Raw genomic sequence first — 54,238 nt, forward strand, 5'->3', positions numbered from 1 at the left:
GCCCTGGCTGGCCAACATCGCAAGCGCGTTGCGCACACGGCTGGCGTGGCGGGTGGCGCTGACCGATTCGAGGATGTCGTCCGGCCACAGCGCCCGATCGGCGTTGGCCAGCACGTCCCGCACCTGGTCGATGAGCCGGCTCATCAGTGGCCCACCACGTCCCATTCGACCCGGCAGCCTTCGAGCTGCACCTGGTAACGGCGCATGCGCCCGCGGCGGTCGTGGCCGAACACGTACGGCACGGCGTAGCCGAGGTGCCGGACGGCCGCGCAGTTGGCGATGGTGATCACCGGCTTGGGGCGGTCCAGGTCGATGCCACGGACGTCGATATCGAGGTCGGCCAGCCGCTCGATCGCGGCGGCCACCCGCAACATGCGGGTCGCGTAGCGCTGATGGGACTCCTCCGACCGCCGGACGGGCGGCAAGAAGGTGCGAAGTGGCTGCGGTTGAGTGGCGGTCATGACTGCTTCTCCTGGTGACGGTGCGGGCAGTAGCTGTGGCAGGCCCGGTAGAGGCGCACGCGCATGGGATTGGTTGGCGAGAACGGCGCGCGCTGGTGGCGCAGGCAGTCCTGCTGCGGCAGGTCGCCCAGCACCGGGCAGGCCACGGTGGCGCCGGCAAAGGCGCCCATCACCGCACTGCGTACGCGGTCCGTATTGCCCTGGTAACGGCCCTTCAATGCCTGGCTGATCACGGCCGGCGAGTAGCCGATGGCGTCGGCCACGGCGCGTTGGCTCCGAACGTCGACTTCGGCGGCGAGAATGCGGATCCAGTCGGGCATCTCGTCGCCCCAGGCCTGCGTGGCGATGGCGAGTGCGCGGGTCATGAGTCACCTCCCGGCGACTGACGCCAGATCACGCGGTTTAGGTTGGGGTCGAACACCTGGCTCATGCGCTGGACCATGGGCGGACGCGGGCCGGTCCACATCGCCGGGACCAGCGCATATCGCGCAAGCGTGCCGGGGTGGGATGGCGCGGCGATCCGCAGGTAGCCCGCGTGGTGCAGGTTCTTGAGGTAATCGCGGACGTAGCTGCGGGTCGGGCCGCCGGTTTCGTCCGTGCAGGCGGTCACGATCTCGTCGGCGGTGAACGCGCCGAGGATCTTGATCGACCGCCAGATGCGCTCGCTCTTGGTCGGCGGAACGATGCTGCCGTCGGTGCGCACGCGCGGGGTCTCGTGGCCCACGTCGCGCACCAGGCGGTATCGCTTGCCGTCGCGCTCGAGGATCCCGGCACGGGTCAGGCCCTGGAGAAACACCCGGATGGAGCGCTGATCCAGCTCCGAGTCGAGGAGCAGGTCGCGGAAGATGAAGGTTTGACGGTCGCGGATCTCGGCCCACAGGGCATCGCGATCACGCGGCAGGTCCGCGGCTCGGGTTTCACTGATCGGTGAACGCCCCATATCAGCGCCCCCGGACCGGCGCCTGGCCGGTGTAGAAGCCGCGCTTTCCCCAACGGGCGCGATCGATGCTGTCCCAGCCTTCGGTGCGGGCGACCGAGGCGATCTTGTGGAGGTTGACCGCGACCCGGCGGGTGATGCCGTGGCTCTGGCGCAGGACTTCCTCGAGCAGGTCGAGTTCGATCCGCACCCGCTCGTAAGCGGCGGCCATGGCCTGCGCATCGTCCAGGCTGCACAGCTGCGCCGGTACCCAGTCGAGGATGCGGTTATGGAACCGCTCCCAGCGGCCGAGCTTCTGCGGCAGGTTCTCCTCGCCGATCAGGAGGATGGTGCCGTGGGAGGACTCGTAGATGTCCCGGATCATCTCGACGTTGGATTTCTTGACCAGGTAGTCGGCCTCGTCGACGATCAGCGGCCGCCCGGAGAGGGCCAGTTGCTCGGCGATCTGGTCGACGCCCTGGTAGATGGTCCGCGCCGGCGGCATGCCCATTTCCCGAGCGAGGGCCTCGATCATGGCCTTCTTGGTCCAGGTGCTGCGCAGCTCGACGTAGTAGGCGCGCGACTTGTTCGCCGACCAGGCGGCGGCCATGGACTTGCCCACGCCCGACGGGCCGTAGACGGCCACCATGCCCGGCAGGTGCTCGGGGCGATTCATCGCGCCGTCCAGCGCCTGCCACATCAGCACGACGTTCTGCAGGGGCGCGATCGGCGTCGCGCTCTGTTGCGGGAGAATCTCGCTTGCTACACTCATAATCTTCATTTACTCCTTTGTTCCCCGCCCATCACACGGTGTTGCTGCACCGTTGGGCGGTTTTTTTTTGCGGTGCAAAGTCCGCATAGAATTCCGCCGTCCGGCGGAACTCGTCGGTCGTCGGGTAGTGGGCTACCCAGCGACGTTGCTCGTCGGTCAGGTCGTCGCGGCCTGACCATTCTTCGTATTGCTTCCAGCGGCCCATCGGATCGGTGGCCCAGTCGATTTCCGGCTCGGCGGCCAGCATCCGGGCGCGCACTTCCTCGAGGCGCTCGGCCTCGACCGGCTCGGCTTCCAAGGTCTGGTGGCCCATGACCCCCTCCAGCGTCCGGCCGGGCTGGTGCTCGAGCTGGATGGAGGCGACGCGCTGGCCGGTGCGGCTCTCGATCTTTTTGGCCAGCCGGTCGATCTGCGCCTTCTCCCGGCGGGAGCGCGCTTCCTCGACGCGGCTTTCCGGCAGGTAGTCGGCGGCATTGGCATCCTTCTCGGCCACGCAGATGAGCTGGCCGGATAGCTCGTGCACCCACACGCGGTTGGCGTCGCGCAGGTCGTAGCCGACCAGCACTTCCTCGCCGTGGTGGTGGCGCAGGGCGTTGTCGAAGTAGATCCGGCTGAACAGGCGAACCTCGCCGCGCTGGGTCTTGCGCGCCAGCTGCGGGCGGCAGAGGGTGTCGAGCATTTCGCCGTCGACGGTTTCCGGTCCCCAGCCCTCGGCCTCGAACGATTCCCAGGCGGCGTCGGGGGTGGTCTTGATGGTGCTGTGCCGGGTGGCGTTGTATTCGGCGACGGCCTGGTCGGCCATCTGGAGGAACGCGTCCCAGCCGATGATTGCCCGGTGAGCCACGCCCTGGGTGAGTGCCTGGCGGGTGATCTTGTGGACCCGCGTGCCGGCCTCCTTGTCCATGTCCGCCCCGATGTAGCTGGGCAGGCGCTTTGCCAGCCGGGTCCAGACTTGCTGGATGCGCTCGATTGCACCGCGTGACTGCGAGCGGTACGGGATGGAGTGGGTCAGCGTGATGCCCAGGCGTTCGACCACGTCGGCCACGGCATCCGAGGTGTAGCCGGAACCGTTGTCGACGTAGAGCACCGCCGGCAGGCCGCAACGGCTGATGCCGTGACGCAGGCCGTCGAGGACGGCGGTTGTCGACTCGGCGAGATCTACGCTCCAGCCGACGATCCGACGGGTGCGGATGTCCGCATAGGTGGTGATCTCCGGCCGGAACACCTTGTTCGGGTAGTGCGGATGGGCGATCTCGGCATCGAAGGTATGGCCATCGGCCGTCCAGATGTCGTTCGGCACCAGCTTGGCGAACGTCCGGCGGACGAACGGCTGGATGTTGCGCAACTCGCGCGGGCCCATGCGGCCTCGATCGCGGGCTTCGGGCGACAGCTTTGCCAGGAAACGCCGCACCTGGTGAATGCTGGGTGGGTGCTTTACGTCGCGTTTGAAGGCCCGGTACGCATCCGCGACCGACGGCTTGGTCGGCAGCTGGTAGTGGCGCAGGAAAGCGCCCGCCCAGGACGGCACCGACAGGCTTTTCTGGCGACGGCCGGGGATCAGGGCGCGCTCGCCCTGGAGGCGGAACTGTTTATGCCAGCCCAGCAGGCCGCGCGGGGAGATCCCGCCACCGGCACGCGGGCGGTCGTTGGCCTCGCTGGCCAGGCGCATCACGTTCTCCGGCGCGGTGCCGCCGCGGACGTCGTCGGCGATGTGCCGGCACGCGCCACTCACGGAAAAGCCCGCCTCGGCCACCAGGCGATCCACCGCCCGGCACAGGCCGGCCCTTGCCCAGGCGACGCGGAGTTGCCGCTGGCTGACTTCCTCGGCGGCCGGCAGGTTGACCTCCTTGGCGGCCGGCAGCGTCTCGTTGGCCGGGGCCGGCGTGCCGGCATCCAAAGTCAGTCGCATTGCCACTTCGCGCGGGAGGTCCGCCGGGCGATAGAGGCGGCGCTTGCCGCCACGGCCGGTGGCTTCCTCGAAAGGCCAACCCTCGCGGTTCGCTCGCAACTCGATTGCGCGCTTGCTCATGCCAATCGCTTCTGCAATCTCGCCGCTGGTAACGGTGCGCTCAGACATTAGGCGCCCTCCTGTCCCATTTGTTTTTTCAGCGCCCGGATCCGTTGGTTCGCTTCCTCTCGGGAGCGCTCCAGTCGGCCAAGCTCGGCCGTCAGAGCCTCGCGGCCAATCAGCATTTGGGCTCCACGCTTCTGCGCAAGCCATTGGGTGATCAGGTAGCTCTCGCAAGCCGCCTCGAGTACGGGGGCGGCCCAGGTCGGCATGTTGTAGGCCTCGCGGGCCTCGCTGGACCAGGCGTCGAGCATGTATTTCGTTACCTCGACACCCGCCAGTCGGGTCATCCGGGACGCGATCTCGTGCCGATCGCCGTCGGCCTGTTTCAGTACGTGGGCAACCAGTGCCGCCATCTCGCGTCGGTAATCCATTGACGCCGGGAGCGTCGGTACCGGATGCGGAACTTCGAACAGGTCAGGGGTATGCGGGTCGCGCGCCATGTCAGCCATCTACCCGTGATTCGACATTGCGCCCAATCGGGGTACTGCTAGGCTTGCATTTGGTAGTACCCTTTTTGAGCCGGGACCGCTTTGGGCGGCCCATGCGATACAGAGGCAGGCCGTGCTCGTCGTATCGCTCTGGCCACAGCACGGCTGGTTCGACGCCGACGGCATCGGCGATGACCTTCTCCATGCGCGGATAGGTGCGCTGGAAGGCTTGATACAAGGTCTGCCGATTCACGCCGGCCTCATCGGCCACGGCGGCCATCGAACGACCCTGCATGTGGATCTGGTACTTCACCCACGCCCGGCGGGCGGCAGGGTCGTGAAGGAGGCGGCGGGTTTTGCTGTCTAGCTGCTTCATGGTTTTAGACATTAGCAGGAACCTGTTAGATGAGTCAACAGGTTTCTGTGTTCGCACTTAGTAGGAATCGGTACTTTGCCTAGAAACCTGTCATTTGCTGGCAACATCAATAACTTGCGGGCTTCTTCCGCGCTTATTGCAAGTGCGAAAGGCCTTTCGCGCTTTCTGGGTCGAGGTGCGAAATGCTGAAAGACCGAATACGGAAGTGCGCCGACATAGCAGGAAGCGGTGAGGCACTCTCTCAGGAAACTGGCATCCCGCGGAGTACGTTGGAGACCTATTTGGCTGGACGGGCCGAGCCAAAAGCATCACGGCTCAACCTGATCGTGAAGGCCACAGGCGTGTCAGGTCATTGGCTGGTTACGGGCGAAGGGGAGATGCTCGCGTCGCAGACAGGAGCGCGAGTCGCTGGCACAGCGCATCCAGGCGAGTTCGCTACCATCCCGCTGTACAACGTCGAGGCCTGCGCCGGCGATGGCTCCTACGTTGAGCACGAGGAGATCGCAACGCAGCTCTCGTTCCGCCGCGATTGGATTCACCAGGAGATCCACGCCAACCCAGCCAACCTGCATCTGATTTACGTGCGTGGCGATTCGATGGAGCCCGACCTACAGGATGGCGAGATCGTCATGGTCGACACCTCGTTCGCTGACCGGGTGCCGCGCGATGGGATCTACGTCGTGCAGATCGATCACCAGGTAGCGGTCAAACGCCTGCAGCGCCTCCCCGGTGACCAGGTGAAGGTGATGAGTTCAAACCGCGCGTACGAGCCATTTACAGCCCACCTGGGTGACGGTGAGTTGAAGGTGATCGGCAAGGTGATCTGGCACGCCGGCCCGATGGGGTGAGCGCGCAAACAATCGCGCACAAAAAAAGCCCCTCGACTGAGGGGCCTGCAAAATCCGATTTCCGCGCGATGTCTACGGATTGAGCACGCAACACATCAACGAACCGCACCACGACGCCATTCGTCCCGCTTCATCGCACCAAATCCCTGTTCTTCCCACCTACGCAGACTCTCCCGTTAAGCCACATGAAGACAGCGCAAGGCGTATCCCCGCACAGCAAAAAGCCCCGCCGGTCACCCGGCGGGGCTTTTCTCGATGTGGCGGAGAGAGAGGGATTCGAACCCTCGAAGGGGCTATAAACCCCTTACTCCCTTAGCAGGGGAGCGCCTTCAGCCACTCGGCCACCTCTCCAACAAGCGCCGCATGGTAGCGGCTTTGACGGCAGGAATCAATGCCGCCGACACGCGGCGAGCCGCCTCATCGGGCCACTACAACGCGCCCGCGAGGACGCGCCCGGATCCCGGGGTTCGAGAACGGATCGCCCTCGTGAACGGATCGACGCCGGGGCAAGACCAGCGAGCGATGGCGACGGGCCGCTCATGGCGGGACCACCTCAGCTTGAGGACTCGCCTTCGCCGTCCTGCTCCGTTTCGCTCTTGATGCGCTGATAGATTTCCTCGCGATGCACGGAGACATCCTTGGGCGCATCAATACCGATTCGCACCTGGTTTCCCTTGATGCCAAGCACCGTGATGGCGACATCGTCGCCGATGCGCAGCACCTCACCAATGCGGCGAGTCAAAATCAACATATCTGGTCACTCTCTGTGTTTTTTCGGTCCCACCTGTGTTCCGTCGGGGACCATGCCGGATATTAGCCTGTGAGCGCGCTCAGGTCAGGGATACTTCCGGGGTATCCAGCTCGAATGCGTCGTGCAGGGCACGCACCGCCAGCTCCAGGTACTTGTCGTCGATCACCACCGAGATCTTGATCTCGGAGGTGGCGATCATGCGGATATTGATCTTTTCCTCGGCCAGCACCCGGAACATCTTCGAGGCAATGCCGGCGTGCGAGCGCATGCCGACACCCACCAGCGAGATCTTGACGATGTTGTGGTTACCGGAGACCTCACGCGCGTCCAGCTCTTCAGCGGTCGTGCGCATCAGGCCGAGGGCCTTGTCGAAATCGTTGCGATGCACCGTGAACGTGAAGTCGGTGGTGTCATCGGCACCGATGTTCTGCAGGATCATGTCGACTTCGATGTTGGACTCGCCGATCGGGCCCAGGATCTTGTAGGCGATCCCGGGGCTGTCCGGCACGCCCTTGATGGTCAGCTGGGCCTCGTCCTTGTGGAACGCGATCCCGGAAATTACTGGTTCTTCCACGCCGTCTTCCTCCAGGGTAATCAGGGTGCCGGGGCCGTCCTGGAACGAGGACAGCACCCGCAGGGGCACGTTGTACTTGCCGGCGAACTCCACCGAGCGGATCTGCAGGACCTTCGAGCCCAAGCTGGCCATTTCCAGCATTTCCTCGAAGGTAATCCGGTCAAGCCGGCGGGCCTTGGGCACGACGCGCGGATCCGTGGTGTAGACCCCGTCGACGTCGGTGTAGATCTGGCACTCGTCGGCCTTGAGCGCCGCGGCCAGGGCCACGGCCGAGGTATCCGAGCCGCCACGGCCGAGCGTGGTGATCTGGCCGTGCTCGTCCACGCCCTGGAAGCCGGCGACCACCACGACGCGACCGGCATCGAGGTCGCCGCGGATGGTATCGGTGTCGATCGACTGGATGCGCGCCTTGGTATGGGTACTGTCCGTGAGGATGCGCACCTGCGCGCCGGTATAGGAACGCGCATCCTGGCCACGCGCCTGCAGGGCCATCGAGAGCAGCGCAATGGTGACCTGCTCGCCGGTGGCGACCAGGGTATCGAGCTCACGCGGGGTCGGCTCGGCCTGGATCTGGTTGGCCATGCCGATCAGGCGATTGGTCTCGCCGCTCATGGCCGAGACGACGACGACCACCGAGTCGCCGTTGGCCACCGAACGCTGCACGCGCTCGGCGACCGCCTGGATACGCTCGACCGTGCCGACCGAGGTACCGCCGTATTTCTGTACGATTAACGCCATAATGTGGTTTCCTTGGCCCCGCCTCGCGGGTGCCAGCTCCTTGTCGCTGACGTGAGAAAGTCAAAGCAGCCGGGCAGTATAAACGGCCTGTTTGACTTTTTCATCCGCCGGCGGGCTCCTCACCGTCCGACACCAAACCCAGGGATGGGTTCAGCCCAGCTGATCGGCCACCCAGGCGCGCGCCGCGGACAGGGCCTCGGCGAGCCGCTCGGGCTGGCTGCCGCCGGCCTGGGCCATGTCCGGCCGACCGCCACCCTTGCCGCCGACCTCGGCGGCGGCGACGTTGACCCAGTCACCCGCCTTGAACGTCTTGGTGAGGTCCTTCGACAGCCCCGCCACCAGGCGCACCTTGCCGTCATCGACGGTGGCCAGCAGGATCGCGGCCGTGCCGAGCTTGTCACGCAGCTTGTCCATGCTCTCGCGCAGAGCGCCGGCATCCGCGCCGGGAAGCTCGGCAACCAGCACCTTGGCCGCGCCGATCGTCTCGGCGCTGTCGGCCAGCTCGTCGCCGCTGGCCGAGGCCAGTTCGGCCTTCAGCTTGGCCAGTTCGCGTTCCAGCTGACGGGAGCGCTCCAGCATCTGCGCGACCCGTTCGGCCGCCTCGGTCCGGGGCCCGCGCAGCAATTCGGCAATCTCGCCCACCGTCTGGTCGGCACTCTCGGCCTCGGTCAGCGCGGCCGCCCCGGTGACCGCCTCGATGCGGCGCACGCCGGAGGCCACGCCCGACTCGGCCAGGATCTTGAACAGGCCGATATCACCACCGCGGCGGGCATGGGTGCCGCCACAGAGCTCCATCGAGAACGGCCCCATGGTCACCACGCGCACGGTGTCGCCGTATTTCTCGCCGAACAGGGCCATGGCACCGGCGGCGCGCGCGTCGTCGATCGCCATCTCGCGGGTCTCGACCGCATGGTTCTCGCGCACCTGGGCATTGACCAGTCGCTCGATCTGCCGCAATTGTTCGCGGGTGACCGGCTTGTCGTGCGAAAAGTCGAAGCGCAGGGTTTCGGGACCGACCCGGGACCCCTTTTGCTGGACGTGATCACCGAGCACCTCGCGCAGCGCGGCGTGTAGCAGGTGCGTGGCGGAATGGTTCAGGCGGATCTCGGCGCGTCGGTCGGCATCGATCTGGGCGGTGACCGCTTCCTCCGGGGCCAGATGCCCGTCGGTGAGCGTGCCGTGGTGCAGAAAGACGCCGCCCTGCTTCTGGGTGTCGTGGACGACGAAGCGGCCACTGGCTGACTCGATTACGCCGGTGTCGCCCACCTGGCCGCCGGATTCCGCGTAGAACGGCGTGCGGTCGAGTGCAACCACGCCGTCCTGGCCACTCTCGAGCGCCTCGGCCTGCCCGCCCTCGCGGGCCACCGCCACCACGCGTGCCTCGAGGGACTCGTGCTCGTAGCCGACAAACTCGGTTGCCTCGTCCGTGCCGATCTTGATCGTCTCGGCCGTGAAATGGCTTGCCGCGCGGGACTGGGCACGACGCTCGGCCATCTCGCGCTCGAAGCCGGCCTCGTCCACCAACAGTCCGCGCTCGCGGGCGATATCGGCGGTCAGGTCGAGCGGAAAGCCGTGGGTGTCGTACAGCTTGAAGGCGGTGTCACCACTGATCGTGCCGCCAGCGGGCAGCCCGGCCACCGCCTGCTCGAGCACCTGCATGCCCGAGGCCAGCGTCTGCAGAAAACGCTCTTCCTCGGCGAGCAGGACGCGGGCCACTTCGTCTTCGGCCTTGACCAGTTCCGGATAGGCATCGCCCATCTCCTTGACCAGCGGCCGGACCAGCTGATGGAAGAACGGCGCGTCCTGACCGAGCTTGTGGCCGTGACGGGCCGCCCGGCGGATGATCCGGCGCAACACGTAGTCGCGCCCCTCGTTGCCGGGACGCACCCCGTCGACGATCAAAAAGGCGCAGGAGCGGATGTGGTCGGCGATCACCTTGAGCGAACTCGACTCGCGATCGCTCGCCCCGGTAGCCGCGGCGGCGGCATCGATCAGGTGCTGGAACAGGTCGATCTGGTAGTTCGAGTGCACGCCCTGCATGACCGCCGCGAGGCGCTCGAGCCCCATGCCGGTATCCACCGACGGCTTGGGCAGGTTGCTCAAGGTGCCGTCGGCCGCCCGGTCGTACTGCATGAAGACGATGTTCCATATCTCGATGAAGCGGTCACCGTCCTCGTCCGGCGAGCCCGGCGGGCCGCCGGGGATCTCGGGGCCGTGATCGTAGAAGATCTCCGAGCAGGGGCCGCAGGGACCGGTGTCGCCCATCTGCCAGAAGTTGTCAGAGCCACCGTCCGGCTTGTCGCCGATGCGCAGGATGCGCTCGGCGGGCAGGCCGATGTCGTCGCGCCAGTGGGCGAAGGCCTCGTCGTCGGTCGCGTAGACGGTCACCAGCAGGCGCTCGGCGGGCAGGCCGAGGGTCTGGGTCAGGAAGTCCCAGCCGTAGCGGATCGCATCGCCCTTGAAGTAGTCGCCGAAGCTGAAGTTGCCCAGCATCTCGAAGAAGGTGTGATGCCGGGCGGTATAGCCGACATTCTCGAGATCGTTGTGCTTGCCGCCGGCGCGCACGCAACGCTGCACCGAGACCGCACGCGGATTGGAGCGCTTCTCCTGACCCAGGAAAGCCTCCTTGAACGGCACCATCCCGGCGTTGGTAAACAGGAGCGTCGGGTCATTGGCCGGAATCAACGACGCGGAAGGCACGACCTCGTGCCCTCGCTCGGCGAAGAAATCCAGAAAGGACTGACGAATCTCGGCGCTGGTTTTCATGCACGAACCATCTCGGAAAGCGGGAGGACAAAGCGCGGATTGTAGCGCAGTCCGATGCCTTTTCCGATGCAGGAACGCAGGGTGAAGACGTCTGTCGGTGCCGCCGGTCAGTGCAGGGGTTGATCCGCCTCGTCCGAGTCGGGCCACCAACCGGCCAGTTCGTGGGAAAGGTCGGGCGGGAAACCGCGTCGAACAAGGTGCCGGTGGCGTCTGGCCCGGTCGGGAAAGTCGGCCGGTGGCTCGCGGTAGCGGGCCACGAGCTGATCGCGCGCCAACTCGGCCCAGTCGCGCGGCTCGGCGGCGAACGCCTCGGCCACCACGCCGTCGTCAACGCCCTGCTGGGCGAGTTCGTTGGCGATCCGGTCCGGGCCGTAGCGACGCGCCGACCGGGCCCGGATCAGGCTCTCGGCATAACGCCGATCCGACTGCCAGCCCTCGTCGACCAGCCGATCGAGGACCGGCTCGACCTCGTCGGCGGAAAAGCCCCGGTCGGCCAGCTTGCGGGCGAGTTCCAGCCGGCTGTGCTCGCGCCGGGCGAGCAGGCCGACCGCACGCTTCTCGCAATCGAGCAGGCGGCGTTTCTCGTCGTCCACGGGACGTGGCCGCCCTTACGAGGTCTCGTCGACCGGTGTCTCGTTGGCCTCGACTTCGGTCTCGGGGGCAACCGGCTTGGGCATCATGATCTCGCGCACCTGGGCCTCGATCTCCTCGGCCATCTCGGGGTTCTCGGCAAGGAACTGACGCGCATTGTCCTTGCCCTGACCGATGCGGGTATCGCCATAGGAGTACCAGGCGCCCGCCTTCTGGATGATGCCGTGCTTGGCGCCCAGGTCGACCAGCTCGAGCAGGTGCGAGATGCCCTCGCCGTAGAGGATGTCGCAGTCGACCACCTTGAACGGCGGCGCCATCTTGTTCTTGACCACCTTGATGCGGGTCTGGTTGCCGATGATCTCCTCGCCCTTCTTCACCGCGCCGACGCGGCGGATGTCGAGACGCACCGAGGCATAGAACTTGAGCGCGTTGCCGCCGGTGGTGGTCTCCGGGCTGCCGTAGGTGACACCGATCTTCATGCGGATCTGGTTGATGAACATCACCATGCAGTTGGTGCGCTTGATGTTCCCGGACAGTTTCCGCAGCGCCTGGCTCATCAGGCGGGCCTGCAGACCGACGTGCGAATCGCCCATCTCGCCCTCAATCTCGGCCTTGGGCACCAGGGCGGCGACCGAGTCGATCACGACCACGTCCACCGCGCCGGAGCGCACCAGCATGTCGGCGATCTCGAGCGCCTGCTCGCCGGTGTCCGGCTGACTGACCAGCAGGTCATCGACGTTCACGCCCAGCTTTTCGGCATAGCCCGGGTCCAGCGCGTGCTCGGCGTCGATGAAGGCGCAGGTGCCGCCTTCCTTCTGCGCCTGGGCGATGGTCTGCAGGGTCAGGGTGGTCTTGCCCGAGGATTCCGGCCCGTAGATTTCGACCACCCGGCCGCGCGGCAGCCCGCCGATGCCGAGCGCGGCATCCAGCGAGATCGAGCCGGTGCTGATGGCGGGGACATTCCGTCGCCCCTCGTCGTTCATGCGCATTACCGCCCCTTTGCCGAACTGGCGTTCGATCTGCGACAGGGCGGCGCCCAGCGCCTTCTTGCGGTTCTCATCCATCGGTCAACTCCCAACCCTTCGGGCTTGAAATGCAGACATTGAAAAGCGGCCGACCTCCCTGCCAGCCGCCTTGAAAATTCGGTTCGATCAGGCCGCGGCCAGGACCGCGCGGATCCGGTCGATGGCCTCGCGCAACGCATCCAGGCTGGTTGCGTAACTCAGACGGACGTGGCCCGGGGCGCCGAAGGCCGACCCCGGCACCACCGCCACGCCGGCCTCTTCGAGCAGGTGCTCGGCGAAGGCCACGTCGTCCGCGATGCCCAGCGCCTTCATGGCAGCCGAGACGTCGGGGAAGCTGTAGAAGGCGCCCTGCCCCGGCAGGCAGGTAACGCCCGGCAGGTCGTTCAGGGCCTCGACCACGTAATCGTGACGCTCGCGGAAGGCGGACACCATGGCGTCGATCTCCGACTGGTCGCCGGCAATCGCCTCGCAGGCCGCCTTCTGGGCAATCGAGCAGGCACCCGAGGTGCTCTGCGACTGGAGCACGTTCATCGCCTTGATCAGGTCGGCGGGGCCCGCGGCATAGCCGATCCGCCAGCCGGTCATCGCGTAGGCCTTGCTCACGCCGTTGAGCACCACGGTGCGCGGGATCAGGTCCGGCGCGACCATGGCGATGTTCGAGAACGGCTCGTCGGCCCAGAGGATCTTCTCGTACATGTCGTCGGTGGCGATCACGATCTCGGGGTAATCGCGCAGGACGTCCGCCAACTGGGCCCAGTCCTCGCGGGTGTAGGCCACACCGGTCGGATTGGATGGGCTGTTGAGCATCACCAGACGGGTCTTGTCGGTAATCGATGCCGCCAGCTGGCGCGCGGTCATCTTGAATCCCTGATCCTGGCCGGCCGAGACAATCACCGGCTCGCCGCCGGCCAGGCGCACCATGTCCGGGTACGACACCCAGTAGGGTGCGGTGATGATCGCCTCGTCGCCCGGATTGAGCAGGGCCTGGCAGAGATTGAAGATGCTCTGCTTGCCGCCGGTGGAGACGATGATCTGGTCGAGGCCGTACTCGAGGCCCTGGTCGGCCTTGAGCTTGTCGGCGATCGCCTGGCGCAGCTCGACGATGCCCTCGACCGCGGTGTAGCGGGTAAAGCCGTCGCGGATCGCCTGGATGCCCGCCTCACCGATGTGCTTCGGGGTGTCGAAGTCCGGCTCGCCGGCACCGAGGCTGATGATGTCGCGACCCGCGGCACGCAGTTCGGCGGCCTTGGCGGTGACGGCAAGTGTCGGTGAGGGACGGACCCGGCGGACCCGGTCGGAAAGGTTCATGACGGCAGCTGACTCCCTGGTAGGCGTTCGCCGGCGGGCGCGGGAACACCGGACCATATTGAAATGATTCGGTCGGCATTTTACCGGAAACGCGTGGCGGTTTCGAAGGGGATGACGCCCCCGGCCCGCTTCCCGCCAACCGTGGCTCTCAGCCGAGTGCCGCCAGCCGCTGGCGCCGGAACTCGAACAGGCAGACGGCGGAGGCCACCGAAACGTTCAGACTCTCGACACTCGCTGCCATCGGGATATGGATCAACTGGTCGCAGCGCTCACGGGTGAGACGGCGCAGGCCGCCGCCCTCGGCCCCCATCACCAGGACGACCGGCTCGCAGGCGAAATCGCTTTCGTAGAGCGACACCGGCCCCTCGCCGGCCGCCCCGACGATCCACAGGCCACGCGCCTTGAGATCGGCCAGGGTGCGGGCCAGATTGGTCACTTGGAAGAAGGGCAGACGCTCGGCCGAGCCGGCGGAGGTCGTGCGGGCGGCGGGGGTCAGGCCGCAGGCGCGGTCCTTCGGTGCGATCACCGCCTGCACCCCGGCCGCCTCGGCAGCACGCAGGCAGGCACCCAGGTTGTGCGGATCGGTCACGCCATCAAGGACCAGCAACAGGGGCACTTGATCGTTACCGTCCAGCAACGCGGCGAGATCCTGCTCGTCACCTGCCTGGCTCAGGGCCACCAGTGCCGCGACTCCCTGGTGTTTCAGGGGGCGACCATCACTGCGCAGCTTGTCGAACCAGGGCTCGTCGCGCGACTCGATCGTGACGCCTGCCCGTTCGGCGAGCGCCTGCAGACGGCGGGCGCGGCGATCATCCCGCCCCGACAGGGCGACCCGCTCGACGCGCTCCGGGCGCTCGCGCAGGGCGGCCTCGACGGCATGAAAGCCGCCGATCCAGGTGGGTGCTTGGGGACGGGCCATCGCGGCGGCGATCAGCTGGGCGAGTCGTCGGACGAATCGCCGCCCTTGCCCTTGCTCCCGGCCTGGCCTTGGCTTTCGCCCTGACCCTCACCTTGGCCCCCGCCATCAGCCCCATCCTGGGGCTTGCGGCGACGCCGGCGGCGCGGACGGCGTTTCTTGCCGCCACCGCCGCCCTCGTCGCCGGCCTTGTCATCCGAGCTTTCCGGGGCCTTCGAGGAGGACTTGCCCTCGTCGCTGCCCGCCTCGTCACTCGACTGGTCCCCGCCGTCGGCGACTTCCTCGTCCTCCGGCAGCATGAAGTCGATCTTGCGCTCGTCGAGATCCACGCGCGCCACCCGCACGTGGATGGTGTCGTTGAGCGAGTACGTCTTGCCGCTGCGCTCGCCCTTGAGCGAGACGGTTACCGGATCGAAGTGATAGAAATCGCGCTTGAGGGCGGTGATGTGCAGCAGGCCGTCGACGAAGAAGTCCTTGAGCTGGACGAACAGACCGAAGCCCAGCACGGAGGCCACCCGGCCCTCGTAGACATTGCCGACCTTGTCGAGCATGAACTCGCACTTGAGCCAGTCGGTGGCATCGCGCGTCGCCTCGTCGGCCCGGCGCTCGTTGTTGGAGCAGTGCTCGCCGATCAGCAGCATCTCCTCGTGGCTGTACGGGAACTCCTCGGCCTGCCCGGTACGCAATACGTGCCGGATGGCGCGGTGGACCATCAGGTCCGGGTAGCGACGGATCGGCGAGGTGAAGTGCGCGTAGTGCTCGTGGGCGAGACCGAAGTGACCCAGGTTGTCCGGCGCGTAGACCGCCTGCTGCAGGGAGCGCAACAGCAGAGTCTGGACGGTGGCGAAGTCCGGACGATCCTTCGCCTCGGCGATCAGGGCGTTGAAATCGGCCGGGGTCGGCTTCTCGCCGCCGCCGAGGGTCAGGCCCTTCTCCTTGAGCGCGGCGCGCAGGTCGTCGATCTTCTCGGCGCCCGGGCGGTCGTGCACCCGGTAGAGCGACGGGATCTTGCGCCTGGCGAGGAAGCGACCGGCAGCGACGTTCGCCGCGATCATGCACTCCTCGATGATCTTGTGCGCGTCGTTGCGCTCGTAGGGCACGATCGCCTCGATCTTGCGGTTCTCGCCGAAGACGATCTTGGTCTCGATGGTGTCGAAGTCGATCGCCCCGCGGGACTCGCGCTCGGCCCGCAGCACCTTGTACAGGTCATGCAGCGCCTCGAGCGGCTTGATCACGTGGCTGTGCTTGTCGCGCTCGTCCTGATCGTTGTCGAGCAGCATGGCCGCGACATTGTCGTAGGTCAGGCGCGCGTGGCTCTTCATCACGCCCTCGAAGAAGCGCGAACGGATGATCTGGCCCTGGCTGTTGATCAGCATCTCGGCACACAGGCAGAGGCGATCCACGTCCGGGTTCACCGAGCACAGGCCGTTCGAGAGGATCTCCGGCAGCATCGGCACCACGCGACCCGGGAAGTAGACCGAGGTCCCGCGGCGGAAGCCTTCCTCGTCGAGCGCCGAGCCGATGCGCACGTAGTGCGACACGTCGGCGATCGCCACCAGCAGGCGGAAGCCCTTCGGCGTCGGTTCACAGAAGACCGCGTCGTCGAGGTCCTTGGAATCGGAGCCATCGATGGTCACCAGGGGGACGTCGCGCAGGTCGACCCGGCCGACCTTGTCTGCCTCGGCCACCTGGTCGCTCATGTGCTCGACGTGGCGTTCGACCTCGTCCGGCCATTCATGGGGAATGCCGTGGGCGCGGATGGCGACGTCGATCTCCATGCCCGGCGACATGTGGTCGCCCAGCACCTCGATGATCTTGCCGACCGGCTTGTGCCGCTGGGTGGGCTGCTCGACCAGCGCGACCCGGACGATCTGACTGTCGGTCGCCCCACCGAGCGCCTCCATCGGGATCAGCACGTCCTGGGTCATGCGGGTGTTGTCGGGGATGACGAACGCCACGCCCGCCTCGATCACCAGCCGGCCGACGATCTCGGCATTGGCCCGTTCGATCACTTCGACCAGCGCGCCCTCGGGACGGCCGCGGCGGTCCTCGCCGACCACCTGCACCACGGCGCGGTCGCCATGCAGCAGGGCGCGCATGACGCGCGGCGAGAGGAAGACGTCGTTGCCGCCCTCGTCAGGCACCAGGAAACCGAAGCCGTCGCGGTGACCGATTACCCGGCCCCGCACCAGCTCGGCCTTGGTCACCGGCACGTAACCACCGCGACGGTTGCGAATGGCCTGGCCATCGCGCTCCATCGCCCGCAGCCGTCGCCGCAGGCCCTCGATGCGCTCCTCGTCACCGTCGTAGCCGAGCTCGCTGATCAGCCGGTTGAGCGTGATCGGGCCATCCTGCTTGCCCAATAAGTCGAGCAGGAACTCGCGGCTAGCCACGGGGTTGTCGTATTTCTCGGCCTCGCGCGGGGCGTTCGGGTCTTCGAGGTTTGAATCGGTCATGGATACCTGAAAAGTGCGTCTGGAAAGTCACTCGCGAAACACGGACTTAATCTGACGTGTCGGCGAGAGATATAGCCGGGCATGATAAAGCAAAAGCCATCGGAAAGCCGAGGGTCAAGCCTATATACTCCCACCCCATGTCAGAACACCGTTTCCAGATCGCAACAGACTACCAGCCGGCCGGCGACCAGCCCCGCGCCATCGAGACCCTCGTCGGGGGTCTCAATGACGGGCTGATGCACCAGACCCTGCTCGGCGTGACCGGCTCGGGCAAGACCTTCACGATGGCCAATGTCATCCACGAGGTGCAGCGTCCGGCACTGGTACTCGCGCCCAACAAGACGTTGGCCGCGCAGCTCTACGGCGAGCTCAAGGGGTTCTTCCCGCACAATGCGGTGGAGTACTTCGTCTCCTACTACGACTACTACCAGCCCGAGGCCTACGTGCCGGCCTCGGACACCTTCATCGAGAAGGACGCCTCGGTGAACGAACACATCGAGCAGATGCGGCTGTCGGCCACCAAGGCGCTGTTCGAGCGCCGCGACGTCATCATCGTCGCCACGGTCTCGTCGATCTACGGCCTGGGCGACCCCGAGGCCTACCTCAAGATGATCCTGCACCTGGTGCGCGGCGACGAGGTCAGCCAGCGCCAGATCATCCGGCGGCTGGCCGAGATGCAGTACACCCGCAACGACATGGAATTCCGCCGCGGCACCTACCGGGTGCGCGGCGACGTGATCGACATTCACCCGGCCGAGGCCGACGACGAGGGGGTGCGCATCGAGCTGTTCGACGACGAGATCGAGCAGATCACCCTCTTTGACCCGCTCACCGGCCAGGTCCGCCGCCGGGTGCCGCGCTACACGGTCTACCCGTCCTCGCACTACGTCACCCCGCGCGAGCGCCTGCTGCATGCGATCGAGCAGATCAAGGTCGAGCTCGACGAGCGGCTCAAGGACCTCGAATCGCAGGACAAGCTGGTCGAGGCGCAGCGTCTGGCCCAGCGCACCCGCTTCGATATCGAGATGATCCAGGAGCTCGGCTACTGCAATGGCATCGAGAACTACTCGCGTTATCTGTCCGGCCGCCAGACGGGCGAGCCGCCGCCATGTCTCTACGACTACTTGCCCGCCGACGCCCTGCTCATCATCGACGAATCGCATGTGACCGTCCCGCAACTGGGCGGCATGTACAAGGGGGATCGCTCGCGCAAGGAAACGCTGGTCAATTTCGGCTTCCGCCTGCCCTCGGCGATGGACAACCGCCCGCTGAAATTCGAGGAGTTCGAGCGCCTGATGCCGCAGACAGTCTACGTCTCGGCCACGCCCGGCCCCTACGAGGAGGCCCATGCCGACCAGATCGCCGAGCAGGTAGTCCGCCCGACCGGGCTGGTCGACCCGCAGATCGAGGTCCGTCCGGTCGCGAGCCAGGTCGACGATCTGCTCTCCGAGATTCGCCTGCGCGCCGAGAAGAATCAGCGGGTGCTGGTCACGGTGCTGACCAAGCGCATGGCCGAGGACCTGACCGACTACCTCATGGAGCACGACGTGCGCGTGCGCTACCTGCACTCGGACATCGACACCGTCGAGCGCGTCGAGATCATCCAGGATCTGCGACTGGGCGAGTTCGACGTGCTGGTCGGGATCAACCTGCTGCGCGAAGGGCTGGATATCCCCGAGGTTTCCCTGATCGGCATCCTCGACGCCGACAAGCAGGGCTTCCTGCGTTCCGAGCGCTCGCTGATCCAGACCATCGGCCGGGCGGCGCGCAACCTCGAGGGCAAGGCGATCCTCTACGGCGACACCATCACGGATGCCATGCGCAAGGCGATCGACGAGACCGACCGCCGCCGCGAGAAGCAGCTGGCGCACAACGAGGCGATGGGCATCACCCCGCGCGGCATCGAGAAGAGCGTCGAGGACATCCTCCAGGCAGGCGAGTCCCGCATCCCCGGCGCCCGACCGGGACGCAAGCGCCGACAGGACGACAAGGTTGTCGAGGGCGGCGACTACGCCGCCCTGTCGCCGGACCAGGCCGCCAAGCGCATCAAGACCCTCGAGGCCGAGATGCATCGCCACGCCCGTGACCTGGAATTCGAGGCCGCCGCCCAGTCGCGCGACGAGCTGCACAAGCTAAAGGAGGCCTTCTTCGGGGCCACCGAACCCGGTTACAGCGATGACTAACGGCACGACCGACTAAACGCGGCCCAAGAAAAAGGCCGGCCCCACCGGGACCGGCCTTTGTGCTGGCTGCAGATACGTTGAGCGATCAGCCGCCCTGGCGCATCTCCATGGCCTTTTCACGCAGCTGCTGCATTTCCTCGGCCTGACGCTGCATCTTGGCGAACAGGTCCTTGGCTTGCGGGTTGTTTTCCTTCATCACCTGCTCGACGTCACCGCGCAACTCCTGAGCCATGCTCTGCACCTCCTCGTCCTGGAAGGCTTGCTGTTGGCGGCGCTGGAATTCCTGTTGCTGCTGGCGGAATGCCTTGACCTCCGACTCGGACGGCTGCTGATCGCCACCCTGGTACTTGGCCATGGTGGCCTTCATCTGCTCGAATTCCTTCTCGGCGTCGTAGCCACCGCTCGACATCTTCTCGGCAATCTTCGCCTGCAGCGCCTCGCGCTTCTCACCCAGCGCCGGGTTGTTCTCGTAGGCCTGCTGCTCCATCTCGCTCAGCTTGGCCTGCGTTTGCTGGAGCTCCTGTTGAACCGAGCGCATCTCTTCCATCAGCTGGCGCTGCTCGTCGGTCATTTGCGGCATCTGACCCTGCGCCGGAGCGCCACCCTGGCCACCGTGCGGTGCGGACTGACCGCCCTGCTGGGCCACGGCCGCGCCACTGAAGGCAAGCGCGGCGGAAACGCCGGCGGCCATCATGGATTGGCGCAACTTCTGGTTCCAAACGGACATGCAATCACTCCTCATTTAAATGGTTCGGCTTCGCATTTGGGCATGCTGGGCGCCGAGTCCCGATAGAAACGTGCGACAGCCTTGGCATTCGTAAAGTTCCATCGTCATGGCGAACCCCGTATATCGGCCGGCGCGAAACCCTTTGCATCGTAGGAGACCCGCTGCCCCTTGGCAACCGGCGTTCCCCGCTCGCGGCCACTGGTCGCCGGAGCGGTTTGCTAAGCTTGCCCGCGACAACCAACCAATTGGAGCAACCGACCCATGATCGACGAGCACAACAGTCCGCACGATTTCGAGACCACCTGCCAACGCTTGAGCGACGCCGTACCGGCCAATGGGTTCGGCCTGCTACACACGCATGACATCCACGGCACGCTCAACGCCAAAGGCGTCGATTTCGCCCCGCAGTGCCGGGTTTTCGAAGTCTGCAACCCCAAGCGAGCCGCCGAGGTGCTTGCCGTTCGGATGGACCTCGCCAACGCCCTCCCCTGCCGCATCGCCGTCTACGAGCGCGACGGGAAGGTGATCGTCTCGATGATCCGCCCGAGCGAAATGCTCTCGATGCTCAGCGACGACACCACCCTGGCCAAGGTGGCGACCGAGGTCGAGCAGACCATGAACCGCATCATCGAGGAGACGGTCAGCGCCTGACCCTGCCGCAACCTTCCGGGAAAAGAAAAAGCCCGCCGAAAAGGCGGGCTTTCAACATTCTGGCGGACCAGTCGCCCGCCGGCGGACGACTTACTCGGCCGCGGCTTCCTCGGCGACCTGCGCCGGCTCGGCACTACGCTCGACCAGCTCGACGTAGGCCATCGGCGCCGCATCACCCGCGCGATAACCGCACTTGAGGATGCGCAGGTAGCCGCCGTTACGCTCCTTGAAGCGCGGCCCGACGTCGGAGAACAGCTTGCCGACGGTGCTCTTGTTGCCGACCTTCGCAAAGGCCTGGCGACGAGCGTGGACGCTGTCTTCCTTCGCCAGGGTGATCAGCGGCTCGGCGACGCGACGCAGCTCCTTGGCCTTGGGAACCGTGGTCTTGATGACCTCGTGCTCGATCAGGGCGTTGGTGAGCGAACGCATCAGCGCCTTGCGCTGTGAGGCGTTGCGACCCAACTGCCGACCGGATTGACGATGACGCATGTCAAATACTCCAAAAAATTTCGTTCAAATCTTGGATTCGCTCAGATTCTGGAGCTCGGCCGGCGGCCAGTTCTCCAGTTTCTGCCCGAGGGACAGCCCCTGCTTGGCCAGTACGTCCTTGATCTCGGTCAAGGACTTCTTGCCAAGGTTCGGGGTCTTGAGCAATTCCATTTCCGACCGCTGGATCAGGTCGCCGATGTAATAGATGTTTTCCGCCTTGAGGCAGTTCGCCGAGCGAACGGTAAGCTCCAAATCGTCGACCGGGCGCAGCAGCACCGGATCGACCGACGGGGCCTGCTCTTCGACCGGCTCGGCCTTTTCCGCCTTGAGATCGACCAGCACCGACAGTTGATCGACCAGAATGCCGGCCGCCTGGCGGATGGCATCCTCGGCCGAGATCGACCCGTTGGTCTCGATATCGAGAACCAGCGAATCGAGGTCGGTCCGCTGCTCGACCCGCGCCCGCTCGACCGAGTAGGCAACGCGCCGCAGCGGCGAAAATGACGCATCAATCAGCAGACGACCGACCGTCGTTTCCTCGTCGTCACGACGGGCACTGGCCGGCACGTAACCCATGCCGCGCTCGACCTTGAAGGTCATGTTCAGCTCGGCATCGTCACGCAGGGTCGCGATGACGTGATCCGGGTTCATGATCTCGACCGAATGATCCGCCTTGATGTCGGCGGCGGTCACGGTCCCCGGACCGGTCTTCTTGATGCTCAGCACCGCCTCGTCGCGGCCGTGCATGGTGATCGACAACCCCTTGAGGTTCAGCAGGATCTCGAGCACGTCCTCCTGGACGCCCTCAAGTGCGCTGTACTCGTGGAGTGTGCCTTCGATCTCCGCCTCTGTGACGGCAACACCCGGGATGGACGAGAGCAGGATACGCCGCAACGCATTGCCCAGCGTGTAGCCAAACCCACGCTCCAACGGCTCCAGCACGACGCGCGCATGGGTGTCGTCGATCGTTTCCACGTCGACCAGGCGCGGCTTGAGAAGCTCTGTAGAACCCAGTTGCATTACGTACCCCCGAAAACCGTTTACTTCGAATACAGCTCGACAACGAGCGATTCGTTGATGTCCGCCGGCAATTCGTCCCGAGTCGGAACGGCCTTGAAGACGCCTTCCATCTTGCTGGAATCGACCGTGACCCACGGCACGACTTCGCGCTGGGCGGCCAGTTCGAGGGCATCCTTGACGCGTTGCTGCTTCTTCGCCTTTTCGCGAACCGAAACCACGTCTTCCATGGAAACCTGGTACGACGGGATGTTGACCACCTCGCCGTTGACCAGCAGGCCGCGATGCGAAACCAACTGACGCGCTTCGGCGCGGGTTGCACCAAAGCCCATCCGGTAGGCGACGTTGTCCAGGCGGCACTCGAGAATCTGCAACAGGTTCTCGCCGGTGGAGCCCTTCATTTGCGCGGCGCGCTTGTAGTAATTACGGAACTGCCGCTCGAGCACACCGTAGATACGACGCAGCTTCTGCTTTTCGCGCAGCTGCAGACCGTAGTCGGACACCTTCTGGCGACGGCCGGAACCGTGCTGGCCAGGGGCGCGATCGTGATGGCACTTGTCTTCCAGTGCGCGGACGCCGGACTTCAGGAAAAGATCCGTGCCTTCGCGCCGGGCAAGCTTACAAGTAGGACCGAGATAACGAGCCATAAGTCAAATACTCCTTACAAACGCACCGTCAAACGCGACGCTTTTTGGGCGGACGGCAACCATTGTGCGGGATGGGGGTAACGTCAGTGATCACGCCCACCTTGAAGCCCACGGCGTTGAGCGCGCGGATGGTCGACTCGCGACCCGGGCCGGGGCCCTTGACTTCAACATCGACGTTCTTGACCCCATATACCTTGGCTGCCTCGCCGGCACGCTCGGCCGCAACCTGTGCCGCGAACGGGGTCGACTTGCGAGACCCGCGGAAACCCGAGCCCCCTGAAGTCGCCCAGCTGAGGGTGTTGCCCTGACGGTCGGTGATCGTCACGATCGTATTGTTGAACGACGCATGGATATGCGCGACCGCATCGGTGACGACGCGTTTTACCTTTTTACGGGTAGTTTGACTTGCTTTAGCCATTAAAATCCTACTCTCGAAAGAATATTAAGCCTGATTAGCGCTTGACCAGGCGCCGCGGACCCTTGCGAGTCCGTGCGTTAGTGCGTGTGCGCTGTCCACGCAACGGCAGACCACGACGATGACGCAGGCCACGGTAACAACCAAGGTCCATCAGACGCTTGATGTTCATGGATACGTCGCGACGCAGGTCGCCTTCGACTACATACTTGCCGACTTCCGCACGCAGGGCCTCAACCTCTGCCTCGGACAGGTCGCGCACCTTGCGATCCTCGGCCACGCCGGTGGCTTCGCAGATCTGCTTGGCGCGGGTCTGGCCGATTCCATAGATGGAAGTCAGGCCAATGACCACATGTTTTTGAACGGGAATGTTGATCCCAGCAATACGTGCCATCGATATATCACCCCAAAAAAGAGCGCGAAAGCGTAACGCAACGCGCCGTCAATAGCAAACGGAAACGACGGGCCGTCTGGTTACAGCCCGTTCTTGAAATGTGCCTTGCGAACCAGGCTGTCGTACTGGTGCGAAACCAGGTGTGACTGCACCTGCGACATGAAGTCCATCAGCACGATCACGATGATCAGCAGCGACGTACCGCCGAAGTAGAACGGCACGTTCCAGTACAGGATCAGGAACTCCGGCAACAGGCAGACCGCGGTGATGTAGATCGCCCCCCAGAACGTCAGGCGCGTCAGCACCTTGTCGACGTAACGCGCCGTCTGCTCGCCCGGGCGAATACCCGGCACGAACGCGCCGGAACGCTTGAGGTTGTCCGCGGTTTCGCGGGCATTGAACACCAGCGCGGTGTAGAAGAAGCAGAAGAAGATGATCGCCGCGGCGTAGAACAGCACGTACAGCGGCTGACCCGGCGACAGCGTGTTCGACAGGTCCGCGAGCCAGCCCATGCCTTCCTGCTGACCGAACCAGTTACCCACCGTCGCCGGGAACAGGATGATGCTCGAGGCGAAGATCGGCGGGATGACCCCGGCCATGTTCAGCTTCAACGGCAGGTGGGAGGACTGCTGCCCCGCCATGCCGCGACCCTGCTGCCGCCGCGCGTAGTTCACCGTGATCCGGCGCTGACCACGCTCGACGAACACCACGAAGGCGGTGACCGCGAGGATCAGCACGCCCAGGATCAGCATCGTGAACACGTGCAACTCACCGGTGCGCACCAGCTCAGCCGTACCGCCAATGGCGCTCGGCAGACCCGCCACGATACCGGCGAAGATGATCAGCGAAATGCCGTTGCCCACGCCGCGCTCGGTGATCTGCTCACCCAGCCACACCAGCAACATCGTGCCGCTGACCAGGGTCAGGGTGGCGATGAAGACAAAGGCGATACCCGGGGCGAACACCAGCGGGGACCCGCCGACCGACTGACCCTGCAGGGCGATCGAAACGCCCAGCGCCTGCACCAGGCCCAGGCCGAGTGTGCCGTAGCGGGTGTACTGGGTGATCTTCCGTCGTCCGGCCTCGCCTTCCTTCTTCAGCTTCTCCAGCGACGGCACCACCGCCGTGAGCAGCTGGACGATGATCGCCGCCGAAATGTACGGCATCACACCCAGGGCAAACAGGGACATGCGCGAGAGCGCCCCGCCGGAGAACATGTTGACCATGCCCAGGATGCCGCCGGAGTTCTGGTCGAAAAGCGCCTTCATGACGTCCACGTCGATGCCCGGCAACGGGATGAACGTCCCGATCCGGTACACCACGAGCACCATGATGACGAAGAAAATACGTTGCCGGAGCTCGGTCAGTCGACCGGCCCCGGCAAGTGCGCCTATCCCTGAGTTTGCCTGTGCCACGCTTTACTCCGCTGAACCACCGGCGGCTTCAATCGCCTGGCGCGCGCCTTTGCTGATCGCCAGACCCTTGACCTGCAACTTCTTCTCCACATCACCCTGAAGGATGATCTTGACGCTCTTGACGTCGTTGCGGATCAGGTTAGCGGCCTTGAGCGACGCGAGCGTGACCTCACCGTCCAGGCGGTTGAGTTCCGCGGTGCGAATCTCCGCCCGGTACAGCGACTTGGCCGCCCGGAAGCCCATCTTCGGCAGACGACGCTGCAAGGGCATCTGACCGCCCTCGAAGCCCGTCTTATGAAAGCCGCCGGAACGTGACTTCTGGCCCTTGTGACCGCGACCGCCGGTCTTGCCCAGCCCGGAGCCGATGCCGCGACCGACGCGGTTGGCGTCCTTGCGGCTACCCTCGGCAGGGGAAAGTTTGTTCAAACGCATTACTTCGCTTCCTGTACGTCGAGCATGTAGTGGACGCGATTGATCATGCCCCGGTTTTCCGGGGTATCGGCCACTTCCACCTCTTGGTGCATACGGCGGATGCCCAGCCCACGAACGCAGGCCTTGTGGGACTCGAGTCGATTGTTCATCGACCGAACCAGGCGCACCCGGATCTTGCCATTAGCCTTCTGACTCATGCCTCATCCCCCAGGATTTCCTCGACACGCTTGCCACGCTTGGCGGCAACCGCTTCCGGCGACTGGATCTGGGAGAGACCATTGATCGTCGCCCGGATCACGTTCATGTGATTGCGGGTCCCGATGCACTTGGCCAGCACGTTGCGGACACCCGCTGCCTCGAAGACGGCACGCATGGCGCCGCCTGCGATGACACCAGTACCTTCCGATGCCGGCTTCATGAACACCCGACCGGCGCCATGACGGCCCTTGGTCTGGTAGTGGAGGGTCCCGTCACGGAGCGGCACGTCAATCATGCTGTTGCGCGCCCGGTCCATTGCCTTCTGGATAGCGGCCGGCACCTCTTTGGCCTTGCCGTAGCCATAGCCAACACGACCTTCGCCATCACCCACCACGGTCAGCGCGGTGAACGAGAACTGGCGGCCACCCTTGACCACTTTGGACACGCGGTTGATCGTGACCAGTTTCTCGATCAGGCCTTCGTTCGAGACGTCTTTTGCGTTACGGCTCATTGCTTCACCTCTTTAGAACTTCAGGCCGGCTTCGCGTGCCGCGTCGGCAAGTGCCTTGACACGCCCGTGGTAAATGAAACCCGAGCGATCAAACGCCACGGACTCGATGCCCTTCTCCAGGGCAGCCTTGGCAATGGCCTCACCCACCTTCTTGGCGGCGGCCACGTTGCCACCGAATTCGCCATCGGCGAGTACACCCTTGCCTACCGTGGAAGCAGTGGCGACCACCTGACCTTCCGGTGCGAAGACCTGAGCGTAGGTATGGTTGCTGCTCCGGTGCACGCTCAGGCGATGGACGCCGAGCTGCTTGATCTTGGCCCGGGTGCGACGTGCGCGGCGCAGCCGCTGTTTGGTACTTTCATTCATCGCGTCACCCTCGATTATTTCTTCTTGGCTTCCTTACGCAGGATGCGTTCATCCGCGTATTTGACACCCTTACCCTTGTAAGGCTCCGGCGGACGCAGCGCCCGCACGTTGGAAGCCACCTGGCCGACCTTCTGCTTGTCCGCGCCCTTGATGACGATCTCGGTCGCCGACGGGGTTTCCGCGGTGACGCCGTCCGGCAGCGGGAAGTCGATCGGATGCGAGAAACCCAGCTGCAGGTTCAGGGTCCGCCCCTGTACCTGAGCGCGGTAACCGACGCCGACCAGTTGGAGTTTGATTTCAAATCCGTTGGCGACACCGTCGACGCTGCCCTGTGCCAGGGAACGCATGGTGCCCGCCATCGGGATATTGTCATCGCTGTTCGGAACGAACCGGATCTGGTTGTCTTCGAAGGTCACGCCGACCGTCGGGTGTACGTTAAGTGTCAGCTCGCCGTTCTTGCCCTTGAAGGACAGAACCTGCTCATCGAGCTTGACCTCGACACCCTTGGGGACCGCGACCGGCTTTCGTGCTACTCGACTCATAAATCCCCCAACCGGTTACGAAACAAAGCAGACGACTTCGCCGCCGATATTGCGACGACGTGCTTCACGGTCCGGCATCACACCTTCGGAGGTGGAAACCACGGCAACGCCCAGACCACCGATGACCTGCGGCAGGTCCTCGGCGCCGAAGAACTTGCGCGACCCGGGACGGGAGACGCGGTTCAGCTTTTCGATGACCGGCTTGCCTTCGAAATAACGCAGGGTGACCACCAGTGTCGGCTTCTTGTCGCCCTCGATGCGGATGTCGGCGATATAGCCTTCGTCCTTCAACGTCTCGGCGACCGCCTTCTTGAACTTGGAGGCCGGCATGGAGACTTCCGTCTTGCGCGCGGCCTGGCCGTTGCGGATGCGCGTCAGCATGTCCGCGATCGGATCATTCATACTCATAACGCGTTCTCCTTACCAGCTCGACTTGCGCAGGCCCGGGATTTCCCCGGACATGGCCAGTTGACGTAGCTTGTTGCGGCCCATACCAAATTTCCGGTAGACGCCCTTGGGACGACCGGTCAGCGCACAGCGGCGCACCTGGCGGGTGTAAGAAGAATCGCGCGGCAGCTTGGCCAGCGCGGCGGAGGCCGCCATCTTCTCGTCGAACTCCACTTCGGGGTCGGCGACGATCGCGCGCAGCTTGGCGCGCTTGTCGGCATACTGGCGAGCAAGCTTCTGACGCTTGACCTCGCGAGCAATCATGCTTTTCTTAGCCATAGTCTCGTTTCGTCTCTGTTAACGACGGAAGGGGAAACCGAAGCCATCGAGCAGGGCCCGGGCTTGGTCGTTGTCCTTCGCGGTCGTTGTGATCGTGATATCCATACCCCGGACTTGGTCGACCTTGTCGAAGTCGATTTCCGGGAAGATGATCTGTTCGCGAACCCCGAGGCTGTAGTTGCCTCGACCGTCGAACGACTTCGGCGACAGGCCGCGGAAGTCACGGATACGGGGGCTCGCCACATGGATCAACCGATCGAGGAATTCGTACATGGTACGTCCCCTGAGGGTGACCTTGACACCCAGCGGCATGCCTTCACGGAGCTTGAAGCCCGCGATGGACTTGCGCGCATACGTCACCACCGGCTGTTGACCGGTGATCAGGCCGAGTTCTTCCACTGCGTTATCGATTACTTTCTTGTCACGAGCGGAATCACCCAGGCCCATGTTCAACGTAATCTTGGTCAGCTTCGGAACGGCCATTACGTTGTCGAGTTCGAGCTTCTTGGCGAGCTCGCCACGCAACGTCTTGGAGTAGTATTCCTGAAGTCGAGCCATTTCTCTGTTTCCTGTTAAGCGTCAACGACTTCGCCGTTGGATTTGAAATAACGAACCTTTCGACCGTCTTCAAGCGTCTTGAAGCCGACCCGGTCGCCTTTTTCGGAGGCCGGATTAAACAGCATCACGTTGGAGATATCAATGGGCTTCTCCATTTCGATGATGCCGCCGGTCCGTCCGATCATCGGATTGGGCTTCTGGTGCTTCTTCACCATGTTGACCCCTTCCACGACCACGCGGGCCCCATCTTCAACGACCCGCAGCACGGTGCCGCGACGACCATTGTCTTTACCGGTGACGACGACCACGTCGTCGCCTTGGCGAATCTTGCGCATCTCGACCCCCTCTTAAATCACTTCTGGCGCGAGCGAGACGATCTTCATGAACTTCTCGCCACGCAACTCGCGGGTGACCGGGCCAAAGATCCGGGTACCGATCGGCTGCAGCTGGGCGTTCAGAAGAACCGCCGCGTTGCCGTCAAAACGGATCAGCGACCCGTCCGGACGACGCACGCCCTTGGCCGTGCGAACAACCACCGCGTTGTAGACCTCGCCCTTCTTGACGCGGCCACGCGGGATCGCGTCCTTCACGGACACCTTGATTACGTCGCCGATCTCGGCATAACGACGATGCGAGCCGCCCAGCACCTTGATGCACTGGACCTTGCGCGCGCCGCTGTTATCTGCCGAATTCAGCACGGTTTGCATCTGAATCATGACGAAACTCCTTACTCAGCCGAGCGTTCGACAACGCGGACCAGGGTCCAGGTCTTGTTCTTGGAGATCGGACGCGTCTCGCGAACTTCGACGCGGTCGCCCTGGCGACAGGTGTTCTCTTCGTCATGCACCCGCAGCTTGCTGGTGCGCGTCATGTACTTGCCGTACAGCGGATGCTGCACGCGACGCTCGACCGCGACCGTAATGGACTTGTCGCCCTTGTCGCTGACAACCACCCCTTCACGGGTGCGGACATTCTTTTCTTCGGATACCGTCGTCATCTCAGGCACGCTCCTTTTCCGCAATCACGGTCTTGATACGAGCAACATTGCGACGCGCTTCCAGCGCCAGGTGGGTCTTCGCCTCCTGGCCCGTGGCATGCTGCATGCGCAGGTTGAATTGCTCGCGCTTGACGGCCAACAGCTCTTCGCGCAGCTCGTCGACGGATTTCTCACGCAATTCTGTTGCCTTCATCACATCACCAACCGTGTTACGAACGTGGTCTTCACGGGCAGCTTGGCGGAAGCGCGTTCGAAAGCTTCGCGCGCCACGTCCTCGCTGACCCCCTCGATTTCGTACAGCATCTTGCCCGGCTGCACCTTGGCAACCCAGTGCTCGACGCTGCCCTTGCCCTTACCCATACGGACTTCCAGGGGCTTCTGGGTAATCGGGGTGTCCGGGAAGATCCGGATCCAGATCTTACCGCCCCGCTTCACGTGACGAGAGATGGCGCGGCGGCCAGCCTCGATCTGACGGGAAGTAATATTTCCGCGCTCAAGGGTCTTCAGGCCGAATTCGCCGAAGCTCACCTTGTTGCCGTTATTGGCAACGCCGCGATTCTTGCCCTTGAACTGCTTGCGGAATTTTGTACGTTTTGGCAGCAGCATTTTTCAAAGCTCCACTTCAATTCGTTGATCAGGCGGCCGACTTGCCGTCGTCGCTGCCCGGCACACCGAACACCTCGCCTTTGAAAATCCAGACCTTGACACCGATGATGCCGTAGGTGGTCTGGGCCTCTGCCATGCCGTAATCGATATCCGCACGGAGCGTGTGCAGCGGCACGCGGCCTTCGCGGTACCACTCGGTACGTGCGATTTCGGCGCCGCCCAGGCGGCCCGCCACGTTGACCTTCACGCCACCGGCGCCGAGGCGCATGGTGGTCTGTACCGCACGCTTCATGGCGCGACGGAACATGACGCGACGCTCGAGCTGCTGAGCGATCGACTCGGCAACCAGCTGCGCGTCCAGCTCGGGCTTGCGGATCTCCTCGACGGAAACCTTCACCGCGCTGCGATCCAGGCCCAGCATCGGCGCGATCTCGGTGCGCAGACGCTCGATGTCTTCGCCCTTGCGACCAATAACGATGCCCGGACGCGCGGTGTGGATCGTAACGGCGGCCGAACGGGCCGGACGTTCGATCTGCACACGCGAGACGGAGGCGTCCTTCAGACGCTGACGAATGTACTTGCGCGTACGAACGTCCTGCTCGAGGTAGTCGGAAAAATGCTTGTTGTCGGCATACCAGCGAGAGCTCCAGTCGGAGGAGATCCCAAGCCGGAAGCCTACCGGATGTACTTTGTGACCCATGACTGCTCCTTAGCGCTCGCTGACGACGACTTTGATGTGGCTGGTCCGCTTGAGGATCCGCACACCGCGGCCTTTTGCCGCCGCACGGAACCGCTTCAGGGTCGGGCCTTCGTCAACCATGATCTCGGAGATGCAAAGACGGTCGACGTCCGCACCTTCGTTGTTCTCGGCATTCGCGATCGCCGACTCGACGACCTTGCGAATGATCGCGGCACCCTTCTTGGTCGAGAACTGGAGGGATTCCAGGGCATTGGCGACGTTGACGCCACGCACCTGGTCAGCCACCAAACGAGCCTTTTGCGGGGAGATCCGGGCAAACCGGTGTAGTGCTACTGCTTGCATCACGGAGCCTCCTTAACGCTTGGCTTTCTTGTCGGCGGCATGGCCTCGGTAGGTACGCGTCGGTGCGTACTCGCCGAGTTTCTGGCCAACCATGTTCTCGTTGATCAGCACCGGAATGTGCTGACGACCGTTGTGCACCGCGATGGTCAACCCGATCATGTCGGGAAGGATCATCGAGCGGCGCGACCAGGTCTTTATGGGCCGGCGGCTGTTAGCGGCCGCGGCCTCTTCCACTTTTTTCATCAGGTGGTGGTCCACGAAGGGACCTTTCTTGAGTGAACGTGGCACCTTAAAGCCCTCTTATTGCTCTATTTTTTGTTACGACGACGAACGATGTACTTATCAGTACGCTTGTTCGTACGCGTCTTGTAACCCTTGGTCGGCACGCCCCAGGGCGTAACCGGATGACGACCGCCGGAGGTCCGACCTTCACCACCGCCGTGCGGGTGATCGACCGGGTTCATCACGACACCACGGACGGTCGGACGGACACCGCGCCAGCGCTTGGCGCCGGCCTTGCCGAGCTGGCGAAGGCTGTGCTCCTGGTTGGACACCTCGCCCACCGTGGCGCGGCACTCGGAAAGCACCTTGCGCATCTCGCCCGAACGCAGGCGAATGGTGGCGTAGGAACCGTCCCGAGCGACGAGTTGGACGGCACCACCGGCACTGCGCGCCAGTTGGGCGCCCTTGCCCGGCTTGAGCTCGACCGCATGGATGGTGGTACCAACCGGGATCGAGTACAGCGGCAGCGCGTTGCCCGGACGAATCGGGGCGTCAACGCCAGACACGATCGCCTGACCCACCTCGACGCCACGCGGCGCGATGATGTAGCGACGCTCGCCGTCGGCGTACTTCAGCAGCGCGATGTGCGCCGAACGGTTCGGATCGTGCTCGATGCGCTCAACTTGGGCGGGAACACCGTCCTTGATGCGCTTGAAGTCGATCTTGCGGTAGTGCTGCTTGTGACCACCGCCGATGTGACGCGTGGTGATCCGGCCGGCGTTGTTACGCCCGCCCGAGCCGTGCTTCTTCTCGAGCAGCGGCGCGTAGCCCTTGCCCTTGTAGAGCTTGGAACGATCTACCTCGACGACGCCACGGCGACCCGGAGAAGTCGGTTTTGCAACTTTCAAAGCCATGAGTTGAATCCCCTACTGTTTAGCCGGCCGCGCCGAAATCGATGGTCTGACCTTCGGCGAGGGTGACGTAGGCCTTCTTGGTGTCGGCACGCCGCCCCGGCATGCCGCGGAATCGGCGGGTCTTGCCACGCTGATTCACCACCTGTACGGCCTCGACATTGACCTCGAACACCTGCTCGACAGCCGCCTTGATCTGCGGCTTGGAGGCGGAGGTCGCCACCTGGAACACGTACTGGTTGAACTCGCCGGCGCGGGCAGTCTTTTCGGTGACCACCGGGGCGCGCAGCACGTCGTAAAGCTTTTCCGAATTCATGACAGCCACTCCTCAACCATCTTCAGCGCACCCTGGGTGATGACGACCTTGTCGGCGTCCACCAGGCTAACCGGGTCCAGCGTGCCGGCCGTGCGGTAACCCAGCTCGACCACGTTGCGGGAACCCAGCAGCAACGCCTCGTCCATCGCCTCGGTGACGATCAGGCGTTTGCCTTTCTCGACGCCGAGATCGTTGAGCGCCTTGATGACCTGCTTGGTCTTGGGCGCATCGACGGTGAGCGACTCGACCACGACCAGACGTTCCTGGCGCAGCAGCTCGGAAAAGATCGAACGCATCGCGGCGCGGTACGCCTTGCGGTTCATCTTCTGCGAGAAGTCACGCGGACGGGCGGCGAAGGTGACACCACCGGTACGCCAGATCGGCCCCCGGGTGGTGCCGGCACGGGCGCGGCCCGTGCCTTTTTGACGCCACGGCTTGGTGTTGCCGCCGGAGACTTCGGCCCGGCTCAGTTGACGCTTCGTACCGGCCCGGCCACCGGCCAAGTAGGCGATGACTGCCTGGTGGACCAGCGCTTCGTTGTATTCCCGGCCGAAGACCTGCTCGGAGACATTCAGCGCGGAACCGTTCTTGACTTGGATATCCATACCTGACGACCTCACGCTTTGATCTTGACCGACGGACGAACGAGTACGTCGCCACCGGTGGCGCCCGGAACGGCACCCTTGACCAGCAGCAAACCGTTCTCGACGTCAACGCGAACCACCTTGAGGTTCATCGCGGAGACGCGCTCGTCGCCCATGTGGCCGGCCATCTTCTTGCCCTTGAACACGCGACCCGGGGTCTGGTTCTGACCGATGGAACCCGGAACACGGTGGGACAGGGAGTTACCGTGAGTGGCGTCCTGGGTACGGAAGTTGTGACGCTTTACCGTACCGGCGAAGCCTTTACCCTTACTGGTACCAGTGACATCAACAGACGGCACGTCGTTGAAGATCTCGACCGTGATCTCGTTGCCCGCCTCGTAGTTGCCGAGCACGTCGGCATCAACGCGGAACTCACGCACGGTGCGACCGGCAGCGACCGACGCCTTGGCAAAATGACCCGCCATCGGCTTGGTCACCCGCCCCGGGCGGCGCTCGCCGACGGTTACCTGCAGGGCGGTGTACCCGTCGACATCATCAACTTTCTTCTGAGTCACACGGTTCGGCTCGACCTCGATGACGGTCACCGGCGTGGAAGCGCCGGACTCGTCAAATACTCGGGTCATGCCGACCTTACGACCGACAACACCTAAAGCCATTGTTATTTCCTCTTATGCACTTCGACGCCGATTTCGATTGACCGGATCGCCGGAAAAAACCAGCCCGACGCGGTTTGAGCACGCATCGGGCTGAACAAGAGCGCGGCACTATAACAGAAAACGCGCCGGGCCAAAAGGCTTTTGGCCGGCGCGTTTCAACTGGCGTGCGGGTGGATCAGTTCAGACGGATCTGAACATCCACACCGGCGGCCAGGTCAAGCTGCATCAACAGGTCGACCGTCTTGTCGGTCGGGTCGACGATGTCGAGTACGCGCTTGTGGGTGCGGATCTCGTACTGGTCACGCGCGTCTTTGTTGACGTGCGGCGAGGTCAGTACGGTGTACCGCTCCTTGCGGGTCGGCAGCGGGATCGGGCCCTTGATCCGCGCGCCACTGCGGCGCGCGGTCTCGACGATCTCCGCGGTCGAACGGTCGATCAGACGGTGATCGAAGCTCTTCAGCCGGATGCGAATCGTTTGTCCTGACATACTTAATTACTCGATGATCTTGGAAACGACGCCGGCGCCGACGGTGCGGCCGCCTTCGCGGACAGCAAAGCGCAGACCTTCTTCCATCGCGATCGGCGCGATCAGCGTGACGGTCATCGCCACGTTGTCACCCGGCATGACCATCTCGGTGCCTTCCGGCAGCTCGCAAGCGCCAGTCACGTCGGTGGTACGGAAGTAGAACTGCGGACGGTAGCCGTTGAAGAACGGGGTGTGACGACCACCCTCTTCCTTCGACAGGACGTAGACCTCGGCCTCGAACTGGGTGTGCGGCTTGATCGAGCCCGGCTTACACAGCACCTGACCACGCTCGACGTCGTCACGCTTGGTGCCACGCAGCAGTACGCCGATGTTGTCGCCCGCCTGGCCCTGGTCCAGCAGCTTGCGGAACATCTCAACACCGGTGACGGTGGTCTTGACGGTGTCCTTCAGACCGACGATCTCGATCTCTTCGCCGACCTTGACGATGCCGCGCTCGACACGACCGGTAACCACGGTGCCGCGACCGGAGATGGAGAACACGTCCTCGACCGGCATGATGAACGAACCGTCGATGGCCCGATCCGGCTCCGGGATGTAGTCATCCATGGCCTCGACCAGCTTGACGATCGCCGGCGCGCCGATTTCGGAGGTGTCACCTTCCAGCGCCTTAAGGGCCGAACCGGTGATGATCGGGGTGTCGTCGCCCGGGAAGTCGTACTGGGACAGCAGGTCGCGAACTTCCATCTCGACCAGCTCCAGCAGCTCCGGATCGTCGACCATGTCGGCCTTGTTCAGGAACACGACGATGAACGGGACGCCTACCTGACGCGAGAGCAGGATGTGCTCACGGGTCTGCGGCATCGGGCCGTCCGCGGCGGAAACCACCAAGATCGCGCCGTCCATCTGGGCGGCACCGGTGATCATGTTCTTGACGTAGTCGGCGTGACCCGGGCAGTCGACGTGAGCGTAGTGACGCTTGTCGGACTCGTACTCGACGTGCGAGGTCGAGATCGTGATGCCACGCGCCTTCTCTTCCGGCGCCTTGTCGATCTGGTCGAACGCCATGCCCTGGCCACCGTAGGTGGTGGACATCACGTGCGTGATCGCCGCGGTCAGCGTGGTCTTGCCGTGGTCAACGTGACCGATCGTGCCGACGTTTACGTGCGGCTTGGAACGTTCAAATTTTTCTTTGGACATGTCTTACATCCTCAACTGGAAAATAATTCAGGAATCTGCGGGCGGATCACGAACCCTTGATGACGTCTTCCGTCACACTCTTCGGTGCCTCGGCGTACCGGCCGAACTCCATCGAGTAGGTCGCGCGACCCTGGGTAGCGGAGCGCAGGTCCGTGGCGTAGCCGAACATCTCGGACAGCGGCACCTCGGCCTTGATCTGCTTGCCACCGCCATGGATGTCATCCATGCCCTGAACCATGCCGCGGCGACGATTGACGTCACCGATGACATCGCCCATGTACTCTTCGGGCGTTTCGATCTCGACGCTCATCATCGGCTCGAGCAGTACCGGGGACGCCTTCTGGGCGCCTTCCTTGAATGCCATCGAGCCGGCGACCTTGAACGCCATCTCGTTGGAGTCGACCTCGTGGTAGGAGCCGTCGTACAGCGTGACCCGGACATCGACCATCGGATAGCCGGCGATGACGCCGTTCTGCATCTGCTCGTAGGCGCCTTTGTCGACCGACGGGATGTACTCCTTCGGCACCACGCCGCCAACGATCTTGTTGACGAACTCGTAACCGCCGCCTTCTTCCATCGGCTCGATCTTCAGCTTGACGTGGCCGTACTGACCGCGACCGCCCGACTGGCGAACGAACTTGCCTTCCTGCTCGACCGCGCTGCGGATGGTTTCACGGTAGGCCACCTGCGGCTTGCCGATGTTCGCGTCGACCTTGAATTCGCGACGCATGCGGTCGACCAGGATCTCGAGGTGCAGTTCACCCATCCCGGAGATGATGGTCTGGCCCGACTCCTCGTCGGTGCGGACGCGGAACGACGGATCTTCCTGTGCCAGACGACCCAGCGCCTGGGACATCTTTTCCTGGTCGCTCTTGGTCTTCGGCTCGACCGCTACCGAGATGACCGGATCCGGGAACTCCATGCGCTCCAGGATGATCGGGCTGCTCGGATCGCAGAGCGTCTCGCCAGTGGTGACGTTCTTGAGACCGACGGCGGCCGCGATGTCACCGGCATAGACGGACTTGACCTCTTCACGCGAGTTCGAGTGCATCTGCAGGATCCGGCCGATCCGCTCACGGTTGCCCTTGGTCGAGTTCAGGATCGCGTCACCCGCATTCACCACGCCGGAATAGACGCGGAAGAAGGCCAGCGAACCGACGAACGGGTCGGTCATGATCTTGAACGCCAGCGCGGCGAACGGCTGGTCGTCACCGGTCTTCCGGCGGGCTTCGGTGCCATCCGGCAGCTCGCCCTTGATGTCCGGAACCTCGGTGGGCGACGGCAGGTATTCGATTACCGCGTCGAGCAAGCGCTGCACGCCCTTGTTCTTGAACGCAGTCCCGCACAGTGCCGGGATGATCTCGTTCTCAAGCGTCCGCTTGCGGATACCCTGCTTGATTTCCGCGTCGGTCAGCTCGCCGTTCTCGAGGTACTTCTCCATCAGTTCCTCGGAGGACTCGGCGGCCGCTTCGATCATCTCTTCGCGATACTTTTCCGCATCGGCCTGCAGCTCTTCCGGAACCTCGCGCTCGTCATAGGTCATGCCCATGTCGTCGGTGTTCCAGTAGATCGCCTTCATGCGCAGCAGGTCGACGACGCCCTGGAAGTTGTCTTCCGAGCCGATCGGGATGACAACCGGCACCGGGTTCGCACCCAGGCGTTTCTTGAGCTGATCCATGACCCGGTAGAAGTCCGACCCCTGACGGTCCATCTTGTTGACGAACGCCAGACGCGGAACGCTGTACTTGTTGGCCTGCCGCCAGACGGTCTCCGACTGCGGCTGGACACCACCGACGGCACAGAGCACGAACACGGCCCCATCAAGCACCCGCAGCGAACGCTCCACCTCGATGGTGAAGTCGACGTGCCCGGGGGTGTCGATGATGTTCAGCCGGTGCTTTTCGAACTGCTGGTCCATGCCCTGCCAGAAGGCAGTGGTCGCGGCAGACGTGATGGTGATGCCGCGCTCCTGTTCCTGCTCCATCCAGTCCATGGTGGCGGCGCCGTCGTGTACTTCACCGATCTTGTGGGAGACACCGGTGTAGAACAGGATGCGCTCGGTGGCCGTGGTTTTGCCGGCATCGATGTGAGCCATGATGCCAAAATTGCGATAGCGCTCGAGCGGGGTCGTACGGGACACGAAAAGTACCTCTTAAATAAAGCGTCGGGTTACCAGCGGAAGTGCGCGAAGGCCTTGTTGGCCTCGGCCATGCGGTGCGTGTCTTCACGCTTCTTCACAGCGGAACCACGACCTTCGGCAGCGTCCGACAGCTCACCGGCCATCTTCTGGGCCATGGTCTTCTCACCACGCTTGCGGGCGGCTTCGATCAACCAGCGCATGGCCAGTGACGAGCGACGCACCGGGCGAACCTCGACGGGCACCTGGTAGGTCGCACCACCGACTCGGCGGGATTTGACCTCGACGGACGGGGCGACGTTTTCCAACGCCTTCTCGACCACGTCGACCGGGTGACCCTTGCCCTTGGACTCGATCATGTCCATCGCGTCGTACAACAGACGCTCGGCGACGGCCTTCTTGCCGCTGAGCATGATCATGTTGATGAATTTCGCGACGGTGACATTGCCGAATTTCGGATCCGGCAGAATCTCGCGCTTGGGGACTTCTCTTCTTCTGGGCATCTCAAATCCTACCGTTGATTAGCTCTTCGGACGCTTGGCGCCGTACTTCGAACGACCCTGACGGCGCTTCTCGACACCCTGGGTATCGAGGCTGCCGCGGACGACGTGATAGCGCACACCCGGGAGATCCTTTACACGACCGCCGCGGATCAGCACGACCGAGTGCTCCTGCAGGTTGTGACCTTCACCACCGATGTAGCCGGTGACCTCGTAGCCTGAGGTCAGACGCACACGGGCGACTTTCCGCAGGGCCGAGTTCGGCTTCTTCGGGGTGGTGGTGTAGACGCGCGTACAAACACCGCGTCGCTGGGGGCAGCGCTCCAGCGCGGGCACGCTGGTCTTTTCGACCATGCGCTTGCGCGGCTTACGCACTAGCTGATTGATAGTAGCCATGTATCCGTATTCTCCGACCAAAAACTAGCACGACGGGCACAGTTGCCCGCCGTAAAGGGCAGTGATTCTATGCAGTTGCCGCGTTGCTGTCAACGCAAGCTCACTCCTCGTTGCCATTCTCCTCGGCAGTCGCCTCCACCTCGGCCGCTTCCGCCGGCGCACCGAACAGGTCGTTGGCCTGATCGAGCGCGGCGTGACGCCGACGGCGACGCTCTTCGTGGTGAGCCAGGCCCGTACCCGCCGGAATCAGACGACCGACGATGACGTTCTCCTTGAGGCCACGCAGCTCGTCGCGACCGCCACGGGTGGCGGCATCGGTGAGCACGCGGGTGGTCTCCTGGAACGACGCCGCGGAGATGAACGACTCGGTCACCAGGGAAGCCTTGGTGATGCCGAGCAGCATCGGCTCGGACTTCGCCGGGAACTTGCCGTCCTTCTCGAGCGCGGCGTTTTCCTCGACCAGACGCGCCTTGTCGACCTGATCGCCACGCAGGTAACCGGAATCGCCCGACTCGACGATCTCGACCTTGCGCAGCATCTGGCGAACGATCACCTCGATGTGCTTGTCGTCGATGCCAACGCCCTGCAGGCGGTAGACGTCCTGGATCTCCTTGACGATGTAGTTCGCCAGATCCGCGATGCCACGCAGACGCAGGATGTCGTGCGGTGCAAGCTCGCCATCGGCGATGATCTCGCCACGCTCGACGTGCTCGCCCTCGAAGACGTTGATCACGCGATACTTCGGGATCAGCTCTTCGTGCTGCTCGCCGTTCTCGTCGGTGATCACCAGGCGCTGCTTGCCCTTGGTCTCCTTGCCGAAACTGACCGTGCCGGTGTGCTCGGCCAGGATCGCCGGCTCCTTGGGCTTGCGGGCCTCGAAGAGATCCGCCACACGCGGCAGACCGCCGGTGATGTCGCGGGTCTTCTGCGATTCCTGCGGGATCCGGGCCACCACGTCACCCACCTGGACTTCGGCGCCATCGGTGATCCCGATGATCGCGCCGGCCGGCAGCACGTAGATCGCGGGGATCTCCGTGCCGGGCAGGTTGACCGGGTTGCCGTCACCATCGGTCAGGGCGATTGCCGGACGCAGATCCTTGGCGGTACCGGAACGCTGCGACGGATCGATGATGATCTGCGAGGACAGGCCGGTGATCTCGTCGGTCTCGGTCTTCACCGATTGACCATCGACGAAATCCGAGAAGCGGGCGAAGCCTTCTACCTCACTGACAACCGGGTGCGTGTGCGGATCCCAGTTGGCCAGCGTGGTGCCGGCATCGACCTTCTCGCCGTCCTTGACGCGGATGACCGAGCCATAGGGCACCTTGTAGCGCTCGCGCTCACGGCCCTGCTCGTCGAGCACGCCCAGCTCACCGGAGCGGGTAACCGCCACCAGGTCGGCGTCGCGGTTCTTGACCGTCCGCAGGTTGTGCAGGCGGACGGTACCGGTGGCCTTGTTCTCCACGGAGCTGGCCGCGGCCGAACGGGAGGCCGCACCACCGATGTGGAACGTCCGCATGGTGAGCTGGGTGCCCGGCTCACCGATGGACTGGGCCGCCATGACGCCGACCGCCTCACCGAGGTTGACCGGCTCGCCGCGTGCCAGGTCGCGACCGTAGCACTTGGCACAAACGCCATGGCGTGCTTCACAGGTGATCGCCGAGCGGACCCAGACCTCGTCGATGCCCGACTGCTCGATCCGCGCGACCATGGCCTCGTCGATCAGCGTGCCGGCCGGCAGCAGGACTTCCTCGGAACCCGGCACGACCAGGTCCTTGGCAGTCACGCGCCCCAGGATCCGGTTGCCCAGACCCTCGACCACGTCACCACCCTCGATCACGGCGGTCATCTTCAGACCGTCGGTGGTGGTGCCGCAATCGTCGGAAGTGACCACCAGGTCCTGCGCCACGTCGACCAGGCGACGGGTCAGGTAACCGGAGTTGGCGGTCTTCAGTGCGGTATCCGCGAGGCCCTTACGGGCACCGTGGGTCGAGATGAAGTACTGCAGTACGTTCAGACCCTCGCGGAAGTTCGCGGTGATCGGCGTCTCGATGATCGAGCCGTCCGGCTTGGTCATCAGGCCTCGCATGCCGGCCAGCTGCCGGATCTGCGCCGCCGAACCCCGGGCGCCGGAGTCGGCCATCATGAAGATGGCGTTGAACGAGTTCTGCGTGACGTCGTTGCCGTCCTTGTCCTTGACGGTATGCGCACCCAGCTGCTCCATCATCGAGCGGGAGATGGAGTCGTTGGCGCGCGACCAGATGTCGACGACCTTGTTGTAACGCTCCTTCTCGGTCACGAGACCCTGGCCGTACTGGTCCTGGATCTCCTTGACCTCGGCCTCGGCGGCCGCCAACTCGGCATCCTTGGAGGCCGGGACGATCATGTCGTCCGAGCAGATGGAGATGCCCGAGCGGGTCGCGTATCGGAAGCCGGTGTACATCAGCTGGTCGGCGAAGACGACGGTGTCCTTCAGGCCCAGGTGACGGTAGACGTAGTTGAGCAGGGCCGAGATCGGCTTCTTGCCCATGTCCTTGTTGATCTGCGCGAAGGGAATCCCCTCCGGCACGATCCGGTACAGCAGGGCCCGGCCGACGGTCGTCTCGACGATCGCCGTCTTGGACTCGACCGTGCCGTCTTCCTCGCGGGTCCAGTCGGTGATCCGCACGCGCACCAGCGCGCCCAGCTCGACCTGGCCGTTGTCATAGGCGCGCTGTACCTCGTCGAGGTCAGCGAAGATCATGTCTTCGCCGCGGGCATTCACCTTGGAGCGCGTCATGTAGTAGATGCCCAGCACGATGTCCTGCGACGGCACGATGACCGGGTCACCGGAGGCCGGCGACAGCACGTTGTTGGTGGACATCATCAGCGCGCGCGCTTCCGACTGCGCCTCGAGCGACAGCGGCACGTGCACGGCCATCTGGTCACCGTCAAAGTCGGCGTTGTAGGCCGAGCAGACCAGCGGGTGCAGCTGGATCGCCTTGCCCTCGATCAGGGTCGGCTCGAACGCCTGGATGCCCAGACGGTGCAGGGTCGGCGCGCGGTTCAGCAGCACCGGGTGCTCGCGGATGACCTCCTCGAGCACGTCCCAGACCTCGGCGCCCTCGCGCTCGACCAGCTTCTTGGCCGCCTTGATGGTGGTGGCGAGACCACGGCGGTGCAACTTGCCGAAGATGAACGGCTTGAACAGCTCGAGCGCCATCTTCTTGGGCAGGCCGCACTGGTGCAGGCGCAGGGTCGGGCCGACCACGATGACCGAACGGCCCGAGTAGTCGACGCGCTTGCCCAGCAGGTTCTGGCGGAAGCGGCCCTGCTTGCCCTTGATCATGTCGGCGAGCGACTTGAGCGGGCGCTTGTTGGTGCCGGTGACCGCGCGGCCGCGACGACCGTTGTCCAGCAGCGAGTCGACCGACTCCTGCAGCATCCGCTTCTCGTTGCGCAGGATGATGTCCGGCGCGTTGATCTCGAGCAGGCGCTTGAGGCGGTTGTTGCGGTTGATGACCCGGCGATAGAGATCGTTGAGGTCACTGGTCGCGAACCGGCCACCGTCCAGAGGTACCAGCGGACGCAGGTCCGGCGGCAGGACCGGCAGCTGGGTCAGGACCAGCCACTCCGGACGGTTGCCGGAGGAGCGGAACGACTCGAGCAGCTTCAGGCGCTTGGTGATGCGCTTGATCTTGGTCTCGGAGCCGGTCTCCGCGAGCTCGTCGCGCAGCTTGAGGATCTCGTCGTCCAGCACGATCTCCTTGAGGAGCTTCTGGATCGACTCGGCGCCCATGCCGGCCTCGAACTCGTCGCCGAACTGCTCGAGCGCCTCGATGTACATCTCGTCGGTGAGCAGATCGCCCTTGTTCAGGGTGGTCATGCCCGGCTCGGTGACGATGAACGCCTCGAAGTAGAGCACCCGCTCGATGTCGCGCAGCGTCATGTCGAGCAGCAGGCCGATACGGCTCGGCAGCGACTTCAAGAACCAGATGTGTGCGACCGGGCAAGCCAGCTCGATGTGGCCCATGCGCTCGCGGCGGACCTTGGAGAGCGTGACTTCGACGCCACACTTCTCGCACACGACCCCGCGGTGCTTGAGACGCTTGTACTTGCCACAGAGGCACTCGTAGTCCCGCACCGGGCCGAAGATCTTGGCGCAGAAAAGGCCATCGCGCTCCGGCTTGAAGGTGCGGTAGTTGATGGTCTCCGGCTTTTTCACTTCGCCGAACGACCAGGAACGGATCATCTCCGGGGAGGCCAGCGAGATACGGATGTGGTCGAAGTCCTCTTCGCCGACCTCGTGGTTCATCAGATTAAGCAATTCTTTCATTGACTACCTGCCTAACGTGTTCTGTCACACGGCACCATGGACCCGGGCAGCTGCCCGGTTGGCCCATGCCCCGGAAATCACTCGTCGTCTTGTTCCAGCTCGATGTTGATCCCGAGCGAACGGATCTCCTTCAACAGCACGTTGAAGGACTCCGGCATGCCCGCATCCATACGGTGATCGCCATCGACGATGTTCTTGTACATCTTGTTGCGGCCGTCGACGTCGTCGGACTTGACGGTCAGCATCTCCTGGAGCGTGTAGGCCGCGCCGTACGCCTCCAGTGCCCAGACCTCCATCTCGCCGAAGCGCTGGCCGCCGAACTGCGCCTTGCCGCCCAGCGGCTGCTGGGTGACCAGGCTGTACGGCCCGGTCGACCGGGCGTGCATCTTGTCGTCGACCAGGTGGTTGAGCTTCAGGATGTACATGTAACCGACGGTGGTCTGTCGCTCGAACGGCTCGCCACTGCGGCCGTCGTACAGCTGCACCTGCCCGTTCTCCGGCATCTCGCCGAGCTTGAGCATGTGCTTGACCTCGTCCTCGACCGCGCCGTCGAAGACCGGCGTGGCCATCGGCACGCCCTTCTTGAGGTTGCCGGCCATCTCGATCAGCTCGTCGTCGGTCAGGCTGTCGAGATCAACGGTCGGTTCCTCGCGGTGGTTGTAGACCTTGTCGAGGAACTCGCGCAACTCCTTGATCGCCTTCTCGCGCTCGAGCTTGAGGCGTTTCTCGATCTGGTGACCCAGACCGCGCGCCGCCAGGCCCATGTGCGTCTCGAGGATCTGACCGATGTTCATCCGCGACGGGACACCCAGCGGGTTGAGGCAGATATCCATCGGCGTGCCGTCTTCCATGTACGGCATGTCTTCCTCGGGCACGATCATCGAGATGACGCCCTTGTTGCCGTGACGGCCGGCGAGCTTGTCACCCGGCTGGATGCGACGCTTCACGGCCACGTAGACCTTGACCATCTTCAACACGCCCGGCTGCAGGTCATCGCCCTGCTGGATCTTGCGCTTCTTGTCCTCGAAGCGCGCCTCGGCATCGGCCTTCTCGCGCTCGAGCTGGGCCTTGTATTCCTCCAGCGCGCTGGCGGCCGCCTCGTCCTCGACGCGAATCTCGAACCACTTGGTCGGATCGACCTTGTTCAGCTGCGCCGCGGTGATCTTGCCACCGGCCTTGACGCCGGTCGGGCCGCCGACGGCGACCTTGCCCAGCAACAACTCGCGAACGCGGGCCTGGATATCGCCCTCGATGATGCGCATGCGATCCTTGAGATCCTTGCGCACCGCGTCGAGATCGTCTTCCTCGATCGAACGGGCCCGGCTGTCCTTCTCGATGCCATCACGGGTGAAGACACGCACGTCGATGACGGTGCCCTCGATCCCCTGCGGCACCCGCAGTGAAGTGTCCTTCACGTCGGATGCCTTCTCGCCGAAGATGGCTCGCAGGAGCTTTTCCTCCGGGGTGAGCTGGGTTTCGCCCTTTGGCGTCACTTTGCCCACCAGGATGTCGTTCGGGCTGACCTCGGCGCCGATGTGCACCACGCCGGCCTCGTCCAGCTTGTTCAGCAGGTTCTCGGCCACGTTCGGGATGTCCGAGGTGATCTCCTCGGCGCCCAGCTTGGTGTCACGGGCGACGCAGTTGAGCTCCTCGATGTGGATGGTGGTGAAGCGGTCTTCACGTACCACCCGCTCGGACATGAGGATCGAATCCTCGAAGTTGTAACCGTTCCAGGGCATGAAGGCACAGAAGATGTTCTGACCCAGTGCCAGCTCGCCCATGTCGACCGACGGGCCGTCGGCGAGCACGTCGCCCTTCTCGATCCGGTCACCCACCTTCACCAGCGGACGCTGGTTGATGCAGGTGTTCTGGTTCGAACGGGTGTACTTGGTGAGGTTGTAGATATCCACACCGACCTCGCCTTGGGTGGCCTCCTCGGCCTTGACCCGAACCACCACGCGAGAGGCGTCGACACGGTCGACCAGACCGCCACGCTTGGCGACCACACAGGCGCCGGAGTCGGTCGCGACCACGCGCTCCATGCCGGTGCCAACCAGCGGCTTGTCCGCCTTGAGTGTCGGCACGGCCTGACGCTGCATGTTCGACCCCATCAGAGCGCGGTTGGCGTCATCGTGCTCCAGGAACGGGATGATCGAGGCCGCCACCGAGACGATCTGCTTGGGCGAGACGTCCATGTACTGGATCTCGGACGGATCGGACAGCATGAACTCGCCCGACTTGCGCGCCGAGATCAGCTCACCGGTCAGCGTGCCGTCCTCGGCCAGCGGGGCGTTCGCCTGGGCGATGGTGAACTTCTCTTCCTCGTAGGCCGACAGCCAGTCGACGTCGGCGGTCACCTTGCCGTCGACCACCTTGCGGTACGGCGTCTCCAGGAAGCCGTAGGTGTTGGTCTGGGCGAACACGGCCAGCGAGTTGATCAGGCCGATGTTCGGGCCTTCCGGCGTCTCGATCGGGCAGACCCGGCCGTAGTGCGTGGTGTGTACGTCACGCACCTCGAAGCCGGCCCGCTCGCGGGTCAGGCCGCCCGGCCCGAGCGCGGAGATACGACGCTTGTGCGTGACCTCCGACAGCGGGTTGTTCTGGTCCATGAACTGCGACAGCTGCGAGGAACCGAAGAACTCCTTCACCGCAGCGGCCACCGGCTTGGCGTTGATCAGGTCCTGCGGGGTCAGGCCCTCGCTCTCGGCCTGGGTCAGGCGCTCCTTGACGGCGCGCTCGACCCGCACCAGACCGATACGGAAGACGTTCTCGGCCATCTCGCCCACCGAGCGGATGCGGCGGTTGCCAAGGTGGTCGATGTCGTCGGTCTTGCCGTTGCCGTTACGGATGGCAATCAGTTCCATCAGCACGTCGAGGATGTCGGACAGATCGCCGCTTTCCTCAAACCGCTTCTTGGCCTCGTCGTTGCCTGCCTCGGCCAGGCGACCGAAGTACTTGGCATCGTAGAGGATGCCCGGACCGGAATCGCCCTCGCGCTCGAGGCGGCGGTTGAACTTCATCCGGCCGACCTCGGACAGGTCGTAGCGCTCCTCGGAGAAGAACAGACCGTGGAACAGGCCTTCGGCGGCATCCTTGGTCGGCGGCTCGCCCGGACGCATCATCTTGTAGATCTCGACCATCGCCTCGAGCGGCGTGGTCGACGGATCGTTGCGCAGGGTCAGCGACATGTACGGGCCGCGATCGACCTCGTTGTAGTACAGCGTCTTGAACGACTCGATACCGGCCTTCTGGAAGGTCGCCAGCATCTCCTCGGTGATCTCGTCGTTGGCGTTGGCGATCACTTCACCGCTGTCGGTGTCGACCACGTCCTTGGCCAGCGTACGACCGACGACGAACTCGGCCGGGATCGGCAGGCTGTCGATCTTGGCGTTGTTGAGGTCACGGACGTGCTTGGCGGTGATGCGCTTGCCCGTCTTGACCACGGTCTCGCCGTCGACCTCGATATCGAAGGCGGCATCGGTGCCCTTGAGACGCTCGGGCACCAGCGTGAGCGAGAGCTCCTCGCCATCGACGCGGAATTCGTCGTGCTCGAAGAAGATGTCGAGCATCTCCTCGTTGTTGTAGCCCAGTGCGCGCAGCAGGATCGACGCCGGGATCTTGCGGCGACGGTCGATGCGGACATAGACGAGGTCCTTCTGGTCGAACTCGAAGTCGAGCCAGGAACCGCGGTACGGGATCACCCGGGCGGAGAAGAGCATCCGCTTGGAGGTGGTGGTCTTGCCCTTGTCGTGGTCGAAGAACACGCCCGGCGAACGGTGCAGCTGGGAGACGATGACCCGCTCGGTGCCGTTGACGACGAAGGTGCCGCTCTCGGTCTGCAGCGGGATCTCGCCCATGTAGACATCCTGCTCGCGGATGTCTTTGACGACCTTGGAACCCGCCGGGGCTTCCTTGTCGTAGATCACCAGTCGCAGCTTGACCCGCAGCGGCGCCGAGTAGGTCAGCCCGCGGATCTGGCATTCGCGCACGTCGAATGCCGGCTCGCCGAAGTGATAATCGACGTAATCGATTTCAGCATTGCCCGAGTGGCTTGCGATCGGAAACACCGAACCCAGCGCCGCATGGAGCCCGATGTTGCGGCGCTCCTTCTGCGCCACACCCTGCTGCAGGAACCCCTCATAGGACTTCACCTGCGTGGTCAACAGATAGGGGACCGGCAGGACCTCGGCACGCTTGCCGAAGTCCTTGCGGATTCGCTTCTTCTCAGTGAATGAATAGCTCATCTACTTTCCTCGTCGGGACAATCTGAGTGTGATCACCAGCGGACTGGCGATGCACGCCGTGGCGCGCGGGGATCCGTTCCCCCTGTGTGGGGCGGCAGCCGGCCGCCCCGGGCAACCTTTCGCGATCAGACCGACAATCCGATCGCGAAAGGACGCCCAACAAGCGCGTAAAGGCCGGCGACCCGAAGGCCACCAGCCTGTACCTGGGTGCTGTGGTTAAGCGACCCTTGCACTCGTTTACTTGAGCTCGACGGAAGCGCCTGCCTCTTCGAGCTTGGCCTTCATGGAGTCGGCCTCTTCCTTCTCGACGCCTTCCTTGATGGTGCTCGGGGCACCTTCGACCAGTTCCTTGGCTTCCTTGAGGCCCAGGCCGGTCAGCTCGCGGGTCGCCTTAATGACGGAAACCTTGTTGGAGCCGAACGAGGTCATGACCACGTCGAATTCGGTCTGCTCTTCTGCAGCAGCGGCGCCTTCGCCACCTCCGGCTGCCGGAGCGGCGGCAACGGCTGCTGCCGCGCTAACGCCGAACTTCTCTTCCATGTCGGAGATCAGTTCAACGACCTCCATGACGGACATGTTGGAGATCGCTTCGAGGATATCGTCTTTTGTAACTGCCATGATTGAGTACCTGAAAAGTGATGAAAAAGGTTAAGCCGCTTCTTTCTGGTCGCGAATCGCTGCCACGGTGCGTACCAGCTTGCCCGGAACCTCGTTGAAGGTACGGGCCAGCTTGGTAACCGGCGCCTGCATGGTCGCCATGAGCAGCGCAAGCGCTTCCTCACGGGTCGGCAGGCTGGCAACGCGTTCAAGAGCGGAAGCCGGGAGGAGTTCGCCACCCAAGGACACGAACTGGACTTCAAGCTGCGACATCTCCTTGGTCGCGTCCTTCATCAGACGCGCCGCGGAGCCCAGGTCGTCCATCGAGAACGCGAGGATGAGCGGGCCACGCAGGGCATCGCTCATGCATTCGTACTCGGTGCCTTCCAGGGCGCGCTTGGCCAGGGTGTTCTTGACGACACGCAGATAAACACCCTGCTCACGCGCCTTGACGCGAAGCTCGGTGACCTGCGAGACCGTCAAGCCTCGATACTCGACGCCAACCGCCGAGTAGGCCTTGGATGCAACCTCGGCGACTTCTGCGACAACCAACTTCTTGCGATCGAAGGTTAATGCCACGTCTCTTACCTACGGTTGCAAAGGGACAAGCCCTTTTCGTTTGAAACCGATTCGTGCGGTGCACGAATCGCCCTTCTCAACGGCCACCCAGACATGAAATCATCGGGACTCTGACCGTCTGCGCAGGCTTTCTTGATTAAGCGGGAGAGCGAACCCGCCCGCGCCTGCGGTCTTTGACGCCACCGGCATCAATACCGGCAGTCCAAAGAACGTGACCGGCCTCGACACGAAGGTCGAGGCCGGCTATTCGGGGGTTGCGTCGCGGTTATTCCGCGAGCGAACCCTGATCCACCACCAGGCCCGGGCCCATCGTGGTGGAGACGGATACACGCTTCATGTATACGCCCTTCGCCGCGGACGGCTTGGCCTTGTTCAGGTCGCCGACCAGGGCATTGAGGTTCTCGATCAGCGCCGCCGGCTCGAAATCCACCTTGCCAATGGTGCAGTGGATGATGCCGTTCTTGTCGGTGCGGTAGCGAACCTGGCCGGCCTTGGCGTTCTTGACCGCCGTGGCCACGTCGGTGGAAACCGTGCCCACCTTCGGGTTCGGCATCAGGCCACGCGGACCCAGGATCTGGCCCAGCTGACCGACCACGCGCATTGCGTCCGGGGAGGCAATGACGACGTCGAAGTCCATGCGGCCCTGCTTGATCTCACCGGCGAGATCATCCATGCCGACGATGTCGGCACCGGCCGCCGTCGCGGCCTCAGCGTTCGCGCCCTGGGCAAAGACGGCAACGCGCACGTCTTGACCCGTGCCGCGCGGCAGGACGGTGGAACCACGAACCATCTGGTCCGAACGACGCGGATCGACGCCCAGGTTGACGGCCACATCGACCGACTCGTTGAACTTGACCGCGGAGACTTCCTTCAGCAGGGCGAAGGCCTCTTCGGCACCGTACTGACGGTTGCGATCAATCTTTTCGGCGATCTGCTTCTGACGCTTGCTCAACTTGGCCATCTCACACACCCTCCACGTTCAGGCCCATGCTGCGGGCGCTACCGGCAATGGTGCGCACACGGGCGTCGAGATCCTTGGCCGTCAGGTCCGGCTCTTTGGTCTTGGCAATTTCTTCGAGCTGGTCACGGGTCACCGTGCCGACCTTGGTCTTGTTCGGCTCGGCGGAACCGCTTTTGATGCCGAGGGCCTTCTTGAGCAGGATCGCCGCCGGCGGGGTCTTCATGATGAAGGTGAACGACTTGTCCTGATAGACAGTGATCACCACCGGAACGGGAAGACCCGGCTCGATGTTGCCCGACGCCGCGTTGAACTCCTTACAGAAGCCCATGATGTTGACGCCGTGCTGACCCAGGGCAGGACCGATGGGGGGCGACGGGTTGGCCTGACCGGCAGGCACCTGAAGCTTGATGTAAGCGGAGACTTTCTTAGCCATGATGACCTCTCAAGTGGGTAGTAGCGCCCGACGCAAGGCCAGGCTCCCCGTGTGTCGACTGATCAGGTCTTCTCGACCTGGTCGAAATTCAGCTCCACCGGAGTGGAACGTCCGAAAATGCTGACCGCCACGCGCAGGCGGCTCTTTTCGTAATTGACTTCCTCGACCGTGCCGGTGAAGTCGTTGAACGGGCCGTCGCAGACACGCACCATCTCGCCGACGTCGAACAACGTCTTCGGCTTCGGCTTCTCGGTCGAGTCCTTGACCCGGTTGAGGATCTGCTCGGCCTCGCGCTCGGTAATCGGTGTCGGCTTGCCGCCCGAGTTACCAATGAAGCCCAGGACGCGCGGCACCGACTTGATCAGGTGCCACGCCTCGTCGGTCATGTCGACCTGGACCAGCACGTAACCGGGGAAGAACTTGCGCTCGGAACGACGCTTGACGCCGTCGCGCATCTCGACCACCTCCTCGGACGGGACCAGGATCTCGCCGAACAGATGCTCCAGACCGGCGCGCTCGATGCGCTCGGCAAGCGCCTTCTTGACGCTGTTTTCGTACTGTGAGAACGCCTGGACGACGTACCAGCGCATCGCCATGTAAAGCCTCCTAACCGGTAATGCTGCGAACGATCCAACCCAGCAGCGAGTCGACGCCCCAGAGGAACAGGCCGATCAGGATGACGAGCAGGATGACCACGAGGGTCGTCTGCGTCGCTTCCTGACGCGTCGGCCAGACCATCTTCTTGACCTCGAGACGCGAGTCGAAGGTGAACTGCCAGATCGACCGCCCGACCGCCGTGGTGTATGCCACGGCAATCGCGAGCCCCGCCCCTGCCACCACGGCCAGGATGCGCAGGAACAACGGCTGGCCATCAAGCAGGTAATAACCCACGATGCCGGCGATGATCAGCAGGATCGCGACGGCGATCTTGGCTGAATCCAGGCCAGACGACGTGGGCTGCACGGACTTTTCCGACATGTTAGGAACTCACGCTTCAAAGACAGCACCCGCCGGCCGGCGAACCGGACCCGGCGGGCACCCCCTGCACGGAAGTGGCAGGGCAGGAGGGACTCGAACCCACAACCTACGGTTTTGGAGACCGTTGCTCTGCCAATTGAGCTACTGCCCTAGTGTTTTCGCCTACCGCGAAAAAAGAGCGCGAAGTCTATCCGACTCCGCGCCTTGACGCAACCCGTTGCGGGTTACTCGACGATCTTGGAAACGACGCCGGCGCCGACGGTGCGGCCGCCTTCGCGGACAGCAAAGCGCAGACCTTCTTCCATCGCGATCGGCGCGATCAGCGTGACGGTCATCGCCACGTTGTCACCCGGCATGACCATCTCGGTGCCTTCCGGCAGCTCGCAAGCGCCAGTCACGTCGGTGGTACGGAAGTAGAACTGCGGACGGTAGCCGTTGAAGAACGGGGTGTGACGACCACCCTCTTCCTTCGACAGGACGTAGACCTCGGCCTCGAACTGGGTGTGCGGCTTGATCGAGCCCGGCTTACACAGCACCTGACCACGCTCGACGTCGTCACGCTTGGTGCCACGCAGCAGCACGCCGATGTTGTCGCCGGCCTGACCCTGGTCCAGCAGCTTGCGGAACATCTCGACACCGGTGACGGTGGTCTTGACGGTGTCCTTCAGACCGACGATCTCGATCTCTTCGCCGACCTTGACGATGCCGCGCTCGACACGACCGGTGACCACGGTGCCGCGACCGGAGATGGAGAATACGTCCTCGACCGGCATGATGAACGAACCGTCGATGGCCCGATCCGGCTCCGGGATGTAGTCGTCCATGGCTTCGACCAGCTTGACGATCGCCGGCGCGCCGATTTCGGAGGTGTCACCTTCCAGCGCCTTGAGGGCTGAACCGGTGATGATCGGGGTGTCGTCGCCCGGGAAGTCGTACTGGGAGAGCAGGTCGCGAACTTCCATCTCGACCAGTTCCAGCAGCTCCGGATCGTCGACCATGTCGGCCTTGTTCAGGAACACGACGATGAACGGAACGCCTACCTGACGCGAGAGCAGGATGTGCTCACGGGTCTGCGGCATCGGGCCGTCCGCGGCGGAAACCACCAGGATCGCGCCGTCCATCTGGGCGGCACCGGTGATCATGTTCTTGACGTAGTCGGCGTGACCCGGGCAGTCGACGTGAGCGTAGTGACGCTTGTCGGACTCGTACTCGACGTGCGAGGTCGAGATCGTGATGCCACGCGCCTTCTCTTCCGGCGCCTTGTCGATCTGGTCGAACGCCATGCCCTGGCCACCGTAGGTGGTGGACATCACGTGCGTGATCGCCGCGGTCAGCGTGGTCTTGCCGTGGTCAACGTGACCGATCGTGCCGACGTTTACGTGCGGCTTGCTACGTTCGAACTTTTCCTTAGACATCGCATCCTCCGCCAACCGGGACAAGCAAATGGGAATGTGGAGCTCATGACCGGATTTGAACCGGTGACCTCGTCCTTACCAAGGACGTGCTCTACCAACTGAGCTACATGAGCAAATATGAGTCGACGGCGTGCCGCCGACGCAATCTCTAGCAACAGATGCGACCCCGTGGAGGGTCGCGTCGGTCCGTTCCGGAACCGGGTCAGGCGACCCGGATCGCAGGACTGGAGCGGGCGATGGGAATCGAACCCACGTCATCAGCTTGGAAGGCTGAGGTTCTACCATTGAACTACGCCCGCAGACCGTTTGAATCCCGCAAGCGGTTGCGAGATTCGTCTTGTCTGGTGGTGGGGGCAGGATTCGAACCTGCGAAGGCTGAGCCGGCAGATTTACAGTCTGCTCCCGTTGACCGCTTGGGTACCCCACCCGGGAAGCGCGCCATTCTTCACAAAAAGGACCGGGCTGTCAACACCCGGTCCGCGGCTTGGACATCACGACAAGGGCGCGCATCGTGATGCCGGCCAACGCCCGCGAAACCGTGCTTCGCGAACGTCCTGCCTCTGGTGCCGGCTGTGGGACTCGAACTCACGACCTACCGCTTACAAGGCGGTTGCTCTACCAACTGAGCTAAGCCGGCAATGGGCGCGCATTTTACGCACACGGACACCCCTTTGCCAAGCCGACATGCCGCGAACGGCAGAGTTAGCGCCGGGCGCGCGCCAGCCGGACCACCCCGGAAAGCACCAGGTCGGCTTCAAGGCAGAGCTCGAAGGCCGGATCGATCAGGTCGACCAGCCGTTCGGCATCCCCGCCGGCAATCACGGCAAGTAGCGCCTCCTCGCCGGCAAGTCGCTCCTGCCAGACCGACAACATCTGATTGACACCGGCGGCAATCAGCCAGTGGCGACCCAGCTCGATCGCCGTCGCGGTATCGGCCGCCAGGCCCAGCCGCCGCGTCGCCTCGGGCACGGCCGCTGCCCCATCGCCCGGCTCGGCGGGGGCACCGTCGCGCCCCAGTGAGTCAATCGCCGGGTCCAGCGCGGGCGCGGCCGAGCGCAAGGCCTCCAGCTGGGCACGCCACCCCGGCAGGATCAGGCCACCGAGGTGCTGACCGTCGGCGGCGAGCACATCCAGGGTGATCGCGGTGCCGGCATTGATGATCGCCAGCGGCCGGTCGGGATAACGGGCCCGGGCCTCGATCATGGCGCAGAACCGGTCGATGCCCAGATCGGCGGGCGACTCGTAGGCAACCCGGACGTGACAGCACTTGCCGGGCACCTCGAGCCAGCGACACTCGGCCTGCGGGCAGACCTCGGCGATCGCGGTTCCCAACCAGTCGCGCCGACGCGGCTCGACCACCGTGGCCAGCACGACCTGCTTGGGCGAGCGCCCCTTCTCATCCACCAGCAAGGGCTCCAGGCGAGTCGCCAGCGCACCGATGGGATCGGACTCGTTGGCGGCCGGCCAGTCGATGACGACCGGCTCGACCGTCTTTTGGCTGCGGCGGGCAAGATGCGCCTTGATCCGGCTGTTGCCCGCATCGATGTAACAATTCACTGGGTCAGGCCTTCCTTATAACGTTCAGTATGAGTCGCGCCCGGCGCGCTCGGCGAGCACGCGCACCCGATCGTGCGCACCCGCCCGGATCACGCACCCATCGGACCGGGCGATCTCCAGGTCGCCATCGGGGCAGATCAATCCGGCGATACCGCTCTCGCCGATACCGTTGCCGCGTTCCACCACCACCGGCTTGCCAAAGCCATGATGTCGGCGCGACAAGTGGGCAAGCTCGCCCGGCCAGTCAGCGGGGCGCGACATCACGGTGACCGCCGCCTCAACCAGGGCGAGCGCGAGGGCGATGGAACTCCCCCGCCAGCCGTCGCCCGCCTCGCTGATGGCCGACGCCCGATAATCCGCATCCAGCGGGTCGGCGGGCTGGCGCCAGTTGATCCCGACCCCGGCCAGCCAGCGGAGTTCGCCGCCGAGGCGAGATCGCTCGATCATCAACCCACCCAACTTGCCTTCATTGAGATACAGGTCATTGGGCCACTTGACGGTCGCCGGCACGCCCTGTCCCCGCAGCACCCCGGCCAGCCGTCCGGCCAGCGCGAGCGCCGGCGGCGCGTCGGGCAATTCTGGACCGGCGGGCACAACCAGCGAGAACCAGAGACCATCGCCCGGCGCACTCAACCAGCGCGCCCCTCGCCGCCCAACCCCGGCGGTCTGCTCGGCTGCCACGACCACGGCCGGCCCACGCACGCCGCCATCGGCCGACTCCACCAGGGCGCGCACGCGGTCGTTGGTGGAATCGACGCGGGCCTGGGTGGCCATCATCCAGCCCTGGCGCGCGGCCAATCGCCGCAACTGCCGGGCGAG

Annotated in this window: 62 protein-coding genes and 6 tRNA genes (2 of these 68 only partly in view); 3 read left to right on the forward strand and 65 right to left on the reverse strand. The window is 64.1% G+C overall.

Annotated features, from left to right (window positions below):
* The 8 genes in view from SR882_RS10445 to SR882_RS10480 are tightly spaced (at most 31 nt apart) and all read right to left on the reverse strand, a layout consistent with a single transcriptional unit that may run on beyond the window.
* Nucleotides 1-144, reverse strand: partial view of a hypothetical protein gene (locus tag SR882_RS10445; protein ID WP_322521184.1) — the 5' end (the start) only. Its footprint begins 567 nt before the window's first position; only the first 144 of its 711 coding nucleotides appear in the window; the start codon lies at nucleotides 142-144; its stop codon lies beyond the left edge, outside the window.
* The gene (locus tag SR882_RS10450) at nucleotides 144-461 is read right to left on the reverse strand and encodes a hypothetical protein (protein ID WP_322521185.1); all 318 of its coding nucleotides are present in this window, start codon (nucleotides 459-461) and stop codon (nucleotides 144-146) included. Before SR882_RS10450 ends, SR882_RS10445 begins: the two co-directional genes overlap by 1 nt.
* Nucleotides 458-826 carry an XRE family transcriptional regulator gene (locus SR882_RS10455; protein ID WP_322521186.1) on the reverse strand — a complete coding sequence of 123 codons (369 nt, stop codon included), beginning with the start codon at nucleotides 824-826 and terminating at the stop codon, nucleotides 458-460. The genes SR882_RS10450 and SR882_RS10455 overlap by 4 nt, the downstream gene beginning before the upstream one ends.
* Nucleotides 823-1,401, reverse strand: a complete 579-nt coding sequence (locus tag SR882_RS10460; RefSeq protein WP_322521187.1) for a hypothetical protein — start codon at nucleotides 1,399-1,401, stop codon at nucleotides 823-825. The genes SR882_RS10455 and SR882_RS10460 overlap by 4 nt, the downstream gene beginning before the upstream one ends.
* A gap of 1 nt (nucleotide 1,402) precedes the next feature.
* On the reverse strand, nucleotides 1,403-2,149 hold the full coding sequence (locus SR882_RS10465) for an ATP-binding protein (RefSeq protein ID WP_322521188.1): 747 nt from the start codon (nucleotides 2,147-2,149) through the stop codon (nucleotides 1,403-1,405).
* A gap of 31 nt (nucleotides 2,150-2,180) precedes the next feature.
* Complete coding sequence (locus SR882_RS10470; protein ID WP_322521189.1) at nucleotides 2,181-4,226, reverse strand: Mu transposase C-terminal domain-containing protein; 2,046 nt, start codon at nucleotides 4,224-4,226, stop codon at nucleotides 2,181-2,183.
* Nucleotides 4,226-4,669 (reverse strand): hypothetical protein, encoded by a 444-nt coding sequence (locus SR882_RS10475; RefSeq protein WP_322521190.1) that lies wholly within the window; start codon nucleotides 4,667-4,669, stop codon nucleotides 4,226-4,228. Before SR882_RS10475 ends, SR882_RS10470 begins: the two co-directional genes overlap by 1 nt.
* On the reverse strand, nucleotides 4,662-5,036 hold the full coding sequence (locus SR882_RS10480; RefSeq protein WP_322521191.1) for a helix-turn-helix domain-containing protein: 375 nt from the start codon (nucleotides 5,034-5,036) through the stop codon (nucleotides 4,662-4,664). The genes SR882_RS10475 and SR882_RS10480 overlap by 8 nt, the downstream gene beginning before the upstream one ends.
* A 170-nt stretch (nucleotides 5,037-5,206) precedes the next feature.
* Here SR882_RS10480 and SR882_RS10485 point away from each other — a divergent pair, with 170 nt between their 5' ends.
* Entirely contained in the window at nucleotides 5,207-5,872 is a 666-nt protein-coding gene (locus SR882_RS10485) for a LexA family transcriptional regulator (RefSeq protein ID WP_323132078.1), read from the forward strand.
* A 258-nt stretch (nucleotides 5,873-6,130) separates the two neighbouring features.
* Here SR882_RS10485 and SR882_RS10490 read toward each other — a convergent pair.
* The 9 genes from SR882_RS10490 to rnr form a co-directional block, all read right to left on the reverse strand.
* Nucleotides 6,131-6,223, reverse strand: a tRNA-Ser gene (locus SR882_RS10490).
* Nucleotides 6,224-6,425: 202 nt separating this feature from the next.
* On the reverse strand, nucleotides 6,426-6,623 hold the full coding sequence (gene csrA / locus SR882_RS10495; RefSeq protein ID WP_322521193.1) for a carbon storage regulator CsrA: 198 nt from the start codon (nucleotides 6,621-6,623) through the stop codon (nucleotides 6,426-6,428).
* Nucleotides 6,624-6,702: 79 nt separating this feature from the next.
* Nucleotides 6,703-7,935: an aspartate kinase gene (locus tag SR882_RS10500; RefSeq protein ID WP_322521194.1), complete on the reverse strand. Its 1,233-nt coding sequence runs from the start codon at nucleotides 7,933-7,935 to the stop codon at nucleotides 6,703-6,705.
* A 150-nt stretch (nucleotides 7,936-8,085) separates the two neighbouring features.
* Nucleotides 8,086-10,701: an alanine--tRNA ligase gene (gene alaS / locus SR882_RS10505; RefSeq protein ID WP_322521195.1), complete on the reverse strand. Its 2,616-nt coding sequence runs from the start codon at nucleotides 10,699-10,701 to the stop codon at nucleotides 8,086-8,088.
* A 107-nt stretch (nucleotides 10,702-10,808) separates the two neighbouring features.
* A complete protein-coding gene (locus tag SR882_RS10510) occupies nucleotides 10,809-11,294 on the reverse strand; it encodes a regulatory protein RecX (protein WP_322521196.1) in 486 nt (161 codons plus the stop codon).
* A 15-nt stretch (nucleotides 11,295-11,309) separates the two neighbouring features.
* Complete coding sequence (recA, locus tag SR882_RS10515; protein ID WP_322521197.1) at nucleotides 11,310-12,356, reverse strand: recombinase RecA; 1,047 nt, start codon at nucleotides 12,354-12,356, stop codon at nucleotides 11,310-11,312.
* A gap of 87 nt (nucleotides 12,357-12,443) precedes the next feature.
* On the reverse strand, nucleotides 12,444-13,625 hold the full coding sequence (locus SR882_RS10520) for a pyridoxal phosphate-dependent aminotransferase (protein ID WP_322521198.1): 1,182 nt from the start codon (nucleotides 13,623-13,625) through the stop codon (nucleotides 12,444-12,446).
* Between the two features lie 148 nt (nucleotides 13,626-13,773).
* Nucleotides 13,774-14,544: a 23S rRNA (guanosine(2251)-2'-O)-methyltransferase RlmB gene (gene rlmB, locus SR882_RS10525; protein ID WP_322521199.1), complete on the reverse strand. Its 771-nt coding sequence runs from the start codon at nucleotides 14,542-14,544 to the stop codon at nucleotides 13,774-13,776.
* 11 nt (nucleotides 14,545-14,555) lie between these two features.
* The gene (gene rnr, locus SR882_RS10530; protein WP_322521200.1) at nucleotides 14,556-16,997 is read right to left on the reverse strand and encodes a ribonuclease R; all 2,442 of its coding nucleotides are present in this window, start codon (nucleotides 16,995-16,997) and stop codon (nucleotides 14,556-14,558) included.
* A 137-nt stretch (nucleotides 16,998-17,134) separates the two neighbouring features.
* On the opposite strand from rnr, the gene uvrB reads away from it, so the two are divergent.
* Nucleotides 17,135-19,180 carry an excinuclease ABC subunit UvrB gene (gene uvrB, locus SR882_RS10535; protein ID WP_322521201.1) on the forward strand — a complete coding sequence of 682 codons (2,046 nt, stop codon included), beginning with the start codon at nucleotides 17,135-17,137 and terminating at the stop codon, nucleotides 19,178-19,180.
* An 85-nt stretch (nucleotides 19,181-19,265) separates the two neighbouring features.
* Here the strand turns inward: uvrB and SR882_RS10540 are convergent, their stop codons facing one another.
* A complete protein-coding gene (locus SR882_RS10540; protein WP_322521202.1) occupies nucleotides 19,266-19,907 on the reverse strand; it encodes a hypothetical protein in 642 nt (213 codons plus the stop codon).
* 261 nt (nucleotides 19,908-20,168) lie between these two features.
* On the opposite strand from SR882_RS10540, the gene SR882_RS10545 reads away from it, so the two are divergent.
* Nucleotides 20,169-20,558, forward strand: a complete 390-nt coding sequence (locus SR882_RS10545; protein WP_322521203.1) for a DUF302 domain-containing protein — start codon at nucleotides 20,169-20,171, stop codon at nucleotides 20,556-20,558.
* Nucleotides 20,559-20,648: 90 nt separating this feature from the next.
* On the opposite strand, the gene rplQ is transcribed toward SR882_RS10545, so the two are convergent.
* The 47 genes from rplQ to SR882_RS10780 all read right to left on the reverse strand — a co-directional run.
* Nucleotides 20,649-21,047: a 50S ribosomal protein L17 gene (gene rplQ, locus SR882_RS10550; RefSeq protein WP_322521204.1), complete on the reverse strand. Its 399-nt coding sequence runs from the start codon at nucleotides 21,045-21,047 to the stop codon at nucleotides 20,649-20,651.
* 24 nt (nucleotides 21,048-21,071) lie between these two features.
* Nucleotides 21,072-22,067, reverse strand: a complete 996-nt coding sequence (locus SR882_RS10555) for a DNA-directed RNA polymerase subunit alpha (RefSeq protein WP_125199295.1) — start codon at nucleotides 22,065-22,067, stop codon at nucleotides 21,072-21,074.
* Between the two features lie 20 nt (nucleotides 22,068-22,087).
* Nucleotides 22,088-22,711 (reverse strand): 30S ribosomal protein S4, encoded by a 624-nt coding sequence (gene rpsD / locus SR882_RS10560; protein WP_125199294.1) that lies wholly within the window; start codon nucleotides 22,709-22,711, stop codon nucleotides 22,088-22,090.
* A gap of 28 nt (nucleotides 22,712-22,739) precedes the next feature.
* Nucleotides 22,740-23,129, reverse strand: a complete 390-nt coding sequence (gene rpsK, locus SR882_RS10565; protein WP_322521205.1) for a 30S ribosomal protein S11 — start codon at nucleotides 23,127-23,129, stop codon at nucleotides 22,740-22,742.
* Between the two features lie 34 nt (nucleotides 23,130-23,163).
* Nucleotides 23,164-23,520 carry a 30S ribosomal protein S13 gene (gene rpsM / locus SR882_RS10570; RefSeq protein WP_322521206.1) on the reverse strand — a complete coding sequence of 119 codons (357 nt, stop codon included), beginning with the start codon at nucleotides 23,518-23,520 and terminating at the stop codon, nucleotides 23,164-23,166.
* 80 nt (nucleotides 23,521-23,600) lie between these two features.
* On the reverse strand, nucleotides 23,601-24,935 hold the full coding sequence (gene secY / locus SR882_RS10575; RefSeq protein ID WP_322521207.1) for a preprotein translocase subunit SecY: 1,335 nt from the start codon (nucleotides 24,933-24,935) through the stop codon (nucleotides 23,601-23,603).
* Nucleotides 24,936-24,938: 3 nt separating this feature from the next.
* Nucleotides 24,939-25,367 carry a 50S ribosomal protein L15 gene (gene rplO / locus SR882_RS10580; protein ID WP_125199290.1) on the reverse strand — a complete coding sequence of 143 codons (429 nt, stop codon included), beginning with the start codon at nucleotides 25,365-25,367 and terminating at the stop codon, nucleotides 24,939-24,941.
* The gene (gene rpmD / locus SR882_RS10585) at nucleotides 25,367-25,564 is read right to left on the reverse strand and encodes a 50S ribosomal protein L30 (RefSeq protein ID WP_136867496.1); all 198 of its coding nucleotides are present in this window, start codon (nucleotides 25,562-25,564) and stop codon (nucleotides 25,367-25,369) included. The genes rplO and rpmD overlap by 1 nt, the downstream gene beginning before the upstream one ends.
* Nucleotides 25,561-26,076, reverse strand: a complete 516-nt coding sequence (gene rpsE / locus SR882_RS10590) for a 30S ribosomal protein S5 (protein WP_125199288.1) — start codon at nucleotides 26,074-26,076, stop codon at nucleotides 25,561-25,563. Before rpsE ends, rpmD begins: the two co-directional genes overlap by 4 nt.
* Nucleotides 26,077-26,088: 12 nt before the next feature.
* The gene (gene rplR / locus SR882_RS10595) at nucleotides 26,089-26,442 is read right to left on the reverse strand and encodes a 50S ribosomal protein L18 (protein WP_322521208.1); all 354 of its coding nucleotides are present in this window, start codon (nucleotides 26,440-26,442) and stop codon (nucleotides 26,089-26,091) included.
* Nucleotides 26,443-26,456: 14 nt separating this feature from the next.
* A complete protein-coding gene (rplF, locus tag SR882_RS10600) occupies nucleotides 26,457-26,984 on the reverse strand; it encodes a 50S ribosomal protein L6 (RefSeq protein ID WP_322521209.1) in 528 nt (175 codons plus the stop codon).
* Nucleotides 26,985-26,999: 15 nt separating this feature from the next.
* Nucleotides 27,000-27,392, reverse strand: coding sequence for a 30S ribosomal protein S8 (rpsH, locus tag SR882_RS10605; RefSeq protein ID WP_322521210.1), 393 nt, complete (start codon nucleotides 27,390-27,392; stop codon nucleotides 27,000-27,002).
* A gap of 12 nt (nucleotides 27,393-27,404) precedes the next feature.
* A complete protein-coding gene (rpsN, locus tag SR882_RS10610; protein ID WP_125199284.1) occupies nucleotides 27,405-27,710 on the reverse strand; it encodes a 30S ribosomal protein S14 in 306 nt (101 codons plus the stop codon).
* A gap of 18 nt (nucleotides 27,711-27,728) precedes the next feature.
* Nucleotides 27,729-28,268, reverse strand: coding sequence for a 50S ribosomal protein L5 (gene rplE / locus SR882_RS10615; RefSeq protein WP_322521211.1), 540 nt, complete (start codon nucleotides 28,266-28,268; stop codon nucleotides 27,729-27,731).
* 14 nt (nucleotides 28,269-28,282) lie between these two features.
* Nucleotides 28,283-28,603, reverse strand: a complete 321-nt coding sequence (gene rplX / locus SR882_RS10620; protein WP_125199282.1) for a 50S ribosomal protein L24 — start codon at nucleotides 28,601-28,603, stop codon at nucleotides 28,283-28,285.
* A 12-nt stretch (nucleotides 28,604-28,615) separates the two neighbouring features.
* Nucleotides 28,616-28,984 carry a 50S ribosomal protein L14 gene (gene rplN, locus SR882_RS10625; RefSeq protein ID WP_058574709.1) on the reverse strand — a complete coding sequence of 123 codons (369 nt, stop codon included), beginning with the start codon at nucleotides 28,982-28,984 and terminating at the stop codon, nucleotides 28,616-28,618.
* Nucleotides 28,985-28,995: 11 nt separating this feature from the next.
* Nucleotides 28,996-29,265 (reverse strand): 30S ribosomal protein S17, encoded by a 270-nt coding sequence (gene rpsQ, locus SR882_RS10630; protein ID WP_125199281.1) that lies wholly within the window; start codon nucleotides 29,263-29,265, stop codon nucleotides 28,996-28,998.
* 1 nt (nucleotide 29,266) lies between these two features.
* On the reverse strand, nucleotides 29,267-29,458 hold the full coding sequence (gene rpmC, locus SR882_RS10635) for a 50S ribosomal protein L29 (RefSeq protein WP_125199280.1): 192 nt from the start codon (nucleotides 29,456-29,458) through the stop codon (nucleotides 29,267-29,269).
* Entirely contained in the window at nucleotides 29,458-29,871 is a 414-nt protein-coding gene (rplP, locus tag SR882_RS10640; RefSeq protein ID WP_125199279.1) for a 50S ribosomal protein L16, read from the reverse strand. Before rplP ends, rpmC begins: the two co-directional genes overlap by 1 nt.
* Before the next feature lie 28 nt (nucleotides 29,872-29,899).
* Complete coding sequence (rpsC, locus tag SR882_RS10645) at nucleotides 29,900-30,571, reverse strand: 30S ribosomal protein S3 (RefSeq protein WP_322521212.1); 672 nt, start codon at nucleotides 30,569-30,571, stop codon at nucleotides 29,900-29,902.
* Nucleotides 30,572-30,580: 9 nt separating this feature from the next.
* Nucleotides 30,581-30,913, reverse strand: coding sequence for a 50S ribosomal protein L22 (rplV, locus tag SR882_RS10650; RefSeq protein ID WP_125199277.1), 333 nt, complete (start codon nucleotides 30,911-30,913; stop codon nucleotides 30,581-30,583).
* Nucleotides 30,914-30,925: 12 nt separating this feature from the next.
* Nucleotides 30,926-31,201: a 30S ribosomal protein S19 gene (gene rpsS / locus SR882_RS10655; protein ID WP_322521213.1), complete on the reverse strand. Its 276-nt coding sequence runs from the start codon at nucleotides 31,199-31,201 to the stop codon at nucleotides 30,926-30,928.
* Nucleotides 31,202-31,221: 20 nt separating this feature from the next.
* The gene (gene rplB, locus SR882_RS10660) at nucleotides 31,222-32,049 is read right to left on the reverse strand and encodes a 50S ribosomal protein L2 (protein ID WP_322521214.1); all 828 of its coding nucleotides are present in this window, start codon (nucleotides 32,047-32,049) and stop codon (nucleotides 31,222-31,224) included.
* 19 nt (nucleotides 32,050-32,068) lie between these two features.
* Nucleotides 32,069-32,362, reverse strand: a complete 294-nt coding sequence (locus SR882_RS10665) for a 50S ribosomal protein L23 (protein ID WP_322521215.1) — start codon at nucleotides 32,360-32,362, stop codon at nucleotides 32,069-32,071.
* Nucleotides 32,359-32,967 carry a 50S ribosomal protein L4 gene (rplD, locus tag SR882_RS10670; protein ID WP_322521216.1) on the reverse strand — a complete coding sequence of 203 codons (609 nt, stop codon included), beginning with the start codon at nucleotides 32,965-32,967 and terminating at the stop codon, nucleotides 32,359-32,361. The genes SR882_RS10665 and rplD overlap by 4 nt, the downstream gene beginning before the upstream one ends.
* Before the next feature lie 11 nt (nucleotides 32,968-32,978).
* Nucleotides 32,979-33,623, reverse strand: coding sequence for a 50S ribosomal protein L3 (rplC, locus tag SR882_RS10675; RefSeq protein WP_322521217.1), 645 nt, complete (start codon nucleotides 33,621-33,623; stop codon nucleotides 32,979-32,981).
* Between the two features lie 175 nt (nucleotides 33,624-33,798).
* Nucleotides 33,799-34,110, reverse strand: a complete 312-nt coding sequence (gene rpsJ, locus SR882_RS10680) for a 30S ribosomal protein S10 (RefSeq protein WP_125199271.1) — start codon at nucleotides 34,108-34,110, stop codon at nucleotides 33,799-33,801.
* Between the two features lie 6 nt (nucleotides 34,111-34,116).
* On the reverse strand, nucleotides 34,117-35,307 hold the full coding sequence (gene tuf, locus SR882_RS10685; RefSeq protein WP_322521218.1) for an elongation factor Tu: 1,191 nt from the start codon (nucleotides 35,305-35,307) through the stop codon (nucleotides 34,117-34,119).
* A gap of 46 nt (nucleotides 35,308-35,353) precedes the next feature.
* Complete coding sequence (gene fusA / locus SR882_RS10690) at nucleotides 35,354-37,447, reverse strand: elongation factor G (RefSeq protein ID WP_322521219.1); 2,094 nt, start codon at nucleotides 37,445-37,447, stop codon at nucleotides 35,354-35,356.
* A 29-nt stretch (nucleotides 37,448-37,476) separates the two neighbouring features.
* Nucleotides 37,477-37,947 (reverse strand): 30S ribosomal protein S7, encoded by a 471-nt coding sequence (gene rpsG / locus SR882_RS10695; RefSeq protein WP_136867910.1) that lies wholly within the window; start codon nucleotides 37,945-37,947, stop codon nucleotides 37,477-37,479.
* A gap of 18 nt (nucleotides 37,948-37,965) precedes the next feature.
* Complete coding sequence (gene rpsL / locus SR882_RS10700; protein WP_125199268.1) at nucleotides 37,966-38,340, reverse strand: 30S ribosomal protein S12; 375 nt, start codon at nucleotides 38,338-38,340, stop codon at nucleotides 37,966-37,968.
* A gap of 100 nt (nucleotides 38,341-38,440) precedes the next feature.
* Nucleotides 38,441-42,655 carry a DNA-directed RNA polymerase subunit beta' gene (gene rpoC / locus SR882_RS10705; protein WP_322521220.1) on the reverse strand — a complete coding sequence of 1,405 codons (4,215 nt, stop codon included), beginning with the start codon at nucleotides 42,653-42,655 and terminating at the stop codon, nucleotides 38,441-38,443.
* 77 nt (nucleotides 42,656-42,732) lie between these two features.
* Complete coding sequence (gene rpoB / locus SR882_RS10710; protein ID WP_322521221.1) at nucleotides 42,733-46,899, reverse strand: DNA-directed RNA polymerase subunit beta; 4,167 nt, start codon at nucleotides 46,897-46,899, stop codon at nucleotides 42,733-42,735.
* 237 nt (nucleotides 46,900-47,136) lie between these two features.
* Nucleotides 47,137-47,517 (reverse strand): 50S ribosomal protein L7/L12, encoded by a 381-nt coding sequence (gene rplL / locus SR882_RS10715; protein WP_322521222.1) that lies wholly within the window; start codon nucleotides 47,515-47,517, stop codon nucleotides 47,137-47,139.
* Between the two features lie 30 nt (nucleotides 47,518-47,547).
* Nucleotides 47,548-48,075, reverse strand: coding sequence for a 50S ribosomal protein L10 (rplJ, locus tag SR882_RS10720; protein WP_322521223.1), 528 nt, complete (start codon nucleotides 48,073-48,075; stop codon nucleotides 47,548-47,550).
* Between the two features lie 265 nt (nucleotides 48,076-48,340).
* Nucleotides 48,341-49,036 carry a 50S ribosomal protein L1 gene (gene rplA / locus SR882_RS10725; protein WP_322521224.1) on the reverse strand — a complete coding sequence of 232 codons (696 nt, stop codon included), beginning with the start codon at nucleotides 49,034-49,036 and terminating at the stop codon, nucleotides 48,341-48,343.
* A gap of 1 nt (nucleotide 49,037) precedes the next feature.
* On the reverse strand, nucleotides 49,038-49,469 hold the full coding sequence (gene rplK, locus SR882_RS10730; protein WP_322521225.1) for a 50S ribosomal protein L11: 432 nt from the start codon (nucleotides 49,467-49,469) through the stop codon (nucleotides 49,038-49,040).
* Nucleotides 49,470-49,531: 62 nt separating this feature from the next.
* Nucleotides 49,532-50,065, reverse strand: a complete 534-nt coding sequence (gene nusG / locus SR882_RS10735) for a transcription termination/antitermination protein NusG (RefSeq protein ID WP_125199261.1) — start codon at nucleotides 50,063-50,065, stop codon at nucleotides 49,532-49,534.
* A 10-nt stretch (nucleotides 50,066-50,075) separates the two neighbouring features.
* A complete protein-coding gene (gene secE / locus SR882_RS10740; RefSeq protein WP_322521226.1) occupies nucleotides 50,076-50,447 on the reverse strand; it encodes a preprotein translocase subunit SecE in 372 nt (123 codons plus the stop codon).
* Between the two features lie 75 nt (nucleotides 50,448-50,522).
* Nucleotides 50,523-50,598: transfer RNA gene (locus SR882_RS10745), tRNA-Trp, on the reverse strand.
* Nucleotides 50,599-50,671: 73 nt separating this feature from the next.
* Nucleotides 50,672-51,862 (reverse strand): elongation factor Tu, encoded by a 1,191-nt coding sequence (gene tuf / locus SR882_RS10750; protein WP_322521227.1) that lies wholly within the window; start codon nucleotides 51,860-51,862, stop codon nucleotides 50,672-50,674.
* Nucleotides 51,863-51,899: 37 nt separating this feature from the next.
* A tRNA-Thr gene (locus tag SR882_RS10755) sits at nucleotides 51,900-51,975 on the reverse strand.
* A gap of 112 nt (nucleotides 51,976-52,087) precedes the next feature.
* Nucleotides 52,088-52,161: transfer RNA gene (locus SR882_RS10760), tRNA-Gly, on the reverse strand.
* Nucleotides 52,162-52,204: 43 nt separating this feature from the next.
* Nucleotides 52,205-52,289, reverse strand: a tRNA-Tyr gene (locus SR882_RS10765).
* 134 nt (nucleotides 52,290-52,423) lie between these two features.
* A tRNA-Thr gene (locus tag SR882_RS10770) sits at nucleotides 52,424-52,499 on the reverse strand.
* A 65-nt stretch (nucleotides 52,500-52,564) separates the two neighbouring features.
* Complete coding sequence (locus SR882_RS10775) at nucleotides 52,565-53,419, reverse strand: type III pantothenate kinase (RefSeq protein ID WP_322521228.1); 855 nt, start codon at nucleotides 53,417-53,419, stop codon at nucleotides 52,565-52,567.
* Between the two features lie 24 nt (nucleotides 53,420-53,443).
* Nucleotides 53,444-54,238: the 3' portion of a biotin--[acetyl-CoA-carboxylase] ligase gene (locus tag SR882_RS10780; RefSeq protein WP_322521229.1), read on the reverse strand. 33 nt of this gene lie beyond the right edge of the window; the window shows 795 of its 828 coding nt (coding positions 34-828); the start codon falls outside the window, past its right edge; it ends in the stop codon at nucleotides 53,444-53,446.

This window comes from Guyparkeria halophila, assembly GCF_034479635.1.
Taxonomy (GTDB): Bacteria; Pseudomonadota; Gammaproteobacteria; order Halothiobacillales; family Halothiobacillaceae; genus Guyparkeria; species Guyparkeria halophila.

What these genes read in the sequence shown, in the direction of transcription:
- SR882_RS10450 (WP_322521185.1), bottom strand. Translation starts at nt 461, where the DNA reads ATGACCGCCACTCAACCGCAGCCACTTCGCACCTTCTTGCCGCCCGTC.
- SR882_RS10455 (WP_322521186.1), bottom strand. Translation starts at nt 826, where the DNA reads ATGACCCGCGCACTCGCCATCGCCACGCAGGCCTGGGGCGACGAGATG.
- SR882_RS10460 (WP_322521187.1), bottom strand. Translation starts at nt 1,401, where the DNA reads ATGGGGCGTTCACCGATCAGTGAAACCCGAGCCGCGGACCTGCCGCGT.
- SR882_RS10465 (WP_322521188.1), bottom strand. Translation starts at nt 2,149, where the DNA reads ATGAGTGTAGCAAGCGAGATTCTCCCGCAACAGAGCGCGACGCCGATC.
- SR882_RS10470 (WP_322521189.1), bottom strand. Translation starts at nt 4,226, where the DNA reads ATGTCTGAGCGCACCGTTACCAGCGGCGAGATTGCAGAAGCGATTGGC.
- SR882_RS10475 (WP_322521190.1), bottom strand. Translation starts at nt 4,669, where the DNA reads ATGGCTGACATGGCGCGCGACCCGCATACCCCTGACCTGTTCGAAGTT.
- SR882_RS10480 (WP_322521191.1), bottom strand. Translation starts at nt 5,036, where the DNA reads ATGTCTAAAACCATGAAGCAGCTAGACAGCAAAACCCGCCGCCTCCTT.
- SR882_RS10485 (WP_323132078.1), top strand. Translation starts at nt 5,207, where the DNA reads ATGCTGAAAGACCGAATACGGAAGTGCGCCGACATAGCAGGAAGCGGT.
- csrA (WP_322521193.1), bottom strand. Translation starts at nt 6,623, where the DNA reads ATGTTGATTTTGACTCGCCGCATTGGTGAGGTGCTGCGCATCGGCGAC.
- SR882_RS10500 (WP_322521194.1), bottom strand. Translation starts at nt 7,935, where the DNA reads ATGGCGTTAATCGTACAGAAATACGGCGGTACCTCGGTCGGCACGGTC.
- alaS (WP_322521195.1), bottom strand. Translation starts at nt 10,701, where the DNA reads ATGAAAACCAGCGCCGAGATTCGTCAGTCCTTTCTGGATTTCTTCGCC.
- recA (WP_322521197.1), bottom strand. Translation starts at nt 12,356, where the DNA reads ATGGATGAGAACCGCAAGAAGGCGCTGGGCGCCGCCCTGTCGCAGATC.
- SR882_RS10520 (WP_322521198.1), bottom strand. Translation starts at nt 13,625, where the DNA reads ATGAACCTTTCCGACCGGGTCCGCCGGGTCCGTCCCTCACCGACACTT.
- rlmB (WP_322521199.1), bottom strand. Translation starts at nt 14,544, where the DNA reads ATGGCCCGTCCCCAAGCACCCACCTGGATCGGCGGCTTTCATGCCGTC.
- rnr (WP_322521200.1), bottom strand. Translation starts at nt 16,997, where the DNA reads ATGACCGATTCAAACCTCGAAGACCCGAACGCCCCGCGCGAGGCCGAG.
- uvrB (WP_322521201.1), top strand. Translation starts at nt 17,135, where the DNA reads ATGTCAGAACACCGTTTCCAGATCGCAACAGACTACCAGCCGGCCGGC.
- SR882_RS10540 (WP_322521202.1), bottom strand. Translation starts at nt 19,907, where the DNA reads ATGTCCGTTTGGAACCAGAAGTTGCGCCAATCCATGATGGCCGCCGGC.
- SR882_RS10545 (WP_322521203.1), top strand. Translation starts at nt 20,169, where the DNA reads ATGATCGACGAGCACAACAGTCCGCACGATTTCGAGACCACCTGCCAA.
- rplQ (WP_322521204.1), bottom strand. Translation starts at nt 21,047, where the DNA reads ATGCGTCATCGTCAATCCGGTCGGCAGTTGGGTCGCAACGCCTCACAG.
- SR882_RS10555 (WP_125199295.1), bottom strand. Translation starts at nt 22,067, where the DNA reads ATGCAACTGGGTTCTACAGAGCTTCTCAAGCCGCGCCTGGTCGACGTG.
- rpsD (WP_125199294.1), bottom strand. Translation starts at nt 22,711, where the DNA reads ATGGCTCGTTATCTCGGTCCTACTTGTAAGCTTGCCCGGCGCGAAGGC.
- rpsK (WP_322521205.1), bottom strand. Translation starts at nt 23,129, where the DNA reads ATGGCTAAAGCAAGTCAAACTACCCGTAAAAAGGTAAAACGCGTCGTC.
- rpsM (WP_322521206.1), bottom strand. Translation starts at nt 23,520, where the DNA reads ATGGCACGTATTGCTGGGATCAACATTCCCGTTCAAAAACATGTGGTC.
- rplO (WP_125199290.1), bottom strand. Translation starts at nt 25,367, where the DNA reads ATGCGTTTGAACAAACTTTCCCCTGCCGAGGGTAGCCGCAAGGACGCC.
- rpmD (WP_136867496.1), bottom strand. Translation starts at nt 25,564, where the DNA reads ATGAGTCAGAAGGCTAATGGCAAGATCCGGGTGCGCCTGGTTCGGTCG.
- rpsE (WP_125199288.1), bottom strand. Translation starts at nt 26,076, where the DNA reads ATGAGCCGTAACGCAAAAGACGTCTCGAACGAAGGCCTGATCGAGAAA.
- rplR (WP_322521208.1), bottom strand. Translation starts at nt 26,442, where the DNA reads ATGAATGAAAGTACCAAACAGCGGCTGCGCCGCGCACGTCGCACCCGG.
- rplF (WP_322521209.1), bottom strand. Translation starts at nt 26,984, where the DNA reads ATGAGTCGAGTAGCACGAAAGCCGGTCGCGGTCCCCAAGGGTGTCGAG.
- rpsH (WP_322521210.1), bottom strand. Translation starts at nt 27,392, where the DNA reads ATGAGTATGAATGATCCGATCGCGGACATGCTGACGCGCATCCGCAAC.
- rpsN (WP_125199284.1), bottom strand. Translation starts at nt 27,710, where the DNA reads ATGGCTAAGAAAAGCATGATTGCTCGCGAGGTCAAGCGTCAGAAGCTT.
- rplE (WP_322521211.1), bottom strand. Translation starts at nt 28,268, where the DNA reads ATGGCTCGACTTCAGGAATACTACTCCAAGACGTTGCGTGGCGAGCTC.
- rplX (WP_125199282.1), bottom strand. Translation starts at nt 28,603, where the DNA reads ATGCGCAAGATTCGCCAAGGCGACGACGTGGTCGTCGTCACCGGTAAA.
- rplN (WP_058574709.1), bottom strand. Translation starts at nt 28,984, where the DNA reads ATGATTCAGATGCAAACCGTGCTGAATTCGGCAGATAACAGCGGCGCG.
- rpsQ (WP_125199281.1), bottom strand. Translation starts at nt 29,265, where the DNA reads ATGACGACGGTATCCGAAGAAAAGAATGTCCGCACCCGTGAAGGGGTG.
- rpmC (WP_125199280.1), bottom strand. Translation starts at nt 29,458, where the DNA reads ATGAAGGCAACAGAATTGCGTGAGAAATCCGTCGACGAGCTGCGCGAA.
- rplP (WP_125199279.1), bottom strand. Translation starts at nt 29,871, where the DNA reads ATGCTGCTGCCAAAACGTACAAAATTCCGCAAGCAGTTCAAGGGCAAG.
- rpsC (WP_322521212.1), bottom strand. Translation starts at nt 30,571, where the DNA reads ATGGGTCACAAAGTACATCCGGTAGGCTTCCGGCTTGGGATCTCCTCC.
- rplV (WP_125199277.1), bottom strand. Translation starts at nt 30,913, where the DNA reads ATGCAAGCAGTAGCACTACACCGGTTTGCCCGGATCTCCCCGCAAAAG.
- rplB (WP_322521214.1), bottom strand. Translation starts at nt 32,049, where the DNA reads ATGGCTTTGAAAGTTGCAAAACCGACTTCTCCGGGTCGCCGTGGCGTC.
- SR882_RS10665 (WP_322521215.1), bottom strand. Translation starts at nt 32,362, where the DNA reads ATGAATTCGGAAAAGCTTTACGACGTGCTGCGCGCCCCGGTGGTCACC.
- rplD (WP_322521216.1), bottom strand. Translation starts at nt 32,967, where the DNA reads ATGGATATCCAAGTCAAGAACGGTTCCGCGCTGAATGTCTCCGAGCAG.
- rplC (WP_322521217.1), bottom strand. Translation starts at nt 33,623, where the DNA reads ATGGCTTTAGGTGTTGTCGGTCGTAAGGTCGGCATGACCCGAGTATTT.
- rpsJ (WP_125199271.1), bottom strand. Translation starts at nt 34,110, where the DNA reads ATGTCAGGACAAACGATTCGCATCCGGCTGAAGAGCTTCGATCACCGT.
- tuf (WP_322521218.1), bottom strand. Translation starts at nt 35,307, where the DNA reads ATGTCCAAAGAAAAATTTGAACGTTCCAAGCCGCACGTAAACGTCGGC.
- rpsG (WP_136867910.1), bottom strand. Translation starts at nt 37,947, where the DNA reads ATGCCCAGAAGAAGAGAAGTCCCCAAGCGCGAGATTCTGCCGGATCCG.
- rpsL (WP_125199268.1), bottom strand. Translation starts at nt 38,340, where the DNA reads ATGGCTACTATCAATCAGCTAGTGCGTAAGCCGCGCAAGCGCATGGTC.
- rpoC (WP_322521220.1), bottom strand. Translation starts at nt 42,655, where the DNA reads ATGAAAGAATTGCTTAATCTGATGAACCACGAGGTCGGCGAAGAGGAC.
- rpoB (WP_322521221.1), bottom strand. Translation starts at nt 46,899, where the DNA reads ATGAGCTATTCATTCACTGAGAAGAAGCGAATCCGCAAGGACTTCGGC.
- rplL (WP_322521222.1), bottom strand. Translation starts at nt 47,517, where the DNA reads ATGGCAGTTACAAAAGACGATATCCTCGAAGCGATCTCCAACATGTCC.
- rplA (WP_322521224.1), bottom strand. Translation starts at nt 49,036, where the DNA reads ATGGCCAAGTTGAGCAAGCGTCAGAAGCAGATCGCCGAAAAGATTGAT.
- rplK (WP_322521225.1), bottom strand. Translation starts at nt 49,469, where the DNA reads ATGGCTAAGAAAGTCTCCGCTTACATCAAGCTTCAGGTGCCTGCCGGT.
- nusG (WP_125199261.1), bottom strand. Translation starts at nt 50,065, where the DNA reads ATGGCGATGCGCTGGTACGTCGTCCAGGCGTTCTCACAGTACGAAAAC.
- secE (WP_322521226.1), bottom strand. Translation starts at nt 50,447, where the DNA reads ATGTCGGAAAAGTCCGTGCAGCCCACGTCGTCTGGCCTGGATTCAGCC.
- tuf (WP_322521227.1), bottom strand. Translation starts at nt 51,862, where the DNA reads ATGTCTAAGGAAAAGTTCGAACGTAGCAAGCCGCACGTAAACGTCGGC.